The sequence below is a fragment of the Bailinhaonella thermotolerans genome (genome assembly GCF_003594875.1).
In the GTDB taxonomy this organism is placed as follows: Bacteria; Actinomycetota; Actinomycetes; order Streptosporangiales; family Streptosporangiaceae; genus Bailinhaonella; species Bailinhaonella thermotolerans.
Genome location: NZ_QZEY01000008.1, coordinates 1 through 56,478, shown reverse-complemented (window position 1 = coordinate 56,478; position 56,478 = coordinate 1). Strand labels below are relative to the sequence as shown.

The window sequence follows — 56,478 nt, the reverse complement described above, 5'->3', positions numbered from 1 at the left end:
GAGCAGCATCCCCCAGGCCCGGGGCGTCAGGCGCGGCGACGGCGCCGGGCGTTCGACGACGGTGGTCACAAGAATCTCTCCCACGGTTCTCTTTGGTAACGCAGGAATCTTGCGTCACCATTGGGAGTCATGGAAGACGGCACTTCAAAGGCACCGGGTTACTGCACGGGAACCGAGGACGACCAGGCCAGACAGTGGGACGTCCGGGCGGACTGCGACGTCAGGCACATCCTCGACCGCGTGGCCGACAAGTGGTCGCTGCTCGTCATCGCCCTCCTCGACCGGCGGACGATGCGCTTCACCGAGCTGCGCCGCGCCGTGGACGGCGTGAGCCAGCGCATGCTCACGGTCACGCTGCGCCAACTGGAGCGGGACGGCCTGGTGAAGCGGACGGTCTACCCCGTGGTGCCGCCCCGGGTGGACTACGAGCTGACCCCGCTGGGCATCTCGCTCCACGAAGTGATCAAGACCCTGGTCATCTGGACCGAGGAGCACCAGCAGCAGATCTCCGCCGCCCGCTCCGAATACGACCGCCGAGCCGCCGAAGAGGAGCGCCTGCTCCAATCCACGACCCCCTGACCCCGCCCGGCCGGACGCTTCAACCACCGGGGTCCGGCCCGGCCGGTCCTCGTCGCGGTCTCGTCTGGCCTCTGGCTCGCGAGGGGCGTGGCTAGAGTGGGAATGACCAGCCGACGTTCGGAGGCGGCCGATGCCCGGTACGGAGACGATCGGTGAACGGCTGCGGGCCGTTCGCAAGCAGGTGGGGTTCACACAGCGAGAGCTGGCGCGGGCGTCAGGTGTCTCGCTTTCTCTGATTCGGCTGCTGGAGCAGGGGAGGCAGGAGGACACGCGGCTCGTGACGGTGCGGAAGCTGGCCGTGGCGCTCAAGGTCCCCACCACGACCCTGATCCTCGCGGACGCGCCCGAGCCGACACCGGAGACCATCGACCTCTGGGCTCCCGTACGGCGGGCGCTGCGGGAGCCGAAGCGGCAGCCGGACGAGGCGGTCACGGTGCAGAGCGTGGCGGCGGCGGTCGAGGCGGTCATGCCGTTGTTCCGGAGTGCTCGATACAGGGAACTGGCGGCGATCCTGCCGGGGTTGTTGCGGGACGCGGAGGCCTTGCCGGAGGGGGCGGAGGAGCGGCACGTGCGGTTGCGACTGCTGCAGCTCACCGGATGGCTGCTCACCCAGACGCAGCAGTTCGACGCCGCGGAGCACACGCTTCGCCGCGCTCTGGACATCGCCGGCGACCGTTTCGACGCCGCCGCTACCGTCAACACGCTTTCTTGGCTGATGCTGCGGAGCGGGCGGCTGACGGAGACCCGGCGGCTCGCCGTACGCTGGGCCGACGACATCGAGCCACGTCTCTCCCGTGCCACCCTGACGGAACTGGCCGTTTGGGGCTCTCTGCTGCTGCGCGTCAGCAACAACGCGTCCCGGGACAACCAGATGGGCGAGGCCAGGGACGCGATGCGGCTGGCCCAGGCGGCGGCCGTACGGGTGGGCAGGGAGTACGCCGCGCGGGAGGACGCCGTCCGAACCTTCGGGCCGACGACGGTGGCCCTGAAGCGCACCGAGAACGCGATGATCGAAGACTTGCCCGACAAGGTTCTCGCACTGGCGAGGGCCGTCCCGACCCAGGGGCTCCGGCCGACCACCGCCAACCTCAACCGGCACCGGCTGGACCTGGCCTTCGCCCATGCCAAGCTGCGGCATTACCCGCAGGCGCTGGAGGCGCTCCAGGCGATTCGGCGGGAGGCGCCGGAATGGCTCGTCCAGCAACGCTACGCGACCGACATCGTCCGGCACATCGTCGACAGACGGCGAACGCTGACAGATGAAATGCGGGATATCGCGGCATTTGTCGGCGTCCAGAATTAGTCGAAATACTGGGCCGCAGTCGCCCGGTGCTGATACTTCAGCCGCCCGGAGTTCGGAAGTACCAACGGCCTGATACTTCCGGCGGCACCGGCCTCAAGTGCCAATAACTGGGGCTGGCCTCCGCTTTTAGTGGGTGGTCGGATAGCGGCATGGCAGTGAATGAGGCGACGTCGAGCGCTTTCGAGGATTCAGACAGCGGCGAATTCCCTTGGGGGGAGTTCTCGGATGAGCGTGATCTCGGGTTCCTGCGCGATCTCATGGAGGAGGTCAACGCCGGGGGGCTGGTGGCGGTGATGGCGCGGGACAAGGAGCGGCGCCCGGTGTTGCGGGTGGTCGATCCGGAGGTGGCGGCGCTCGCGGAGAACGTCCGGTGCTCGGCGGGGCGGTTCTACTGGAGCTGGGGCGAGGAGATGGCGCCGGCCGGAGAGAAGGGCGAGGCCGCGCGGCTGCTGAGGAAGGTCCTGCGGGGATCGGCGGCCGGGTCGTGATCGGGATTCCCCCGCACCTTCGCCCGCTCGAAGAGCTGCGCGCGGAACTGTCCGCCCGGCACCTGATCCACGCCGAGCTGGACCCCGCTCAGCGGGCGCTCACCTATCGCCCGGCGGCGGCCTTCCCGGTGGACGTGTACCTCGACCGCACGCGATTCTGCTGGAATTTCAGCCGCCAGTCCTGCCCCGCCGACGATATTCCGCGGGCGGCCGTCCAGATCGCCGCCTACTTCAGATCCCGCGAACATATCTGACCCCCGGATTCCGCCGCCCACGGGAAAACACCCGCTCTGGAACGCCAGGTCCCCGGACCGGCTTTCCCCGGCGCCATGACGGGAAGGCATCCGGGTCGCGGTGACACACCGGCTGTCGCCGCGCCGGAAAAAGCGTTCCGGGGTACCCCTTCCCGGTCCGGGGCGCCCTTCCCCGGGCGGATACGCGAGAGCCGTACGGCCTCGGCCGGGGTGGCGGGGGCCGTACGGCTCGCGGGGACGATTAGAGGCGCTCCACGACGTAGTCGACGCAGGCCGTGAGGGCTTCCACGTCGGCGGGGTCGATGGAGGGGAACATGCCGATGCGGAGCTGGTTGCGGCCGAGCTTGCGGTAGGGCTCGGTGTCGACGATGCCGTTGGCGCGGAGCGTCTTGGCCACGGCGGAGGCGTCCACCTCGTCCTTGAAGTCGATGGTGCCGACGACGGACGAGCGCTGGGCGGGGTCGGCGACGAAGGGGGAGGTGTACTCCGTCTTCTCGGCCCAGGTGTACAGGCGGGAGGCGCTGTCGGCGGTGCGGGTCGTGGTGGCCGCGAGGCCGCCCAGGCCGTTCATCCAGTCGATCTGGTCGGCCAGGAGGAAGAGGGTGGCGACCGCCGGGGTGTTGTAGGTCTGGTTCTTGAGCGAGTTGTCCACGGCCGTGGGGAGGCTGAAGAACTCGGGGACGTAGCGGCCCGAGGCGGCGATCTCGTTGACCCGCTCCAGGGCCGCGGGGCTCATGAGGGCGATCCAGAGGCCGCCGTCGGCCGCGAAGCACTTCTGGGGGGCGAAGTAGTAGACGTCGAACTCCGACGCCTGGACCGGCAGGCCGCCGGCGCCGCTGGTGGCGTCCACCAGGACCAGGCCGTCCGCGGCCGGGCGGGCGATGGGCATGGCCACGCCGGTGGAGGTCTCGTTGTGGGTCAGGGCGTAGACGTCCACGCCCTCCTCCGGGCGCGCGGCCGGGTGGGTGCCGACCTCGGACTTGATGATCGTGGGCTCGGCCAGCCACGGGGCGCCCTTGGCCACGGCGGCGAACTTGGAGGAGAACTCGCCGAAGCTGAGGTGCTGCGACTTCTCGCGGATGAGGCCGAACGCGGCGATGTCCCAGAAGGCCGTGGTGCCGCCGTTGCCGAGCACCACCTCGTAACCCTCGGGCAGGTCGAACAGCCGCGACAGGCCCTCGCGCACGCGCCCCACGAGGGACTTGACGGGCGCCTGGCGGTGCGAGGTGCCCATGACCGCCGCGCCGGAGGAGGCGAGCGAGGCGAGCTGCTCGGGACGGACCTTGGAGGGCCCGCAGCCGAAACGGCCGTCCGCGGGCTTGATGTCTTCGGGGATAACGATGTCAGCCACCCTGCACAGCGTACTGACCTGCCGATACCGAGCGCGCCCGGGTCCGGATCCTGAGACCGAGAACTCCGGCGGCCATTCAGGCGTCTTTCAAATGACTGTTGACGATGAAGCCGCCAATCATCGCCAATAGTGCGATACATAGGGTTTCGCCCCGAGGCCCGAGGCTCGACACATCAGGACGTGACCGTGCCCCAGCCCAAGATGGACGATCTGTACGATCTGTTCGACGAGATCGTCCGCCGTCCCCCGGCCTTCACCGGCGGCCCGCTCTCCCGCCTCCTCGGCTTCCTCGGCCTGCGCGCCCGCCACCCCGGCGAGGGCGACCGCCCGCTGCCGCTGATCTGCTTCCACGTCGACGACGACGCCGCCGAGGCCCGCCGTACGGCCGGAGCCCGCCCGCCGGCCGCGCGCCCCGCGGCCGTGCGCGGGCCCATCTCCCTCGCGGGGGGAACCCGTACCGGGACGGGCGGGCCCCGCCGCCCGCGGTGGCGGGAGCGCCTGGCGGGACGCGGCGGGGAGGAGACCGCCGAGCAGGCCCGCTCCCGGGAGGCGGAGGACCCCGTCACGGTCCCCGAGGCCGGCACCGCGTCCGAGGTCGCCGTACGGCTCGCGCACTACTACAACGAGAAGGTTCCCTACACCGACATCAACGTCACCGCCCTCGGCGACCGCGACCAGCTCCGCGGCCTGCTGGTGAAGGCCTGCGGCGAGCTCGGCCGCACCGGGATCAGGCAGGTCGGCCCCGCGCCCCGGTTCCCGCTGGTGACGTTCCTGCTCTGGCTCTGCAACACCGAACCGCTCGGCGCCGGCTCCGGCGCGGCCAAGCTGGGCGAGCCGGGCGGCGACGAGGCCGCCAAGGCCCGCGAGATGCGCGAGCGGATCAGGAACCGCGGCCGCACCCAGCTCCTGCCCGGCATGAAACGGCGCGACAGCGTCATCGAGTACCTCGACCGCACGCTCGCCGCCTGGCTCGCCGGGGCGGCCGTCGTCGGGGCGACCCTGGGCAAGGTCGTCAGCGTCGTGGCGATGCTCGTCGTGCTGGTCGTGGGCGTCTCCGGCTGGCTGCTGCAGACCTGGATCCGCACCCGCGACTGGGCCGGCCGCCGCCGCTACGCCTGGTTCCTCGACCCGCGGCGCCAGCCGTACCTCGCGGGGAGCGGGTCCGGGCGGGGGCGGTTCGAGCGGTTCGCGGTGCGGGCGGTGGAGCGGCGGCACACCGAGGAGTTCGACAAGCTGCTCGTCCACGCCTTCCTGGAGGACCTGCGGCAGGCGTACCGCCGCCGGCGCCGCCGCCGCGCCCCCTGGGCCCGCACCGGTTACTGCGTGATGTGGCTGGACGCCGTGGAGCCCGGCGACGCCGGGGCGCGGTTCATGCGGCTGGTCAACACGGTCAGGGAGGAGACCGGCGAGATCGACCCGCTGGTCATCGTCAGCTCCGGCGAGCGCGACCCCGCCCCCAGGCCGGACCCGGTCCGGCCGTTCGCCGCCGGCATGCGGGACGCCAGGAAGGTCTACGAGCGCTGGCTGCGCCGGGCCACCCGGCCGTACGGCGGCGGCTACCTGTCGATCGGGCTGGCCCCGGGCAGCCACCGCCTCCTCGACGACAAGCGCGACCGCAAGCTGCCCCGCGTGCCGTTCCCGGCGCGCAGGCCGGTCCACTGGGCCGCCATCGGCACCCTCATGGCCGTGGCCATCGGATACGTCGGCCTCGACGCCTGGAACGACCTCAAGCACGCCGAGCGGGTCGAGGCGCAGCGGGCGAGGGACCGCGCGCAGTACTGCCTCAAGCCGGACATCGTGCGCGTCCGGGACCGGGGCGGGGAGGAGTGCGTCGGCGTCACGGACGGCGGGTTCGCGTTCGACCGGCTGATGGACCCGGTCCAGAAGGTCATCAAGCGGCAGAACGACGAGGTGGGGAACAAGCCGCACATCACGCTGGTGTACGCCGGGCCGATGAGCGTGCGGGACAAGGGCCGCGGCCTGCTCCCGGGGTCGCCGAGCGAGCTGGCCGGGATCGCCGCCCACCAGCGCGCCCGCAACAGCGCCCAGGAGCTCAAGCTCAAGGTGCTGGTCGCCAACGTCGGCGAGCGCTCGCGGTTCGCCGACACGGTCGCCAGGAGCATCGTGGACCGGGCCCGGCGGGACCCCTCGATCGTCGGCGTCGTGGGCCTGGGCCAGAGCGTGCTGGAGACGCAGCGCGCCATCCAGGCGCTGGCCGACGCGGGCCTGCCGATCGTGGGCACCGTGAACACCTACGACCGGACGGCCGAGACCGAGGTCGGCACCTCCCCGTTCTACTTCCGCGTCGCGCCCCCGAACTCCCGGCAGGCGGCCGCGGCGGCGTACTGGGCCAGGTCCGGGCTGCCGCGGGACGCGCGCGGCGGCGGGGCGTACAAGGCGAAGACCGCGGCCGTGCTCTACGACGCCTCGCCCAGCGACCTCTACAGCCCCAACCTGGCCCGGGACTTCCAGGCCAGCTTCGGCGAGCCGGCCGCCGAGCTGTTCCCCTATCGGGGCCAGGCCGAGCTCCAGCAGGCCGTGGACCAGGCCTGCAAGAAGCGGCCGGACCTGTACTACTACGCCGGGAGGGCGTCGGAGTTCCCCGCCTTCCTCAACGACCTGCGCTCCTCGACGTGCGGCGGCGAGGGCCGGCTCCACGTGCTCGCGGGCGACGACGTGAGCCGGTACGTCGCCAGCCACGGCAAGACGCTGGGCGGGGACGAGAGCCTGGTCCTGCACTACACGCCGCTGGCCGCCCGCCAGGCGTGGCAGGCGCCCTGGGTGGGACCCGACGTGCCCGCCCCCTCGTTCCTGCGCGAGCTGGACGCGATGCGCGACCAGATCGGGCCGGACATCGTCTCCTCCCAGAGCCACGCCATGCTCGGCCACGACGCGGCGCTGGCGTTCACCCAGGCGGCGCAGCGCGCGATGCGCCTGCAGCGCGGCAACACGCCCACGTACGGCACGGTGCTGTACGAGCTGCGCAACACCTACCTGGAGCAGGGCGCGACGTACGGCACGACCGGGCTGATCGACTTCGGCCGCGAGGCCCGCAGCCACGACCCGGTGAACAAGGCCGTCTTCCTGGTCCACGTCACCGGCGAGGAACAGCGCCTGGTGGCCGTCTGCGGCCGTCTCACGACCACCTCCGACCACCCCTGCGACATCCCCGCCGCCCCCCGCCCCGCCTCCTGAGCCGGCGGGAGCCGTACCGGGAGGGCCGTGAAAGCGCCGATCTCGCGCCCCGATCGGGAGGCGCGAGATCGGCGTGCTCGGATGGTACTGCTCAGAGCCGGTCGAGGACCTCGGACGCCCCGGGGACCTCGGTGACCGAGCGCTGCGGCGGGCCGACGTACTGGGCGCTGGGGCGGACGAGCCTGCCCGTGCGCTTCTGCTCCAGGATGTGGGCCGCCCACCCGGCCGTACGGGCGCAGGTGAACATGGACGTGAACATGTGCGCGGGGACCTCGGCGAAGTCGAGGATGACCGCGGCCCAGAACTCCACGTTGGTCGCGAGAACCCGGTCGGGCTTGCGCGCGTGCAGCTCCTCCAGCGCGGCCTTCTCCAGCGCCGCCGCGACCTCGTAGCGGGGCGCGCCCAGCTCCTTGGCCGTACGGCGGAGCACGCGGGCGCGCGGGTCCTCGGCGCGGTAGACGCGGTGGCCGAAGCCCATGAGCCGCTCGCCCTTGTCGAGCACCTGCTTGACGTAGGTCGTGGCGTCGCCGATCTTCTCGACGCCCTCGACCATGTGCAGCACGCGCGCCGGGGCGCCGCCGTGCAGCGGGCCGGACATCGCGCCGACCGCGCCGGACAGGGCGGCGGCCACGTCCGCGCCGGTCGAGGCGATGACGCGGGCGGTGAAGGTGGAGGCGTTCATGCCGTGCTCGGCGGCCGACGTCCAGTAGGCGTCGATCGCCTTGACGTGACGCGGGTCCGGCTCGCCCCGCCAGCGCACCATGAAGCGCTCGACGATGGTCTTGGCCTCGTTCACGCGGGACTCGGGCACCATCGGCACGCCGATGCCGCGGGCGGACTGCGCGACGAAGGACAGCGCCATGACCGAGGCGCGGGCCAGGTCGTCACGGGCCTGCTCGTCGCTGATGTCCAGAAGCGGCTTCAGACCCCACGCGGGAGCCAGCATCGCCAGGGCGCTCTGCACGTCGACGCGGATGTCGCCGCTGTGCACCGGGATGGGGTACGGCTCCGCCGGGGGCAGCCCGGGCTGGAACTTGTTGTCGACGAGCAGTCCCCACACGTTGCCGTAGGAGACGCGCCCGACGAGTTCCTCGATGTCGACGCCGCGGTACCGAAGGGCACCGCCTTCCTTGTCCGGTTCCGCGATCTCGGTCTCGAACGCGACGACGCCTTCGAGCCCGGGTTTGAAGTCGGACATTAGTGGGCCGCCTCCCTCTCCTTGTTCTGTCCCGGTGGTGTCAGGAACCTTGATGTCGAGATACCGGCGGGTCATATTCAACCCCCTGCCCGATGGTGGTCGTTCGGGGGGACCCCTCTAAGGAGGGGTGGGGTGCCCGCGTGTCCCCTCGTGGGGCGCGGGAGAATACCGACCCGTGGACGGCTCGAACAGCCCTGACGACCGGGGCGGACTGGACCTGGCGGCACTACGCCGAAACTACGACGCGGGAGGGCTGGACGAGTCCGGCCTGGCGGCCGACCCCGTGAAGCAATTCACGTCGTGGCTGTCCGACGTCCTGGCGGCCGGGCTGCCTGAGCCGAATGCGATGGTACTTGCCACGGCGACCCCCGAGGGACGCCCGAGCCAGCGAACGGTGCTGCTCAAGGACTACGGACCCGCCGGATTCGACTTCTTCACCAACTACGGGTCGCGCAAGGGGCGGCAGCTCGCGGCCAACCCGTGGGCGAGCCTCCTCTTCCCCTGGCACCCCCTGCACCGGCAGGTGATCGTCGAGGGCCGGGTCGAGCGGCTGTCGCGCGAGGAGAGCGAGGACTACTTCCGGTCCCGCCCGTACGGCTCCCGCCTGGGCGCGTGGGCGTCGCGCCAGTCCGAGGTGATCCCGGGCCGGGACGTCCTGGAGGAGCGGTACGCCGAACTCGCCGGGCGCTGGCCGGACGAGGTGCCGGCGCCGGACTTCTGGGGCGGCTTCCGGGTGGTGCCCGAGACCGTCGAGTTCTGGCAGGGGCGCCCCAACCGCCTGCACGACCGGCTGCGCTACCGGCGTGAGGGCGGCGCGTGGACCGTCGAGAGGCTGTCCCCGTGAGCGGTGAGCCCACGGCCCGCCGCGGCTGGCTGGCCGACGTGCGCCCGCTGCGGCACGCCGACTTCCGGCGGCTCTGGATCGGCCAGGGCGTGTCCTTCATCGGCCTGCAGCTCACCGGCGTGGCCCTGGCCCTGCAGGTCTTCGAGGTCACGCGCTCGTCCCTGTGGGTGGGCCTGCTCGGCCTGGCCAGCCTCGTCCCGCTGCTCGTCTTCGGCCTGTACGGCGGCGCCGTGGCCGACGCGGTGGACCGCCGCAGGCTGCTGCTCACCGGCTCCCTGGTGAGCTGGGGCGCGACGCTGGGCCTGCTCCTCAACACGGTGACCGGCCTCGACAACCCCGTGCTCATGCTCGTCCTGGCGGCCGTGCAGGCCACCGGGTTCGCGTTCACCTCGCCGACCCGCGGCGCGATCATCCCGCGGCTGCTCCCGGTCGAGCTGGTCCCCGCGGCGAACACGCTGAACTTCCTCGTCAGCAGCCTCGGCGCCGCCGTCGGGCCGCTGATCGGCGGCGTCGTGCTGGCCGGCGCGGGCTTCGAGGGCGCCTACGCCATCGACGCGGTCCTGTTCGCCGTGGGCCTCTACGCCGCCGTACGGCTCCCGCCGATCCCCCCGGCCGAGGGCGTCGGCAGGCCGGGCCTGCGCTCGGTGATCGAGGGCCTGCGGTACCTCGGCGGGCACCCCGTCGTGCTGATGTCGTTCGTCGTGGACATCTGCGCGATGGCGTTCGCGCTGCCCAAGGCGCTGTTCCCCGAGGTCGTCGCGGAGCGGTTCGGCGGCTCGCCCCTGGCGTACGGCTGGCTGTCGGCGGCGATCCCGATCGGGTCGGTGATCATGGGCCTGTTCTCCGGCTGGATCGGCCGGGTGAGCAGGCAGGGCCTCGCGCTGACGTTCGTGATCTGCCTGTGGGGGCTCGTCGTGGCCTGGGCGGGCGCGGTGTCCCAGCTCTGGCTGATGGTGCTGCTGCTGGCCGTGGGCGGGGCCGCCGACCTGGTGTCCTCCGTGTGGCGGCAGACGATCCTGCAGACCCACGCGCCCGACGAGATGCGCGGGCGCATGCAGGGGGTGTTCATCGTGGTCGTCGCGGGCGGGCCGCGCCTGGGCGACCTGCGGGCGGGGGCGGTGGCCACGGCGGCGGGCGTCACCGCGTCCTGGGTCGGCGGCGGGCTGCTGTGCGCGGCCGCCGTGCTCGCGGCGGGGTTCGCGGTGCCGGCCTTCCGGCGCTACCGGTCCGAGGCCGCGCACCCCGCCCGGTGACCGCCCGGCGCCCGGGCCCGCTCACTCGGGGCCCGGGCGCGCTCACTTGAGGGCCTGGGGCCGCTCGCTTGAGGGCCTGGGGCCCGCTCACTTGAGGGCCTGGGCCGCGACCCGCAGGTCGGAGAGGAACCCCTGGTACATCGCCTCCCGGTCGTCCCCGCGCAGGACGGCCGAGGGGTGGATGGTGGCCAGGATGAGACGGCCGTCCTCCCAGGGCAGGATCTGCCCGCGCCGCTCCGACACGCGGAACGACGAGCCGAGGAGCGCCTTCCCCGCCGTCGCGCCGAGTGTGATCGTCATCTCAGGCTCCACGCGTTCCAACTCCGCGTCCAGCCACGGGCGGCACGCTTTCATTTCTCCCACCGTCGGGGATTTGTGAATTCGCCGTTTGCCTTTTGTCGTGAACTTGAAGTGTTTGACGGCGTTGGTGACGTACACCTCGTCCCGATCTATCCCGGCCTCTTCGAGTGCGCGGTCCAGCATCCGGCCCGCCGGTCCGACGAACGGCGCCCCCTGGCGATCCTCCTGGTCACCGGGCTGCTCGCCGACCAGCATCACGCGCGCCGGGGCCCTGCCCTCGCCGAACACGGTCTGCGTCGCGTCGCGGAACAGGTCGCATCCCTGGCATGCTCGTGCCGCGTGCCGTAGACCTTCGAGATCCGCGCCGGCGGGCACGAACTCCGCCGCCGACCGGGCTTCGCCGCTTCTCGCCATCGCCGTCCGCCTCCCTGTAGCTGCCGGGACCCGCCGGTCACAGTGGTGCCGAGGATGGTTTCGCCTGCCGGAAGCGTTCCCAGTCCATGGCACATGAGACGTAGCATCGGGGCAGGACGGGAGGAGCTTTGACCGCACACGGCCTGATCGACACGACGGAGATGTATCTCCGTACGATCTACGAGCTTGAGGAAGAGGGGATCGTCCCCCTGCGCGCCCGCATCGCCGAGCGCCTGAAGCAGAGCGGACCCACGGTGAGCCAGACGGTCGCCCGCATGGAGCGGGACGGGCTGGTGAAGGTCGAGGGCGACCGCCATCTGACGATGACCGACCTGGGGCGCACGCTCGCGACGCGGGTCATGCGCAAGCACCGCCTGGCGGAGTGTCTGCTGACCGACGTGATCGGGCTGCCCTGGGAAGAGGTGCACATCGAGGCGTGCCGGTGGGAGCACGTCATGTCCGAGGCCGTCGAGGCCCGGCTGGTGTCCCTGCTGGAGAACCCCACCACGTGTCCCCACGGCAACCCCATCCCCGGCCTGTCGGAGCTGGGATTGGGGGATCGGGGTCAAGAGGAGGCAAGCGAAGAGTCCGTTTCCGCCATGACTGATGTGATTGGCGCGCGGGCCGTACCCGTTGTCGTTCGCCGAATTAGCGAACAAGTGCAAAGCGATCCCGCCGTGATGCTTAAACTCAAGCAAGTTGGGATACAACCCGGACGCGAGGTGACGCTCGCGGCGAGCGACGACGGTGTGCGGGTGACAGGTGGCGACGACGTCGATGAGAACCGCGCGGAGCTTCCGCGTGACGTCGCCGCACACGTGTTCGTCGCCAGACGCTGAGCGCTCCGCGCGCATCCCTTCCTCGTCAGACACCGGCGGGGCAGCCCGCGTCACCGTCTCAGCAGGAGCGACAGTGGCCCACCCGACAGCGGCCTTCCTCCGACCTCCGTGCGACCACATGGAGACGTGCCGATGAAACGCTGGGGTGACGTCTCGCGCGACACGGCCGACCCGCTTTCGGAGGTCGCGGTGCTGGACCAGATGGAGATGGCCGTCGTCGTCACCGACCGGTTCAGCAACATCCGCTACTGGAACCCGTTCGCGGAGAAGCTGTTCGGGCGGGGGAGGGGCGCGCCGGGGCGGACCGGCCCCGCGCGCTCGGTGCTCCAGCTCGGCATCGCCGAGAAGGACCACCCCCAGGCCGTGGAGCTGGCCCGCCACGTGCTCAAGGGCGGGATCTGGGAGGGCACCTTCGACGTCGTGCGCGGCGACGGCACGACGGTCTACGTCCGCGCCCAGGCCGTGCCCCTGCGGCACGCCTCCGGCGCGGTCACCGGCATCGTGATCACCGCCCGCGAGGCGCTGAAGAGCAACGAGCGCGAGAAGGACCGGTTCGGGCTGCTGGAGCGCATCGGCGAGCGCCTGGCCGGGTCGCTGTACGTCGAGGAGACGCTGCGCCGGGTCGCCGAGATGCTGGTGCCGCAGTTCGCCGACCACTGCTTCATCGACCTGGTCAAGGACCAGCGCCTGGTCCGCCGCGTCTCCCACCACGTGCCGGGGTTCCGGCCGCCGCCCGGCACGTGGAAGCCCGTCGGCGCGACCGTGTCGTACCCCCCGGGCCACTACTGCGACCTGGCGATGAAGCGCCAGGAGACGATCCTCGTCGAAGACCTCACGCTGGGCGGTTTCCCCCCGACCAGCCCCGGCAGCGCCGAGCTGTGCGGGGAGGTCGGCATGACCTCCGCGATCGCCGCCCCGCTGTGCGCGCGCGGGGAACTGCTCGGCCTGATGTACCTCGGGCTGTCGAGCGGCCTCACCGAGCGCGACACGCTCCACTACGACGCCTTCGACCGCGACTTCGTCGGCGCGATCGCGACCCGCGTGGCGGTGGCCGTGGACAACGCGCTGCTCTTCGAGGAGGAGCGGCACACCGCCGAGTCGTTCCAGACCCACCTGCTCCCGCGCGACCTGCCCACGCTCGACGGCCTCGACATCGCCGTGCGCTACTGCCCGGCCGCGCCGCTGGCCTCGCGCGGGCACGGCATCCAGACCCAGGTCGGCGGCGACTGGTACGACGTCATCCCGCTCTCCGCCGGCCGCGTCGGCATCGTCATCGGCGACGTCGAGGGCCGGGGCGCGAAGGCCGCCGCGATCATGGGCCAGCTCCGCGCCGCGCTGCGCGCCTTCGCCCAGGACGACAAGTCCCCGGCCGACATCCTGGCCCGGCTCGACGAGTGGGTGCGCGTCATCGCCGACCCCGAGCACGACGCCTACGGGGCGGACGTCAGCAGCCCGCCCATCGTCACCTGCCAGTACTTCGTCTACGACGCCTGGTCCCGGCAGCTCTCCTTCGCCAACGCCGGGCACGCCCCGCCGCTGGTCGTGATCGGCGACCAGGTGAGCGAGCTGGACATCGCCCACGTCGGCCAGCCGCTCGGCGTGCGCGCCTCGGGCATGCACCCCGAGCTGGTCTACAAGGAGCAGTCCGTGCGCCTGCCCGCAGGCGGCGCGCTGGTGCTCTACACCGACGGGCTCGTGGACCGCCGCCCCGCCCGCGACGCCGACACCAAGATCTACAGTGACGAGGAGTCGCTGCGGCTGCTGTGCGAGGCGATCGGCGAGGCGGCCGCGGACGGCGGGGTCGAGCAGGTCGCGGAGGCCGCCACCCGCGCGGTCCCCGGCGAGATCGACGACGACATGGCCATCCTCGTCGTCCGCTCCGACCCGGGCGACCTCATGATGCACGAGCGCACGTTCCCCGCCGAGCCGATCATGGTGGGGGAGGCCCGGCGCATGGCCGCCGAGACGTTCACGAGCTGGGGCATGAGCTCCGACCGCGGCGAACTCGCCTGCCTGCTGGTCTCCGAGGTCGTCACCAACGTCGTCCTGCACGCCAGCGCCGCCCCCGCCCCCCGCCGGGAACTCGTCCTGGACGGGCCGCCCCTGGGCTTCGACGAGGCGTGGGACCTGCCCGGCGGCGACGAGACCGCGCTGCCGCAGGCCAAGGAGTTCACCCTGCGGCTGCGGCGCGGCGGCCGGTCGATCTGGGTCGAGGTGTTCGACCAGGACCTGCGCCTGCCCCGCATCCGCAGCGCCGGGGAGAACGACGAGGGCGGCCGCGGCCTGTACCTCGTGGACCAGCTCGCCCGCCGCTGGGGCTCCCGCCCCACCGAGGAGGGCAAGGCCGTCTGGTTCGAGATCCCCATCTCCGGCCGCTGACCCCGCCCCCTTCGCCCCCTCGCCCCTCCTTTTCGTCCCTGCTTCTCGTCCGCCGTACGGCGTGAGCCCCGCGCGTTCGCCGTACGCCGTGGGCCCTCGCGCGTTCGCCGTACGGCGTGGGCCGTTCGCGCGTTCGCCAGGCCGGCGGCGGCCGTGGAACGTGGGGGCGGGCGGGTCCGCCGTACGGCTAGGCAGGGGCGGGGGCGGGTGCTTAGGTTGCGGGTATGGACCTGGCGTTCGAGCGGCGCGGCTCCGGGGCCCCGCTGGTGCTGCTGCACGGGATCGGGCACCACTGGCAGGGGTTCCTGCCGGTCATGGACCGGCTGGCGGCCGCGCGCGACGTGATCGCGGTGGACCTCCCCGGGTTCGGGGCGTCGCCGCCGCTGACCGAGGGCACGCCGTACACCGCCGAGACGCTCGCCGACGCGGTCGAGGCCTTCTGCGCGCGGCTCGGGGTGGAGCGGCCCCACGTGGCGGGGAACTCCCTGGGCGGGTACGTCGCGCTGGAACTGGCCGCGCGGGGGAGCGCCGCCTCGGCCACGGCCCTGTCGCCCACCGCGTTCTGGTCGCCGCCCGAGCGCGTCTACCTGACGACGGCGCTGCGCGCGATACGGCGCAGCGCGCGGTCGATGTCACCGCGCACGCTGTCCCGCCTGGCCGCTACCCCTGCCGGGCGCGCGGCGGCCTTCGGCCTCGTGGTCGCGCGGCCGGAACGGCTGTCGCCCGAGGCGGCGGCAGCGGCCACGGCGGCGCTGGCGGAGGCGATCGGGTTCGCCCCGACGCTGGCGTCGTTCGCCTCGATGCCGCCTCCGGCGCACCCCAAGGCGCCCGTGCTGATCGCCTGGGGCGACCGGGACCGGCTGATGCCGCGGCGGCAGGCGGTGCGCGCGGCCCGCTGGCTGGGCCAGCGGGTGATCCGGCTGCGCGGCTGCGGCCACGTGCCGATGAGCGACGATCCGGAGCTGGTGGCGCGGGTGCTGCTCGACGGCAGCTCGCACCGTTAGCGGCTGCCGACGGTCTGGCCGTACAGCGCGATCATCGTGAGCACGAAGACGATGATGATCCCCGCATAGCCGATCTTCTTCAGCCGCATGCGGCGCGCGGCCCAGTTGATCGCCCACGCGGTCAGGACCGCCAGGAAGATCAGCAGAACGATGCCGGAGTCCATGAGAGTGCCCTCCTCGCCCCCACCCTAATGCCGACATTCCAACACCAGACGGCAAAGCGACCGAACATCCCACCGAACCGGGACGGTGAGGCGGGCGTTCGCCGGCCCTGGAACCCGGCACCGTTCACCGGCGCGCGGAACCCAGATCGCCCCCGGCCACCGGGGGCACCCGCTCGTCGCGCGGGTCGGCCGCCCAGACGCGGGCCGTACGCCCGGCCGAGTCGTATCGGGGCCAGCCGGGGTCGCCGCAGGCCGCGAAGGACGTCCAGGCCCGGCGCACGCGCCCGGCGAACGCGGGGTACTCCGGCGGCGGCGGGGAGCCGAGCAGCCGGGCGGCGTACCGGGTGGCCTCGGTGCCGAAGACGACCGGGACGTCCACGCCGTGCGCCGCCCCGGCCGGCCCCCGCCAGGCGAAGTCGTACACCCAGGTGCGCCCCCCGGCCGAGGCGTGCGCGTCCGCCGCGCGCAGCGCCGGGATCCGCACGAGCGCGTCGGAGGCCATCGCGACGAACCAGCCGGGCCCAGACGCGAGATAGGGGGCCGGGTCCAGGCCGAACGCGGCGGCGGCGGCGCCGGGATCGGGGTCGGGCGGGACGGGCGCGATCCCGAGGTACTCCTCCCGGGTGAAGCCGCACACCAGGTCCACCTCGGGGCGCGGCGCGGAGTCCCAGTACGGGCCGGTGACGAGTTCGCCGTCGGTGACGGGGGCGAAGGGGCTCCCCTGGACGCCAGACGCCTCCCCGACCGCCAGGATCGCCTCCGCCGGCAGCGAGGCGAAACCCTCCCGCGTCGGCTCGACCCCGGCCGCCCCGGCCAGGACCCGCGTGACCCGGTACGCCTCGGCGGGCTCCAGCTGCCCCGCAGGCGGGCTCTGCGCGATCACCCGCCGGAACAGCCCCTCCGCGCGGGCCGCGCCCATGAGCAGGATCGCCGACACCGCCCCTGACGACTGCCCGAAGACGGTGACCGCGCCGGGGTCGCCGCCGAAGCCCGCGATGTTCTCCGCCACCCAGTCGAGCGCGGCGATCTGGTCGAGCAGCCCCCGGTTGTCCGGCGCGCCCGGGAGGTGGCCGAACCCCTCGAACCCCACCCGGTAGCCGACCGTCACGACGACCACCCCGGCCCCCGCCAGGACCGACCCGTCGAACTGCGGCATCGACGGGGACCCGTGCGTCCACCGCCCGCCGTGCAGCCACACCATCACCGGGAGGCCCGGGCCGCCGGGGTCCGGGGTCCACACGTTCACCGACAGGCAGTCCAGCCCGTCCCCGGGCGACCACACGGCCGGCGCGCCGGGCGCGGGCGGGAGCTGCGGCGCGGCCGTCCCGAACGCGGTCGCGTCCCGCACCCCGTCCCACGGCTCGGCGGGCCTCGGCGCGGCGAACCGCAACGCGCCCTCCGGCGGCGCGCCGTACGGGATGCCCCGGAACGCCGCCACCCCGCCCGCGACGGTCCCGCGCACGGCCCCGCGCCCCGTCCTCACCACCACGTCGCCGGTCAACCCGACCCCCCTTCCGCGCCACCGGCGGGCTCGCCGGTCCCGCCAGTCTCCCCCTCCCGCTTGCCGTCCACTTGTGACGCGCCGCCCCCGCCGTACGGCTCGCGCCCCCTCCCCCGGGCCCTGCTCGCCGTACGCGCGCCGGGGCCCGCCCGCCTCGCTCGCGTACGGGCGTCGGGTTCGCCCCGGCACGCCGTACGCGCGTCGAGCCCGCCTGCCCGTCGTGCGGCATGCGCCGGGTTCTCGGCGTACGGCGGCCGCGCGCCCGGTCCGCCGTATGCGTGGGAAAGGCCCCGTGGGGCGGGGCCTTTGGGGCGGGCGGGGCTACGGGACGAGGGTGCGGCCGATGATCTCCTTCATGATCTCGGTGGTGCCGCCGTAGATGGTCTGGACGCGGCTGTCCATCCACGCCTTGGCCACGGGGTACTCCGTCATGTAGCCGTAGCCGCCGTGGAGCTGGAGGCAGCGGTCGATGACCTTGTTCTGGAGCTCGGTGGTCCACCACTTGGCCTTGGCGGCGTCCACCACGGTCAGCTCGCCCCTGTTGAGCGCCTTGACGCACTTGTCCACGTAGTGGCGGGCGATCTCGACCTCGGTGTCCAGCTCCGCGAGCAGGAAGCGGTTGTGCTGGAACTTGCCGATGGGGCGGCCGAAGGCCGTGCGCGTCTTGCAGTACTCGATCGTCTGCTCCAGTACGGCCTCCGCGGCGGCGACGGCGGCGACCGCGATGGACAGGCGCTCCTGGGGGAGGTTCTGCATCAGGTAGATGAAGCCCATGCCCTCCTCGCCGAGGCGGTTCTCGACGGGGATGCGGACGTTGTCGAAGAAGAGCTCGGCGGTGTCCTGGGCGTGCATGCCGATCTTCTCCAGGTTGCGGCCGCGCTCGAAGCCCGCCATGCCGCGCTCGGCCACCAGGAGCGTCGTGCCCTTCGCCCCGGCGTCGGGGTCGGTCTTGGCCACGACGACCACGAGGTCGGCGTTGATGCCGTTGGTGATGAACGTCTTCTGACCGTTCACCACGTAGTGGTCGCCGTCGCGGACCGCCGTCGTGCGGACGCCCTGCAGGTCGCTGCCCGCGCCGGGCTCGGTCATCGCGATCGCGGTGATCAGCTCGCCGCTGACGAAGCCGGGGAGCCAGCGCTTCTTCTGCTTGTCGTTCGTCAGGTCCACGATGTAGGGGGCCATCACGTCGTTGTGCAGCGAGAACCCGAGGCCGCTGGCCGCCGCGCGGATGATCTCCTCCACGATGACCGCGTTGAAGCGGTAGTCCTTCACCCCCGCGCCGCCGTACTCCTCGGGCACCGAGAACCCGAAGAAGCCCTGTTCGCCGGCCTTGAGCCAGACTTCGCGGGGCACGATACCGTCCTGCTCCCACTTGGCGTGGTTGGGCACGACCTCGCGGTTCATGAACTCGCGCACGGTCTCGCGGAACAGGAGGTGTTCCTCGTCGAAGAGGTCTCGCTGCATGGGCTCCTCCGGAGCGGAAGCGGATCTGAGACGGTGGATCGGCAGAAACAGAATAGGGTTCGGTTACCTGTCGGTGTACCCCCGAGGGGCCCAAACCTCGCCTCCTCCGTAAAGGATCTTCGCCACTTTCTCCCCCTTAACATCCCAAATCACTAAGATCTCCGAAGCGACATGTGTGGCCTTGCCTGCCGGGCGGGGCGGATTACGCTTCGGGAAACGGGAGTCGATCGCAGTGGGCGAGCCGAGAGCGATGCGACGAATCGGCGGAATCATGTCGGCCCTCTTCATAGCGGGCGGAGCCACCTGCCTGTGGGCCGGCGCCGTCGCCATGGCCAACCCCGACCTCCCCACAGACGCCTTCGACCCGGCGTTCGCGGCGCCGGCCGTGGCTGAGCCCGCCGTCGACTACACCTGCGCCGGTTCTCTGAGCGATGAACAGACACGGACGATCCGGGTGGTGATGTCCGTTCCGAGGGAGGTCCCGCCCGGAGCGAAAGTGGATGTCGTCTGGAGTTACGCGGACAACGCCGCTGACCCTCTCCTGACAGCTCCGCAGCCATACCCGGAGGGCGCTGACCTCGAACTACGCGGCAACATCGGCTGGCACCGGACGCAAAATGGTCAAGAGCCGGAGCGGCAGGAGCGCATCAGGGGAGTTGGGGTGGCAGTCCAGCCGCAGCTGAGGCAAGGGGAGCCACTCCTGCTGCCGGAACTGAGCGGACAGTTCACAGCGCCCATGGAGGAGGGAGAGATCGAGCTCCTTCCCCGGAGGTTCGAAGCGCGACTGACGCCTGCGGAAAGGCTCAAGGTGACCGACGATGACGACTCGGCGGTCGAATACACGAACTCCGCCCTCTGGGATGTCAACGACGAGGGCCCGTGGCATGAGGGGAAGGCTCAGGTCCTCAGGAGAGGAGCCGGGGTCGATGCCGAAGCCGACGTGAAGTTCACCTTCAAGGGCACGGGGATCGACTACATCGGTGGCAAGTTCCCCAGGGACATGGCCAAGGTGGACGTCTATCTCGATGGTCGCTACCAGAAGACCATTCATCCGACCCTGGCCGATGGCGAGGATCCGGAGATGCGGTTCGGGCAAGTGGTCTGGAGCCAGCACGGTCTCGAGAACAAGAACCATGTACTCGAGCTGAGGAAGGCATCCAGCGGACGCATGTTCGTCGATGGGTTCAGAGTGCTCGGTGCGACGGATCCGCTGGACAAGACGACCTGCACCGCAAGGAATTCCGAGCCCACCACCATCGAGGTCACGCGGGACGCGACGCTCACGCCAACCCCCACAGAAACGGACGACACTGGAAGTCCGACGGATCCGCCGCGGACGACGCACACCGTGACGGTGACGGCCAATCCGAATCCGAGCACGTCGGGGACCGTCACCAGCACGCCCGGGGGCACGCCGCCGGGGACGCACACGGCCACCGCGACCGCCACCGTGACCGGGCCCGCGGCCCAGGTGACGATCACGCCCAAGGGCGGGGCGAAGACGGGGGAGGCGCCGGTCAGCTCCAACGGCCCTACCCTGCTGATGGCCGGCGGGACCTCGCTCATGCTGGGATCGGCCCTGGCCGGGCTGGAGTTCCGGCGGCGGCGCGGTGAGCGGGATCGCGGGTTCGGCACGGCGGACTGAGGCGGGGGAATGAGCGACGAGCGGCCGGGGACGCCCGGGCAGCCCGAGGGCGAGGCCGTACCGGAGACGCCGGAGGCGCCCAAGCCTGGGAAGGCGCTGCCGGTGATCCTGCTGGGGTCGGGGCTGGCCGGGATGGCGGCCGTGCTCGTGGGCCTCGGCATGACGCTGGTCGAGACGCTGGGGCTGCCCAGCGGCGCGGGCGGGGAGGGCACGCCCACGGCCGAGCCGGCCCCGGCCGCCGTGCAGGTGGGGGCTCCGGGGCAGGTCGGCCCCGGCGGGGCCGGGGTGCCGCTGGTCGCGGCCAGGCCGGACGCGCCGCCGCCCGTGCCGCACCAGGCCCCGGCGGCGCCGCTGGCGAAGGCCGTCCCGACGCGGCTGGTGATCCCCAAGATCAAGGTCAACGCGCCGTTGCGTTCGCTCGGCGTGGACAAGAACCAGGAGATCCAGGTCCCGCCGCTGAAGTACAAGAACCTGGCGGGGTGGTACAAACACGGCCCGACGCCGGGGCAGGCGGGACCGGCGGTCATCCTCGGCCACGTGAGCAACCGCAACGGGCCCGCCGTCTTCGGGCGGCTGCGCGACGTGGGACGCGGCGACAAGATCGAGGTCGTGCGGTCGGACAAGACGGTCGCGGTGTTCGTCGTGGACGGCGTGGAGCAGGTGAACAAGAGGACGTTCCCCAGCCTCCGCGTCTACGGCAACCAGCGCAACGCGACGTTGCGTCTGGTCACCTGCGGCGGCACCTACAACCGCCGCGTCCACTCCTACCGCGACAACATCATCGTCTACGCCACCCTCACCGCCACCCGCCCCGCCGCCTGACGCCGCCTGACGCCGCTTGACGCCGCCTGGCGCGAGGCGGGCGGGCGCGGCTCACCCGGAGGCGGCCGCCGCCGAACGCAGCAGCGCGAGCAGGTCGCCCGGCGAGAGCGCGCCGTTCCTCGCGCGGGCGTGGCCGCCGACGCGGTAGGAGGGCACGGCCGTCACGCCCGCTTCGTTCCCGAGCGCCTGGTCCGCCGCGATCTCCCCGGCGTACGCGTCGCCGTCCCACAGCCGCTCCACCTCGGCCCGGGCGAGCCCGGCCGCCACGCCCAGCTCGGTGAGCAGGCCGCGGTCCGCGACGTTCGCCAGGTCCGTGTGGTACGCCCGGAACAGCCGCTCGATCACCTCGCCGGCCAGGCCGGACCCGGCTCCGAGCTTGGCCAGGCGATGGGCGTCGAAGGTGCTCACCGGCCGCACCTCCCCGATCCGGCACTCGACCCCCGCCGCGTGCCCCGCCCGCGTGACCCGTTCGACGACCGCCCGGATCTCCTCCTCCGTCATGCCCCATTCCGTGAACATGATCTCCCGCAGTGCCGGGCCCGGCTCGGTGAAGTACCCGGGGCGCAGCTCGAAGGCCCGCCACCGCGTCTCGACCTCGCCGGGGAAGCGGGAGAGCGCCTCCTCCCAGTTCCGCTTGCCGATGTAGCACCAGGGGCAGGCGACGTCGAACCAGATGTCGGCGATCATCGGGCGTCTCCCACCGTCAGGACGATCTTGCCGTGGTTGCCGCCGGCCCTGTACGCGCGGTGGGCGTCGGCGGCGCGCTCCAGGGGGAACGTCCGGGTCTCCAGCGTGAGCACGCCCTGGGCGTACAGGTCGGCCAGCTCGGCCAGGCGCGCGGCGGAGCGGCCCGGCGGCGTGACCTTGACGCCCAGACCGGCGGCCTTGGCGTGCTCGACCAGCGTGAGGACGCGGCCGGGGTCCTTCACCAGTTCCAGGGACAGGTCCAGCGCGTGCCCGCCGACCCCGTCCAGCGCGGCCGTCACCCCCTCGGGGGCCAGCTCCCGCACCCGGTCCGCGAAGCCCTCGCCGTACGCCACGGGGACCGCGCCGAGCGAGCGCAGGTACTCGTGCCCGGGCTCACGCGCGACGCCGATCACCCGCGCCCCCCAGTGCCGCGCCAGCCGTACCGCGATGGTCCCGACCGCCCCGGCCGCGCCGTGGACGAGCAGCGTGTCTCCCTCGCCGACGCCGATCTCCCGCAGCGCGATGTGCGCGGTCTGCGCCGCCGCGGAGAACCCCCCGGCCACCGCCCACGGCATCGCCGCAGGCTTCGCGGTCACCTGGTCGGCGGCGATCACGAGCTGTTCGCGGTACGCCTCGACCTGCCCGAACCCCAGCACCTCGTCGCCCGGCGCGAACCCGGTGACGCCCTCGCCCACCTGGTCGATCACACCCGCGAACTCGTTGCCGGGAACGCGGGGGAACGCCGGGTCCACCCCGGCCGGCAGCCACCCCTCCACCACGGCCACGTCGTACGGCTGCACGCCCGCCGCCCGCACCGCGATCCGCACCTGCCCCGGCCCGGCCTCGGCCTCCGGCAGCTCGATCACCTGAAGCACCTCGGGGCCGCCCGGCTCGTAGAACCCGATCGCCTTGCTCATCGCTCGCTCCCTCACCAGCAGGATCTTGATGACCAGGACACTAGGAGGCCGGGCCGGCTCCCCGAATCCGTGACGCCACGGTAGTCACCACGGTGGACCCCGGTGGCCCGTCCTCGCGGGCCCGGGAGCGGTGTGCGAGGGCGAGGGCGAGGGCGGGGAGCGGGGAGCGGGGCCGGGACCGGGAGCGGTGCGCGAGGGCGAGGGCGGGGAGCGCGGCGCGGGTCCGGGCGCGGGCGGCGGCTCAGGCCGGGTCCGCCGCCCGCGCGAGGGCGGGGAGGCGGGACAGCTCCGTGCGGGAGGTCACGCCCAGCTTGGGATAGGCCTTGTAGAGGTGGTATTCCACCGTGCGGTGGCTGAGGAAGAGGCGGGCCGCGATGTCGCGGTTGCTCGCGCCCCCGGCGGCCAGCCGTACGACCTGGAGCTCCTGCGGGGTCAGGCGGTCCAGGACGTCCTCGCCCGGCCGGTGCGCGGGCGCGGTCTCCCCGGTGGCGCGCAGCTCGGTCCGCGCGCGTTCGGCCCAGGGGGCCGCGTTCAGGCGCCCGAAGATCTCCAGGGCCGACCGCAGGGGCCCTCGCGCGTCCGACCGGCGCCGGGCCCGCCGCAGCCACTCGCCGTAGGCCAGTTCCGTGCGCGCCCGCTCGAAGGGCCGCCCGCCCTCCGCGTGCAGCCGTACGGCGTCCGCGAACAGCTCCCCGGCGCCGGCGTCCTCCCCGGCGAGCAGTGCCTCGCACCGCAGCGCCACCGCCTTCACCCACGGGTGAACGCTCGCCCGGGCCCACGCGGCGTACCGGGCGAACGCCTCCCGCCCCGCCTCGGGCGACCCGGCCCGCGCCGCCGCCTCCACCAGGTCCGGGACGGCGTTGAGCGCGGCGGCGGTGTACCGCACCGGGCCGCGCGCCACCGCGGACAGCCGCCGCACCGCCTCGGCGTACCGCCCCAGGCCCAGGTCGAGCAGGCCCACCGCGCACTCGCCCGCCGCCACGGTCTCGGCGATCCCGCCGCCCGCGTTCCCCGGGCACGCGCCGGTCCGCCGGGCCGACTCCAGGCACCGGGCCTGGTCGCCCTCGATCGCGGCGAGCCGGGCGGTGACCGCGCCGAGGCGGGCGAAGCGGTGGTTCTGCCCGGTGTCGCGCACGAAGAGCAGCGCCTCGTCCACCGACGCCTCCGCGTCCGGGTGCAGCCCGGCCCCGAGCTGCGCCCAGGCCTGCGCCAGGAGCATGGTCGGCAGCGCCCCGGTCGTCCCGCGCCGCCTGCTGCGCCCGATGTCGTGCGCCGCCAGCTCCAGCGCCGCCTCGTCGTCGCCCAGCGCGAGGGCGATCCCGCAGACGTGGATGCGCGCGATGAGCCCGGGGGCGGGCGCCGTACGGGACGCGGTGACCAGCTCCTGCAGCACGGGCAGGGCCCCGGCGAAGTCCCCGGCGGCGAGGCCGGCGAGCGCGACGACGGACGCCGCGATCCGGTCCGGCCCGGTCGCGGGGGACCCGTGCCCGGACACCGAGGCGGTGACCCGCGGATCGCCGGCCACGAGACCGCCGGGCACCGCCCCGGTCGCCGCCGTGCCGCCGGGCCGCAGCGCGGCGGCCAGGGACGCGACCGCCCGCAGGGTCGCCTCCTCCCCGGACGCCCACGCGTCGCCCGCGGCCAGCACGAGCAGGACGAGCGCCAGCCCGGGATCCTCCCCGGCGATGGGCTCGGCGTTCTCCAGCAGGTGCCGCGCCGCCCCGCGCGGGCTCCCGCGCTCGAACTCGACCGTCGCGCGCACCATCGCGAGCCCGGCCCGCAGCGCGGGGTCGGCGGTGAGCCGGGCCGCGCGCTCGGCCAGGGCGCCCGCCTGCTCGGTGAGCCCGGAGGTGATCGCCGACTGGGCGGCCACGGTGAGCCGCCGCGCCCGCTCGCCCGGGTCCGGGCTGAGCCCGGCGGCCCGCTCGTAGATCGGCACGGCCGACGCCAGCGCGCCGCGCGCCCCGGCGCTCGCGGCGGCGCGCTCCAGCTCGGCCGCGATCGCCTCGTCCGGCCCGGTCGCGGCGGCGGCCAGGTGCAGCGCCCGCCGGTCCCCGTCCAGCACGCCCGCCAGCGCCTCGTGCGCCGCGATCCGGGCGGTCAGCGGCGCGTCCTGGTACGCGGCGGACCGCACCAGCGGGTGCCGGAACGCCACCGACACCCCCGTGGTCCGCACCAGGTCCGCGCGTTCGGCGGCCTCCAGGTCGGCCGCCGACGCCCCGAGCGCCCGCGCCGCCCGCAGGACGGTCCCCAGGTCCCCGGTGCCCTCCGCCGCAGCGACCAGCAGCGCCGTGCGCGCCCCGGCCGGCAGCCGCCCGATCTGCGCCCCGAACGCCGCCAGCACCCGCCCGGTCACCGGCAGCGCGGCGGGCGTGGCCGCGATCCCGGCCCGCTGCGCGGCGTCGAGCCCGGCCGGCAGCTCCAGCAGCGCCAGGGGGTTCCCCGCGGCCTCCGCGATGACCCGATCCCGCACGGCGGGCGACAGGTCCGGCGCGTGCTCGGCCAGCAGCGCCGCCGCGGCCTCCGGGTCCAGCCCGGTCAGCTCCAGCTCCGGCAGCCCGGGGGCCTCGAACCCGTCCCGCGTCGCGAACACGACCGCCACCGCCTCGGCCGTCAGCCGCCGCGCCGCGAACAGCAGCGCCTCGGCCGAGGCCGGGTCCAGCCAGTGCGCGTCGTCCACGAGGCACAGCACCGGCCGTTCGGCCGCCAGCTCCGACAGCAGGCCCACCACGGCCACCCCGACCAGGAACCGGTCCGCCCCGGCGCCCGCCGCCAGCCCGAGCGCCCCGCGCAGCGCCGCCGCCTGCGTGTCCGGCAGCGCGTCCAGCCGCCCCAGGGCGGGCCGCAGCAGCATCTGCAGCGCCGCGAACGGCAGCCCGGCCTCGGCCTCCACCCCGGCCGCCCGCAGCACCCGCACGTCCCCGCCGGGCCCCGCGTCACGCCGTACGGCGGCGGCCCGCCGTACGGCGTCGTCGAGCAGGGTGGTCTTGCCGATACCCGGCTCGCCGCGCACGACGAGCGCGCCGCCCCGCCCGGCCCGCAGGTCCTCGATCAGCTTCCCGACCCGCTCCGCCCCGGCGGCCCGCTCGTTCCGCCGCCCCCGCGGCCCGCTGCGCATCCTCCAATGATCCCGCCCCCCACCAGGTACTGTGCGAGCACTATGGGGCTTTTGCTGGTTTTGCTCATGCTCTCGATACCTTTGTGGGGCATCGCACTGATCGTCATGGCCGTGCGGACCGGGATCGCCCTCGCGCGCGGGCGGCGCCCCACCCCAGCCGCCGCCTGGGCGGGGACCGCGTTCGCGGCCCTCTACGCGGCGATCATGTCCTACGGGTACGGCCTGGCCGCCGGCGGTCTCCTCTACAGCCAGGAGCCCGAGGAGCTGTGCATGTACCTCACGCGCGAGGAGATGGAGCTGCACACCTACTCCCACGCGCCCGCGAGCCTGTGGCCCCTCGGCAAGCCCGTCTGCGTGAACGACGGCGTGCGCGTGGACCTGGTCCCCGGCTGGGTCAACCCGGCGGTCTGGGTGTTCCTCGCGCTGCTCCTGGTCGCGATCGCGCAGGCCGTACGGCACCGCCTGCGGGCGCGGCGGGAGAGGGAGGAAGAGAGGAGTGTCACAACCCCGGCGAAACCGGGTTGTGTAACCTGACACTGACAACCGAACAATGCTCGGTTAGGGTCGGCACACCGAATGTTGTTCGGTTAGAGTCAGGGGCGGAACCTGCGAGAGCTGGAGGCGTTGTGGCAGAGGCGTACATCGTCGGGGCGGTCCGTACCCCGGTCGGGAACAAGAAGGGTGGCCTGTCCACGGTGCACCCCGCCGATCTGGCCGCTCACACACTCAAGGCGCTCATCGAGCGCACCGGCGTCGACCCCGCCGCGGTGGAAGACGTGATCATGGGCTGCGTCATGCAGGTCGGCCCGCAGTCGCTCGACATCGCGCGCACCGCCTGGCTGTCGGCCGGGCTCCCCGAGAACGTGCCCGGCGTCACCATCGACCGCCAGTGCGGCTCGTCCCAGCAGGCGATCCACTTCGCCGCGCAGGGCGTCATGTCCGGCACCCAGGACCTCGTCGTCGCCGCCGGCGTCGAGTCGATGAGCGTCGTGCCCATGGGCTCCTCGGTCATGATGGCCCTGGAGAAGGGCATGCCCTTCCCGTACGGCGAGGGCTGGGGCGAGCGCTACGGCAAGCAGGAGATCTCGCAGTTCCGCGGCGCGGAGCTGATGGCCGAGAAGTGGGGCTTCAGCCGCGAGGAGCTGGACGCCTACTCCGCCGAGAGCCACGCCCGCGCCGAGCGCGCGATCGAGGAGGGCCGCTTCGAGCGCGAGATCGCCCCCCTCAACGGCGTCGCCAAGGACGAGGGCGTGCGGCCGGGCACCAGCGTCGAGACGCTCGCCGGGCTCAAGACCCTGCGCGAGGGCGGCGTGATCCACGCCGGCAACTCCTCGCAGATCTCCAACGGCTCCGCCGCGGTGCTCATCGCGTCCGAGGCGGCCGTCAAGGCGCACGGCCTCACCCCGCGCGCCCGCGTCCACACCCTGTCGGTCGTCGGCTCCGACCCGGTCTACATGCTGACCGGCCCGATCCCGGCCACCGAGAAGGCCCTCTCCCGGGGCAACCTCAAGATCGACGACATCGACGTCTTCGAGTGCAACGAGGCGTTCGCCCCGGTCCCGATGGCGTGGGCGCGCGAGACCGGCGCCTCCCTGGAGAAGACCAACCCGAACGGCGGCGCGATCGCCCTCGGCCACCCCCTGGGCGCGACCGGCGCGATCCTCATGACCAAGCTCCTGCACGAGCTGGAGCGCAGCGGCGGCCGCTACGGCCTGCAGACCATGTGCGAGGGCGGCGGCCAGTCCAACGCCACCATCATCGAGCGCCTCTGACCCGGGCCCGTCCCCTCGCGCCGATCACGCGGTTCCGGGCACGGCCCGTGCCCATCGCCGCGTGATCGGCGCGAGCCGTCTTCGTCGGTCGTCGGTCGCTCGTCGTCGTCCGTCGTCCGTCGTCCGTCGTCCGTCGTCCGTCGTCCGTCGTCCGTCGGTCGTCGGTCGTCGGGTCGGTCGTCGTCCGTCGCTCGTCGTTCCGCCGTACGCGGAGTCTCGTTCTGGAGGGCTGGTGTATCGGGAGATCCGGTATGAGGTGGCCGATCGCGTGGCGACGGTGACGCTGGACCGGCCGGAGCGGCGGAACGCGCTGTCCGCGGAGATGACCGCCGAGCTGCTCGACGCGTTCGAGCGGATCCGGGCGGACCGCGGCGTGCGGGTCGTCGTGCTGACCGGGGCGGGGGACCGGGTGTTCTGCTCCGGCGGCGACCTGGGCGGGATGGACCGCGTCGCCGAGGGGGCGTCGGGGGACGTGACGGCGAGCGCGCCGTACCGGCTCTTCACGGGCTTCACGACGCTCGGCAAGCCGGTGATCGGGCGGCTCGCCGGGCACGCGCTCGCGGGCGGGCTGGGGCTGGCGGCGTCCTGCGACCTGGTGATCGCGGCCGACGACGTGAAGCTGGGCACGCCCGAGGTGAACGTGGGGCTCTGGCCCATGATGATCATGGCGATCATCAACCGGACCGTGCCGGCCAAGCAGGCGTTCAAGCTCTACTACACCGGCGAGCCGATCACCGCCGCGCGCGCCGAGGAGATCGGCCTGATCACCGAGGCCGTGCCGCGCGCGGACCTGGACGCGCGGGTGGCGGAGCTCGCCGCGGCGGTCGCCGCCAAGAGCCCGATCGGGCTGCGGCTGGGCCGCGACGCGTACTTCGCCACGCGCGACCTGCCCTTCGAGGAGCAGATCGCGCGGCTGCTGGAGGGCCTGGCCCAGGTCACCGCCACGGCCGACGCGCGCGAGGGCATCACCGCCTTCCTGGAGAAGAGGAAGCCGGACTTCACCGGGGAGTAAGAGAAAACCTCCAACTTCAACTTGAAGTTCTCTGTGCGCGGAGTTATATAGATAACGACGGCACAACCTCGGACACCATCGGAGGTGAACCCCATGTTGCTGACCTCGATCGACCCGCTGGCGCAGGAGCTCGACCGGCAGATGGACCGCCTCTCGCAGCGGATGTTCGGATGGGGCGAGGCGGCCCGCGGCAGCGTCATGCCGATGGACGCCTTCCGGCGCGAGGACGACGTCCTCCTCCGCTTCGACATCCCCGGCGCCGACGCCGACAGCGTGGACGTGACCGTGGACCGCGGCGTCCTCACCGTGACCGCGCAGCGCACCGAGAACCTCGACAAGAACGTCAGTGTCATCATGCGGGAGCGCCCGCTCGGAACGTTCACGCGGCGCGTCTACCTGGCGGAGAACCTCGACACCGAGAAGATCGAAGCCGGGTACGCCTCAGGCGTGCTGGTGGTTCGCATCCCGCTGCAGGACGCCGCCAAGCCGCGCAAGGTCGAGATCAAGAACGTCGATGTGAAGGCGCTCCACTGACTCACCTGGGGCTCGGCCTGCTCCCCGAGCACACGGTGATCCCCCTGGGGGGACGATTCACGGGGGTGAACCGATGGCCGGACTGCCGTTCGACGACGCGAGCGCCCCGCTCTACTCCGTGGGACAGGTCGCGGAGATGCTCCAGGTCCAGCAGTCCTTCCTGCGGCGCCTGGACGAGCACGAGGTCGTGCGGCCGCGGCGGTCCGCCGGAGGCCAGCGGCGCTACTCGCGGGAGGAGGTCCACCGCGTCCGCTACGTCGTGCGGCTCGTGGACGAGGGCATGACCCTGATCGCCATCCGCCACATCCTCGAACTCGAACGCCGCGTCGCCGAGCTCGAACGCGAGCGCGACGAGGCCCTCAGGCGGCTGGCCGATCTGGAGTCCCGGACGCGCGCCGACGGGCGGCGCGGACCCGCCGCGTGAGCAGGGCGCTGATCACGACGAGGGCGAGCAGGGCGCCGGCGATCCACCCCGCGCCGGCTCCCTGCACCGCCCGCGACACCGCCCCCTGCGCCGCCGTGACGGCCCCGACGACCGGGTCGTCCGCCGCCGCCCCCGCGAAGACCCGCAGTTCGTACCACCCGTAGTAGACGACGTACACCCCCGCCGCCAGCAGCAGCCCGCCGCTCACCCGCGAGACGTACGGCAGCGCCCGCCGCATCCGGGCCGCCAGCGAGGCCCGCGCCAGCGCCACCGCGACCGACAGGAGCGCGACCACCAGCCCCATGCCCACGGCGTACGCCACGAACACCGCCAGCCCGCCCAGCACCCCGCCGCTGGTGAGGGACGCCGACACCACCGCCAGGAACGGCCCGACCGTGCACGACAGCGACGCCACGGCGTACGACAGGCCGTAGCCGTACAGCGAGAGCGGCGACATCGTGACCCGCCCCGTGCTCATCTTCGGCGTCCGGAACAGCAGTTCCCGCCCGCTCACGAGCCAGCCGCCGACCGCCGTCAGCCCGACCCCGATCGCGATCGTCACCCAGGGCAGGTACTCCCCGACCGACACCGCCAGCGGCGTCACCACCAGCCCGAACGCCCCGAACACGGTCACGAACCCGGCCGTCATCGCCACCGAGAGCCGCACCGCGCGCCCCACGGCCCCGCCCGTCCCCGAAGCGGCCGTACGGCTCCCGCCCGCTTCCGCCGTACGGCTCCCGCCCGGGCCCTCCGCGGGGGCGGGGTCGGCGATCAGGGCCGTCAGGTACGCCGGGAGCAGGGCGAAGCCGCACGGGTTGAACGCGGCGACGAGCCCGGCGGCCAGCGCCAGGGCCAGCGGCAGGTCAGCCATCGCCGAGCAGCTTCTCGACGTGCCCGGTCAGCTCCTCGGGGTCCAGCGGGCCGGACTCCTTCGTGGCCGAGCCGTCGGGCCTCATGAACACGAACGTGGACTGCTCGCTCACGCCGAGCCGCGTCCAGACCGCGCCCTTCTCGTCGTTGAGCTGCGTGATCGCGTCCGTGCCCGTGTCCTTCGCGAACCGCTTCATCGCCGGGAGCTTGTCCAGGCTCGCGATCCCCACGAACTCCACGCCGCGCGCGGCGTACTTCTCCCTGGCCGCCTTGACCCCCGGCGCCTCCGACCGGCACTTGGGGCACCACGGCGCCCAGAACCAGAACACCACGGGCCTGCCCGCCAGCGACTCCCCGGAGAACGGCGCGCCGTCCAGGGTGGCGGCCGTGAACCGCAGCTTCTCGGGCACCGCCGCCGCGGTCCCCGGCGACGCCGTCCCCGGCGCCGCGGGGGAACCGGCGGCGGGCGCGCTCGACGCGGGGGGAGCGGGCGTGGCCGCGTCGTCCATCGACGAGCCGCCCCCGGCGGCGCCTCCGCATGCCGCCGCGAGCACACCGGCGGCGGCCAGCACGGCCGCGCCCCGAATTCTCACCATGACCACTCCCACGCCGATCCCGATGGTTACGCGATCAACGTAGGCCGCGGGCAGGCCGCCATTCCTTACGAGCCGATGAAGCCCGGGCGGGGTCAGGCGTTCGTGATCCTGCGGTGGACGTTCTCGCGGCGGGACTCGCCGGGGTCGGCGGCGGCGATCCACGGCCCCTCGACGGACGGGTCCACGATGCCGTCCTCCAGCCAGGTGTAGCGGCCGGACAGGACGCGGCGCGCGAGCCGTACGTCCAGGGCGTCGGTGTTCTCCCAGAGACGGTCGAAGAGGGTGGCGATCCGCAGCCGGGCCTGCCGGCAGAAGGCGTCGGCGAGCTCCTGGTGCTCCCGGCCGCCGTCCTCGCGGGCGCGCACGCACACGGCGGTCATGGCGTACAGCTCGGCCCCGATGTCCACGATCCGGCCGAGGAAGCCCTGCCGGTGCTCCAGCCCGGCCTGCCAGCGGGACATGCCGTAGAAGGTGGACCTGGCGAGCTTGCGCGAGGTGCGCTCGACGAACCGCACGTGGGCGGCCAGCGGGCCGAACTCGGCGTAGGAGCCGGGCCGCTGCCCGGAGCCGGTGACCAGGGAGGGGAGCCAGCGCGCGTAGAAGCCGCCGGCCTTGGCCGCCGCCCGCGCCTTCGTGCCCGGCGACGCCTTGGGATCGACCAGCTCGCCCGCCGCCGACAGGTGCGCGTCCACGGCCTCCCGCGCGATCAGCAGGTGCATGATCTCGGTCGAGCCCTCGAAGATCCGGTTGATGCGCAGGTCCCGCAGCAACTGCTCGGCCGGGACGCCGCGCTCGCCGCGCGCCGCCAGGGAGGCGGCGGTCTCGTAGCCGCGCCCGCCCCTGATCTGCACGAGTTCGTCGGCGACGCGCCAGGCCATCTCCGAGGAGTACAGCTTGGCCAGCGCCGCCTCGATGCGGATGTCGTTGCGCTCGTCGTCCGCGAGCCGGGTGGACAGGTCGAGCACGCTGTCCATGGCGTACGCCGTCGCCGCGATGAAGGCGATCTTGCGGGCGATGGCCTCGTGCTCGCCGATCGGCCGCCCCCACTGCTCCCGGACCGCCGACCACTCGCGCGCGATCTTCAGCGCCCACTTCCCGGCCCCGGCGCAGGTCGCGGGCAGGGACAGCCGGCCGGTGTTCAGCGTGGTCAGGGCGATCTTGAGGCCCTGGCCCTCCTTGCCGATCATCGCCTCGCGCGGCACCCGGACCTGGTGGAAGCGGGTGACGCCGTTCTCGATGCCGCGCAGGCCCATGAACGCGTTCCGGTTCTCCACGGTGATCCCCGGCGCGTCCCCCTCGACGACGAAGGCCGAGATGCCCCGGGCCGTACGCGCCATGACCACGAGCAGGTCGGCGACGACGCCGTTGGTGGTCCACAGCTTGACCCCGTCGAGCACGTAGTCGTCCCCGTCGCGGGTGGCGGTGGTGGCGAGCCGGGCGGGGTCGGAGCCGACGTCGGGCTCGGTCAGCAGGAACGCGCTCACCGCGCCGGCCGCGCAGCGCGGCAGGTACCGCCGCTTCTGCTCCTCGGTGCCGAACAGCTTGAGCGGCTGCGGCACGCCGATCGACTGGTGGGCCGACAGCAGCGCCCCGACCACCGGCGAGGCCGACGACGCCAGCACCAGCGCGCGGCCGTAGTAGTAGTGGTTGAGGCCGAGCCCGCCGTACCGCTCGTCGATCTTCATGCCGAACGCGCCGATCGCGGCCAGGCCCTTGACCACGTCGTCCGGGATGCGGGCGTCGCGCTCGATGGCCTGCGCGTCCACCTTGGTCTCGCAGAACTCCCGCAGGGCCGCGAGGAACCGCTCACCCTTGGCCACGTCCTCGGCGGGCAGCCCCGGGGCCGGGTGCACGAGGTCGAGGCGGAAGTCCCCGAGGAAGAGCTGCCGCCCGAAGCTGGGCTTGTGCCATTCGGCCTCCCGCGCCTGCTCGGCGACCTCACGGGCCTTCTCGTAGGACGTGGTCATCCTCGCGCTCCTTCCGCGCACCTGCGTGACGCTCTCTCCCGTTCCTGCTCCGTTCGCGCGCTTTCATTCGACGCTACGCCCCTTTGCTACCCGCGGGTAGGCCCGGAGCCGGGTGGCGGCAGGGCCGGGCGGCGATTCGTGCAAGGAGCACCAAGCAATTGCACAGCCCCCTTGACCCGTCCCCGCGCCCCGGGTTCCACTGACCGTGTTATGGAAGGCCCCAACCGGCCGACCCTGATCTCCTCGGTGCGACGCGCCCTGCGCCTGCTGGAGGCGGCCGCGAGCCACGACAACGGCGCGCCCGCCAAGCAGCTTGCCCGCGAGGCGGGGCTGTCCCTGTCCACCGCCTACCACCTGCTGCGCACGCTCCTGCACGACGGCTACCTGCGCCGCACCCCCGAGGGCCGCTACGTCCTCGGCGACCGCGTCGAGGCCCTGCGCGAGACCGGCCGCATGCACTCGCTCGTACGGCGGGTGCACCCGGTGCTGGTCGCGCTCAGGGACGAGCTCCAGGTGGCCGCGTACCTGGCCCTCTACCTCGACGGCGAGATCCGGGTCGTGGACATCGCCGACGGGCCCCGCACGCCCCGCGTGGACCTGTGGGTGGGCTGCGAGGACTCCGGGCACGCCACCGCGCTCGGCAAGTGCGTGCTGCGCCAGCTCGACCCGGACGGCCGGCGGGACTACCTCTCCCGGCACGAGCTCCACGCGCTCACGCCCAACACCGTGACCCGGGTGGACGAGCTGCTGCGGAGGCTGGACGAGCCGTGCGGGCTGACCGTGGAGCTGGAGGAGTACGCCGTGGGCACCGCGTGCGCCGCCGTACCCGTCGGGGACGGGGCGGGGCCGGGCGCGCTCGCGGTGTCGTTCCGCCCGTCCGAGCTGCCGCGCGTGCGCGAGTCCGCCGACCGGCTCCGCGCCGCCGCGGAGCGCGTCAGCCGTACCCTCCTCCTCAGCCGCTGACCGGGCCCTCCTCGCCCGCCACCTCGCCCGCCTCGTCGTCCGCCACCTCGTTCGCCTCGTCGTTCGCCTCGTCGCCCGCCTCGTCGCCCGCCGCCGGGCGGCCGGGGGAGCGGCGCGGCGCCCCGCGCGGGCCCGGCCGTACGACATAGAGTCGGAGTGGAAGTCGGGGTGGAAACGGCGGGGATGGGCACAAGCCGAACACGCCCCGGCCCGAGGCCGACTAAACTTCCGGACCATTGACTTGACCCCGCGGGCGCGGCGCCGCCGCGAACCGACCAGCGAACTCAAGGCGTGATGCATGTCTGGATACGACCGTGTGGTGCAGCCGGCCGCCGGTGACGAGGCCCTCGAGAACCACCTCGGCGGCGAGGAGGCCAAGAACTACCGGCGCTACGAGTTCGACACCGTCGCGCCGCACGTGGGCAGGTCCCTGCTGGAGATCGGCTCCGGCCTCGGCGACTTCGCCGAGCAGTTCCTGCCCCGGCTCGACCGGCTGGTCGTGAGCGACTTCGACCCCTACTGCGTCGAGCAGCTCCGCAAGCGCTTCGCCGACCGCTCCGACGTGGACGTGCTCCAGTTCGGCCTGCCCACCGAGATCCCGCTGGCCGAGCCCGTCGACACGGTCGTCATGATGAACGTGCTGGAGCACATCGAGGAGGACGTCGAGGCGCTGAAGTCCCTCGCCCGCGTCGTCCAGCCCGGCGGCCGCATCGTCATCTGGGTGCCCGGCTACATGCAGCTCTACGGCGACTTCGACCGCAAGGTCGGCCACGTCACCCGCTACACCCCGAAGACCCTGCGCGCCACCGTCGAGGCCGCCGGCCTGCGCCCCCAGGTGCTCAAGCCGATCAACTTCCTCGGCGGGCTGGCCTGGTGGGTCGCGGTGCGCAAGGGCGGCGTCGGCTACCCGGACCCGCGCCTGGTCAAGATCTACGACCGCACGGTGGTCCCGACGACCCGCTTCATCGAGAAGCTGATCACCCCGCCCTTCGGTCAGACCGTCTTCTGCGTCGCCCGCGTCCCCGCCTGACGTCCTCGCCCGACGCCCCCGCCGCGACCAGAAGGCCGCGCAAGGCCCGCGCGGCCGGTCCCGGCGGGTCCTGGAAAGTCACAGAAGGCCAGAAGTCTCAACGGCCCCCGGAAGCCCCCGGCCTCCGGGGGCTTCGCCGTTCCCGCCCCGGCGGGGCCGGCGGGCCGGGGATTCCAGTCCGAACGGGAATATCAACCGATGGTCATGGAAGTCTCTCTTACGGTGACCATTGCGGGGGTACGATCGTTATCGCGCGCCGGGAGGGTCGGCCTGACGGAGGCGGTGGCTGGTGACGGCGACAGTGTCCGAACGAGCGGATCGGGAGCGGGCGGGCAACCTGCCCGCGGAGATGACCAGCTTCATCGGGCGCGAGGAGGAGCTGGCCGGCCTGCGCCGCCTGCTCGACTCCGCCCGCCTCGTGACCGTGACGGGCGTGGGCGGGGTGGGGAAGACCCGGATCGCGGTCCGCGCCGCCGCGGGGATGCGCCGCTCCTTCCCCGACGGGGTGTGGTTCGTCGAGCTGTCGGGCCTGCGCGAGGCCGAGCTTCTCGCCCACGCCGTCGCCAACGCCCTGGGCGTGCCCGACCAGTCCACCCGGCCGCAGATCGACGTGCTCGCCGACTGGGTGGAGAAACGCCGGCTCCTGCTCATCCTCGACACCTGCGAGCACCTGCTCGACGCGTGCGCCATGCTCGCCGAGACGCTGCTGCGGGCCGCGCCCGGCCTGCGCGTGCTGGCCACCAGCCGCCAGCCCCTCGACGTCCCCGGCGAGCACACCCTGGCGCTGGCCCCCCTGCCCGTGCCCGACCCCGAGCACCAGACGCCCTCCCTGACCGGGTCCCCGTCGCTGGCGCTGTTCGCCGAGCGGGTCGCCGCGGTCGTGCCCGGCTTCACCCTGGACGAGCGCAACATCCGCTCCGTCGCCGCCCTGTGCCACCGGCTCGACGGCATCCCGCTGGCGATAGAGCTGGCCGCCGTGCGCCGCCGCGCCCTGTCCGTCGAGCAGATCCTCGCCCGCCTCGACGACCGGTTCCGCCTGCTCGCCCGCGGCAGCCGCACCTCCTTCCCCCGGCACCAGACGCTCCGCACGGCCATCGCCTGGAGCCACGAGCTGTGCGAGCCCGAGGAGCAGGTGCTGTGGGCGCGGCTCTCGGTCTTCGCCCGCTGCTTCGACCTGGACGCCGCGGAGGAGGTCTGCTCAGGGCCGGACCTGCCCGCCGAGAGCGTCTGCACCTACCTCGCCGGGCTCGTGGACAAGTCGATCGTGGTGTGCGAGGAGGACGCCGACGGGGTGCGCTACCGGCTGCTCGACGTCATCCGGGAGTACGGCGCCGAACGCCTGCGCGACCTCGGCGAGGAGCACCGCATCCGCCGCCGCCACCGCGACCACTTCCTGCGCCGCGCGCGCGAGATCGACCGGGCGTGGGCCGGGCCCGGCCAGCACGAGCTGCTGACCTGGCTCAACCACAACCACGCCAACCTCCGGGTCGCCCTGGAGCTCTGCGCGTCCGACCCGGAGGAGGCCGACGCGGGCCTCGGCATCGCCGGGTCGCTGTGGGCGCTGTGGATACCCGCCGGCCACCTGCGCGAGGGGCGCCGCTGGACCGAGCTCATGCTCGCCCTCACCGACGCCCCGACCCCCAACCGGGTCCGCGCCCTGTGGCTCTGCGGCCTGATCGCCGTGCTCCAGGGCGACATCGAGCGCGGCACGCGGGCCCTCGCCGAGCTGCGGCCCCTCGCCGCGTGCCACCCGGGCGGCGCGAGCTTCCAGCCGTTCCTGGACCACCTGGAGGGCATGGCCGCCGGGTTCGGGGGCGATCCCGTCCGCGGCGTCGAGGCGTTCTCCCGCGCCGTCGAGACGTACCCCTCGGTCGAGGGGGAGGCCGCCGCGCCCGGGCGGCTGACCGTGCAGGCCATGCTCTCGCTGATGCTGTGCGTCAACGGCGACGTCGACCGGGCGTTCGCCGTCCTGCGCGGCCTGCTGGAGGAGTGCGACCGGCTGGGCGAGGAGTGGAGCCGCGCCTACGGCGAGAGCGTGCACGGCTTCGTGCTGCTGTCGATGGGCCGGGCCGAAGAGGGCGAGGCCGTCGCCAGGTCCGCCCTGGCCACGTTCTGGTCCTTCCGCGACGCCGTCGGCATGGCCGCCGTCCTCGACGTGCTCGCCTGGATCGCGTTCGCCACCGGGGACCACGAGCGCTTCGCCGTACTGCTCGGCGCCGGGCGGCAGGCGTGGAGCTCCTTCGGCCACCAGCTCTTCTCCTGGGACGTGCTGCTGGCCATCCGCGCGGACTGCGAGGCCAGGGCCCGCGAGGAGATCGGCGACGACGCGTTCGAGGCCGCGTGCCGCAAGGGCGCGGAGATGCGCCGCGAGGAGGCCGTCGCCTACGCCCTGAGCCTGGATCCCGAGCCGCCGCCGGTGGACGACGAGGACCCGCTCGCCCCGCTCACCCCCCGCGAACGCGAGATCGCGCTGCTGGTGGCCGAGGGCCTGTCGAACCGGGAGATCGCCGAGCGGCTGGTGATCGCCAAGCGCACGGCCGACTCGCACGTGGAGCACATCCTGACCAAGCTCGGCTTCTCCACGCGCGCCCAGATCGCCGCGTGGGTGGCCGCCCGCCGCCGCTGACCCCGCCCCGCCGCTGACCCCGCCCCGCCGTACGGCCTGAGCCCGCCGCGCGCCGGGCGGCGCGCCGCGGCGGGACGCCCCACCCGGCCACACCGGGGCACCGGCCACATCGGGCCACACCCGGGCCACACCCGGGCCACTCCGGGGCCACGCCGGGGGCCGTACCGGGTCAAGGGGGCGGGGGAATCGGTGACGGGATCGGGCGGGAGGACAACGGATGGTCATGAAAGGGTCTCGTACGGTGACCTTCGGCTGGGTACGATACGAGCGCGGCGCGCGCGCATGGGGAGGGGTCGTCCTGACTGAGGCGGTGGCGGGTGACGGCGACAGCGGTTTCTGAGCAGGCGCGGGAGAAGGCGGGCAATCTCCCGGCCGAGGTGACGAGCTTCATCGGACGCGGCGACGAACTCGCCGCACTCAAGCGGCTCATCGAGACGGCACGGCTCGTGACCGTGACCGGGGTGGGCGGAGTCGGCAAGACCCGGATCGCGCTCCGGGCGGCGACCGAGCTGCGCGACGCCTTCCCCGACGGGGTGTGGTTCGTCGAGCTGTCCGGGCTGCGCGAGCCCGAACTCCTCGCCCATACCGTGGGCAACGTGCTCGGCATCCCCGACCAGTCCACCCGGCCCCACGCCGAGGTGCTGGCCGAGTGGCTGGAGGGACGGCGGCTGCTGCTCATCCTCGACACGTGCGAGCACGTCGTGGACGCCGGGGCGGCGCTCGCCGAGACGCTGCTGCGGGCCGCGCCCGGCCTGCGCGTGCTGGCCACCAGCCGCCAGCCCCTGGACGTGCCCGGCGAGCACACGCTCGTGCTGGCCCCGCTCCCGGTGCCCGGCCCCGACCACGAGGGCGCCGGCCTGAGCTCCTTCCCCTCGCTCGCGCTGTTCGCCGAGCGCGCCTCGGCCGTCGTGCCCGGGTTCGCCCTCGACGAGCGCAACGTCAAGGCCGTGGCGGCGCTGTGCCACCGGCTCGACGGCATCCCGCTGGCGATCGAGCTGGCCGCCGTGCGCCGGCGCGCGTTCTCCGTCGAGCAGATCCTCGAACGCCTCGACGACCGGTTCCGCATCCTGTCCAGGGGCAGCCGCAGCTCCTTCCCCCGGCACCAGACCCTGCGCACCGCCATCGGGTGGAGCCACGAGCTGTGCGACGAGGAGGAACGCCGGCTGTGGGCGCGCCTGTCGGTGTTCTCCGGCGGGTTCGACCTGGCCGCCGCCGAGGACGTCTGCTCCGGCCCCGGGCTCGACGAGGACATGATCTACGAGCACCTCGCCGGGCTGGTGGACAAGTCCATCGTCGTCTGCGAGGAGGACGCCGACGGGGTGCGCTACCGGCTCCTCGACGTCATCCGCGAGTACGGCGCCGACTGGCTGGCCGACCTCGGCGAGGAGCACGAGATCCGGCGCCGCCACCGCGACCACTACCTGCGCCGCGCGGAGGAGGTCGAGGAGGCGTGGGTCGGCTCCGAGCAGTTCCGGCTCATGCGCTGGCTCAACCGCAACCTCGGCAACCTCCGCTCCGCCCTGGAGTTCTGCCTGGAGGACCCCGGCGACCCCGCCGAGGTCGACGCCGGGCTCGGCCTGGTCAGCTACCTGTGGCCGTGCTGGATCCCCGGCGGCCAGCTCCGCGAGGGACGCCGCTGGCTGGAGCGCTTCCTGGCCATCCCCGGCGACACCACCTGGTTCCGCACGCGCGCCTGGTGGGTCCTCGGCTCCCTCGCCGCCGTCCAGGGCGACCTGCGCCGCGCCGCCCAAGCCCTGGAGGCGGTGCGCGTCTTCGCCGAGAGCCACCCGGAGATGCGCGTCGGGGCCTACGTCGACCAGCTCGACGGCACCGCCGCCGGGTTCGGCGGCGACCTGGCCCGCGGCGTCGAGAAGCTGACCGCCGCCGTCGAGACCTACCCCGAGGCCAAGGTCGCCCATTCCACCTGGCACTCGGCGCGGCTCATGTCCGCCGCCACCCTGGCCCTGCTGCTCACGGCCGCCGGCGAGACCGAGCGCGCCGACTCGGTGCTCGACGCGCTCGACGAGGAGTGCGAGGCGGCCGGCGAACGCTGGATCGACTCCTACGGCCACTCCGCCCGCGCCTTCCTGCTCGCCCTCCAGGGCCGCGGCGGCGAGGCCCGGCGGCAGGCCCGGCTCGCCCTGCGCCGGCTGCTTGAGTTCCGCGACGCGCTCGGCCTGGCCCTGTGCCTGGACGCGCTCACGCTGGCCGCGCTCGCCGGCGACGACGGGGAGAACCCCGAGCGGAGCGGCGAGCAGGCCGCGTTCCTGCTCGGGTTCGGCGACACGGTCTGGCGCGGCTTCGGCGACCCGCGCTTCTCCTGGGCCAGCCTCATCGCCATCCGCGAACACGCCGAGCAGCGCGCCCGCGCGGCCCTCGGCGACGCCGCCTTCGACGCCGCCTACCAGCGCGGGGCCCGGGCCGAGCGCTCCGAGGCGGCCGAATACGCCCTGGGCCGGCCGCGCCCGTCCCCGGCAGGGAACCCGCTGGCGCCGCTCACGCCGCGCGAGCAGGAGATCGCGCTGCTGGTGGCCGAGGGCCTGTCGAACCGGGAGATCGCCGAGCGGCTGGTGATCGCCAAGCGCACGGCCGACTCGCACGTGGAGCACATCCTGGCCAAGCTGGGCTTCTCCACCCGCGCGCAGATCGCCGCGTGGGTGGCCGCCCGCCGCCGCTGACGCGCCCGTCCCCTTCCGTCTTCTTCGGTACGGCCTGAGCCCCGGTACGGCCTGAGCCTCCGCACGGCTGAGCCCCGGTACGGCCTGCCTCCTGTACGGCCTGAGCCCGGCGGCCCCGGGCTCGTGCCGCGCCGGCGCCTCGCGCTCCGGGCCCTGCGACGCGGCGGCCCCGGAGCGTCGCGCCGCGGGGCCCGCGCAGGGCGTCCCGTCGTGGGCGCCACCGCCGTACGGCGGGCCGGGGGGCTGCGCCGTACGGCGGTGACACGGGGTGTGAGTGTTCCCGGAAGGGTCACCGGGCCCGGCGCGCGCGCCGTCGATGGGCGCCCGGACGTGCTCTCACACATCGACGGCACCGAACCCGATGACCGATTCCAGCCTGGCCCGGGACACCCCGGCCCAACATCGGGAGAACTACCGAAAGGGCATACCGAGATCGCCGGTACGGGTGTCGCGGACCGCCGGAAGGGCGTCGCCGGGGTTCCGCCGGACGGGGGAGAGGCGGTAGAAGAGGGGTGCGCGCCGAACCCGGAGGAGCCCAGAGACGGACGATCACGAGGCCGTGGCCAGGGCGCTGGCCGGCGACCTGGACGCCTACGAGGTGCTGGTCCAGCGCTACAGCGCGGTCGCACACCGGACGGCGGCCCTGCTCGGCGCGGGGGACGAGGCCGCGGACGTCGTGCAGGAGGCGTTCGTCAAGGCGTACCGCCATCTGGCGAAGTACCGTACCGACTCCCCCTTCCGGCCCTGGCTGCTGCGCATCGTCGCCAACGAGACCCACAACCTGACCCGCTCGCGGGGGAGGCGCGCGGAGCTGGCGCTGCGGCTGGCCCAGGTGCGCGAGACCGTCGTGGGGGACGACCCGGCGGGGACGGTGGTCGAGGACGAACGCCGCGCGCGGCTGCTCGCGGCGCTGCGGGAACTGCCCGACCGGGAACGCCGCGTCCTCGTCTGCCGGTATCTCCTGCAGTTCTCCGAGGCGGAGACCGCCCAGGTGCTCGGCTGGCCGGTCGGTACGGTCAAGTCGCGCGCGTCCCGCGGCCTGGCCCGGCTGCGGGAGCGCTTCGGCCCGGGGGAGGAGGTGGACGATGCCCACTGACCGGCCCGGCACGCCTGACACGCCAGAGATGCCGGACATGCCGGACCTGGAGCGCGAGCTGACCGCGCTCGGGGCCGAGCTCGACGTCCCTCCGCCCCCGCCCGCCCCCGAGGTCGCGCGAGCCGTACGGCGCCGCCTGCAGCGGCCCCGCGGCCGGCGGGGGTTCCGCCCCGGGTGGCGGCCGGTCACGATCGGGGTCGCCCTGGTCACCGCGATCCTGCTCGGCGCCACCCCGCAGGGCCGCGCCGCCGTCGCCACGGTCCTCCGCTTCGCCGGGGTCGAGATCCACGTGGACCCCGCGCCCCGCCCGGCCCCGTCGCCGGCCCCCTCGCCCGCGGCCTCGTCCCCCGCCCTCCCCGGCGAGCGGCGGGTCTCCCTGGCCGAGGCACGCGCCCGCGCGCCCTTCCGCGTCCTCGTCCCCGCCGCCCTGGGCGCCCCCGACGAGGTACGGCTGGCCGACGGCGACCGCGTGGTCACCCTCCACTGGCGTGCCCGCCCCGGCCGCCCCGCCGTACGCCTGGACGAGTTCGCCGGCCGGGTGGAACCCGTCTGGCGCAAGGACCTGGGCCCGCCGTACCCGGAGGAGGTCAGGGCCGGGACCCGCACGGCCCTGTGGATCCCCCGGGACCACGGCCTCACGTACTACCCCGAGGGCTCCCAGAGCCCCCTGACCTATGAACGCCGGGCGGGCCCCACCCTCATCTGGCAGCACGGCGGGACGGGTCTCCGCCTGGAAGGGCTTCCCACCTCCGGGGCAGCCACCCGGATAGCCGCCACCCTGCGATGACCCCACCGATGACCCCACCAACGACCCCACCGATGACCCCGGCCCGCCGGGGCGTCGTCCTCCCTCTTCCGTGATCTGGCGATCCCGCGCCTTCCCCGGCCGTGGCCGAGGGCCCGGGCGGTGCCGGCGGGGGCGCGGCATCGCGAGATCACGGGGGCCGAGGAGGGTCAGGCGGGGGTGGTGAGCCAGGCGTCCACCGCTTGCAGGAGCTCCTTCTTCGTCGCCTCGGGGGCGGTGGAGGCGCGGATGGACATGCGGGCCAGCTCGGCCAGTTCGGCGTCGGTGAAGCCGTAGGCGACGCGGGCCAGTTCGTACTGGGAGAGGAGGCGGGATCCGAAGAGGAGGGGGTCGTCGGCGCCGAGGGCGATGGGGACCCCCGCGTCGAAGAGGGCGCGGAGGGGGACGTCGCCGGGGGTGGGGGCGACGCCGAGGGCGACGTTGGAGGTGGGGCAGACCTCGCAGGTGATCTGACGGTCGGCCAGGCGCTCCATGAGGCGCGGGTCCTCGGCGGAGCGGACGCCGTGGCCGACGCGGTCGGCGTCCAGGTCGTCCACGCACTCGCGGACGCTGACCGGGCCGGACAGCTCGCCGCCGTGGGGCACGCTCAGCAGGCCGGCGCGGCGGGCGATGCGGAACGCCCCCTCGAAGTCGCGGGCCCGGCCCCGGCGCTCGTCGTTGGACAGGCCGAAGCCGACCACCCCGTCCCCGGCGTACTGCGCGGCCAGGCGGGCGAGCGTCTTGGCGTCAAGCGGGTGCTTCGTGCGGTTGGCGGCCACGATCACCCCGATGCCGATCCCGGCCGCGCCGGCGGCGTCCGAGGCCGCCCGCAGCACCATCTCCAGGGTCTCGGTCAGCCCGCCGAACCGGCCGGCGTATCCCGAAGGGTCCACCTGGATCTCCAGCCAGCGCGACCCCTCGGCCGCCTCGTCCTCGGCCGCCTCGCGCAGCAGCCGCCGTACGTCGTCGGGCGTGCGCAGCACCGAGCGCGCGATGTCGTAGAGGCGCTGGAACCGGAACCAGCCGCGCTCGTCGGTGGCCCGCAGCCTCGGCGGCCAGTGTTGTTCGAGGGCGTCGGGCAGGTGCACGCCGTGGACCTTGGCCAGCTCGACCAGGGTGGAGTGGCGCATGGAACCGGTGAAGTGCAGATGGAGGTGGGCCTTCGGTAAAGCGGCGAGCGGACGCGACATGACCATAGGGTGCCGCAAACGCTCAACCTTCCGGGCGTCCCGAGCGTGAGTGGGGGGTGAAGGGAGTCCGGAATGCGTGAAAGCTACGAAAGATCCTTTGACGAGTTCGTCGCCGCGCGGAGCACCTCGCTCATGCGCATCGCGTACCTCGTCTGCGGCGGATCGCACCACGACGCCGAGGATCTGCTCCAGGGTGCCCTGGAGAAGCTGTACCGGCACTGGGACCGCGTCAGCGCCGACGATCCAGAGCCGTACGCCCGGCGTGTGCTGGTCAACGCCGCGATCAGCCGCGCCCGGCGCCGCCGCCTGCTGCGCGAGGTGAACGTCGCGGCGCCGCCGGACACCCCGGTGCCCGAGGACCACTCGGTGCACCTGCGCAGCGTGCTGGTCGCCGAGTTGCTCAAGCTGCCGCCGCGGCAGCGGGCCGTGCTGGTGCTGCGGTACTGGCTCGACCTGTCGGAGGCGGAGACGGCGGCGGCCCTGCGCTGCTCGACCGGCAGCGTGAAGAGCCAGGCCTCACGGGGGCTGGCCCGGCTGCGCACGTACCTGGACCCGAGTGTGTTCGCGGAGGTGACCGGATGAACGTCGAGGAGACGCTGAGGAAGGCGATCGACGAGCGGGTGGCGGAGGTGCGGCCCCCGGCGGGGCTGGCGCAGGCCGTACGGCGGCGCCGGGCGCGCCGCAGGACCTGGTACGGCGTGGCGGCGGTGGCGGCGGCCACGGCGGTGATCGCCGGGGCGTTCCCGGCGTACCAGGCGCTCACGGCCCCGCCGCAGGCCCCCGTGCTGAGCGGCGGGGGGTCGCCCGATCCGGCCCTGCCCACCCCCGGGGGCGTGGAGCCGGCGCTCCCGAGCCCCGGGGTGTCCGCCCCGGACGGGAAGCGGGACGAGAGCACCGCGACGTTCTCGCCCGAGACCGGCCCCTTCGAGGTGACCGCCACCGCCGAGCCGGAGGCCACGCCGGCGCCCGCGGGGGACGGGCGGGAGTACGGCGGGATCGCGATCGGCCACATCCCCGGGGGCCTGAAGTGGAACGGCCAGACCCTGGAGAACACCTTCGGCAGCGCCCCCTCCACCTACTCCCGGATGTGGGGCGTGGACGGCGAGAAGTGGGTCCAGGTGATCGTCTACCGGGGCGCCGCGGTCGGCGATCTGGCCGCGCGCCTGGCCGGTTACCGGGAGCAGGGGGCCAAGCCCATCCGGATCAACGGGCACGAGGCCTTCCAGGTCCGCACCGGCGAGGCGATGGGCCTGCTGATGGAGAAGGGCCAGCCCGTCCTGGCCTGGACCCAGCCCGGCTACGGCATCGAGATCCTCTCCCACGACGTGGCCGAGTCCGAGGTCCGCGCGGTGGCCGAGTCCATCGAGACGAAGTAGACCCCACGAAGTAGAGATCCTGTACGGCGAAGCCGCCCGCTCCCCGAGGACGCGGGCGGCTTCGCCGTACGGGATCGTCTCTTTCGCGCGACCCGGCGAACCACCCGGCGAACGACGTGGCGGGCGATTCGGCGGGCGACTTGGCGGAAGACCCGGCGAACGGCTTGGCGAACGACTTGGCGGGCGACGCCAACCCTCGCCCGCCTTCAGGCGTATGAAAGGGCATGAAACGGGATGAGGACTCCTTCGCGGAGTTCGTCGCCTCACGGGGGACCGCCCTCCTGCGCACGGCGTACCTGACCTGCGGCTCCCGGGACGAGGCCGAGGACGTGCTCCAGACCGCCCTGGAGCGGGCCTACCGCTCCTGGGCCCGCATCGAATCCGGGGCCGACCCCGAGCCCTACGTCCGCCGCATCGTGGTCAACACCGCGATCAGCCGCGCCCGCCGCAGGGCCATCCTGCGGATCCTGCCCACGGCGACGCCACCTGACCGGCCGGCGTACGACGGAGCGCCCTCCCTGGAACTGCGCGACGAGCTCATGCGCGCCCTGCGGGCGCTCACCCCGAAACAGCGCGCGGTGCTCGTCCTCCGCTACTTCGAGGACCTCACCGAGGCCCAGACGGCCGAGGCGCTCGGCGTCACGGTCGGCACCGTCAAGAGCCAGGCGTCCCGCGCCCTGGCCCGCCTCCGCACCCTGATCGAGCCCCACGGAACGGACCTGAGGGAGGTGTCCCATGGCGCTGGAGCTTGAGGACGAACTGCGCCGGGCCATGCGCGCCGACACGCACGGCCTGCGCGTCGGCGCCGACCTGGTGGACCGCGTGCGCACGGCCCACACCCGGCGCACCCGCCGCCGCCGCCGTACGGCCGCCGCCCTGCTCGCCGCCGCCGTGGCGGTCGCCGCGTACCCCGCGTACCAGGCCGCCGCGCCGGAGCCGCCCGCGCACAACGTGGTCTCCCCTCCCGGAGACCCCGGCGCCAGGGCGGGGACCGGCAAGGGCGTCGTGCTGGGCGAGGGCGGCGCGATCGACGCCGCCTACCTCCCCGCAGGCGCGGTCTACGAGGGGAGCGTCACCAGCCTGAGCGATGCGTGGACGAGCGTCGAAGGCACCTGGACCATGCCCGGTGGTGGCCGCCTCACCCTGAGTATCCTCCGAGCGCCCCTGGCCGGTCCCGAGGACCTGAAGAGGCTGCCTCCGTTCGACGGCGTCTCCTCCTGGGAACGCGTGCCCCTGCCCGCGGGCCCCGCGCTCCGCAAGCCCGACGGGACGCAGATGCTGTGGCTCGTCCGGCCCGGCGTGGCGCTCCACGTGGCGATGACACCCGCGTCAGCCGGGGAACTGCTGAAGATCGCCCGGAGCCTCACCTACTACCCCACCACCTCGGACGACCCCTCGGAAAAGGGCGCGCGCTCCGGGATGGGGCCGGGGGACGCCCTGGTGGACGACTTCGAGGTCGCCCACATCCCGCCGGGTCTCCAGCGGGGCCCGCTCGACGGCTCCCCGGAGGCGGGAGGGCGCGTCGGCGTCAAGGCGGTGGAGGCCCGCTGGTACTCCCCGCAGGAAGACTGGTCCGAGCGCGGCCCGCGGCTGACCGTGTACGTGATGAAGGTGCCGCGCTCGTGGGACGAGGCGCGGCTGCACGCCGAGTCCGCGCCGGGGACCGGGCGACCGGTGCGCGCCCGGGTGGGCGGCGAGGACGGCGTCCTGTCCGGGGAACCGGGGCGGACGCGGATCCTGACCTGGATCCCGGAACCCGGCGTGGGAATCCAGGTCCGCGCGCGCGGATACCGCTCCGACGCCGAACTCCTGAAGGTCGCCGCGTCCGTCCGCCGGCCGTGACCCCGATCCGCCGCGCCGGCGGTGCCCGCCGGCGCGGCGGCGGCGTGAACCGGAACGGCCCCTCCGGAAGCCGGAGGGGCCGTTCGGCCGTTCGTGTGCGCTGTGCCGCGGGAGCCGTACGGCGTGAGCGGTCAGCGCGCCTCGGCGAGGAGCTTGGCCACGCGGCCGACGCCTTCCGCGAGGTCGGCGTCGCCGAGGGCGTAGCTGAGGCGGAAGTAGCCGGGGGTGCCGAACGCCTCGCCGGGGACGAGGGCGACCTCGGCCTCATCGAGGATCAGCTCGGCCAGCTCGGCGGAGGTCCGCGGCCGGCGGCCCCGGATCTCCTTGCCCAGGATGTCCTTGACCGTCGGGTACGCGTAGAACGCGCCGTGCGGCTCGGGGCAGAACACGCCGGGGATCTCGTTGAGCATGCGGACCATGGTCTGGCGGCGGCGGTCGAACGCCTCGCGCATCGTGGCCACGGCCGACAGGTCGCCGGAGACCGCCGCCAGCGCCGCCGCCTGGGCGACGTTGGAGACGTTGGAGGTGGCGTGCGACTGGAGGTTGGTGGCGGCCTTGACCACGTCGGACGGGCCGATCAGCCAGCCCACCCGCCAGCCGGTCATGGCGTAGGTCTTGGCCACGCCGTTGAGGATGACGACCTTGTCCGCGAGCTCAGGAACGGCGGTCGCGATCGAGGTGAACGTCGCGTCGCCGTACACCAGGTGCTCGTAGATCTCGTCGGTGACGACCCACAGGCCGTGCGAGGCGGCCCACGCGCCGATCTCGGCGACCTGCTCGGGGGAGTAGACCGCGCCGGTCGGGTTCGACGGCGAGACGAACAGCAGCACCTTGGTGCGCTCGGTGCGCGCGGCCTCGAGCTGGTCCACGGTCACGAGGTAGCCGGTGGTCTCGTCGGCGACGACGTCCACCTGCACGCCGCCCGCGAGCTTGATCGACTCGGGGTAGGTGGTCCAGTACGGCGCGGGCACCAGGACCTCGTCGCCCGGGTCGAGCAGCGTCGCGAACGCCTCGTAGACCGCCTGCTTGCCGCCGTTCGTGACCAGCACCTCCGAGGCCCCGACCGAGTAGCCGGAGTCGCGGAGGGTCTTGTCCGCGATCGCCTGCTTCAGCTCGGGCAGGCCGCCGGCCGGGGTGTACTTGTGGAACCGCGGGTTCCTGGCGGCCTCGATCGCGGCCTCGACGATGTAGTCGGGCGTCGGGAAGTCGGGCTCGCCGGCGCCGAAGCCGATGACCGGGCGGCCCTCGGCCTTCATGGCCTTGGCCTTGGCGTCCACGGCGAGGGTGGCCGACTCGGAGATCGCGGAGATGCGTGCGGAGATGCGGGGTTGCGGCATGGTCCTATCGTTCCAGAGGCTGTGCGGCGGACACGGGGAATATCCAGCATATGGACGGGCCCGCGCGCCCCGCGGGGCGGCTACGATGTTGATCTGAAGGTACGGCGGCGCCGCCCGGTTCGACGAACGGGCTCGCTGCACGTACACTTCACCGAGTGGTTCACGGCGCAAGCGTGCCTGAATCATGGCTTAGGGCAGTGGCTCAATTGGTAGAGCACCGGTCTCCAAAACCGGCGGTTGGGGGTTCGAGTCCCTCCTGCCCTGCGAAGTGCGGTCCGCGCACCCCCATTTGCGTGCCGTATACCGGGAGATCGAGGCCCGAACGGGTCTCGGGGCCCACGACAAGCGCGCGCCTCAGAGGCGACGGACACGACCCGGATCAGGTGAGGACATGGCGACCCAGACTCGCGGGGCGACCGCCGACAGGCCGGAGCAGCCGACCCCGAAGAAGAAGCGGACCTCCCCCGCCACCTTCTACCGGCAGGTCGTCGCCGAGCTGCGCAAGGTCATCTGGCCCACGCGCAAGGAGCTCGTCACCTACACCACGGTCGCCCTGATCTTCGTGCTCATCATGGTGGGCCTGGTGTCCGGCCTGGACTTCCTGTTCTCCCAGGGCATCCTGAAGGTGTTCGGCTCGGGCTGATCGCGGCACCGCACGCCTTCGAAAATCCCCCGAACAGCAAGCCAACCGCCGTCGACGAGAGAGAACGAATCATCGTGTCCGAGACCCCACTGCCCGCCGGCGAGGAATCCGCGCCGGAGGAGGCGGTCGCAGCGGGCGACGCCACCGAGGCCGAGCTCGACGAGCTCGACACCGATGCCGGCGACGCCGACGAGGTCGAAGGCGCCGCGGTCGAAGGCGTGGACGAAGAGGGCGACGAGGCCGAGGACGCCGGTGAGGACGCCGAGGGCGAGCCCGCCGACGCGGTCGCGGCCTTCGAGGTCGACCCGGTCGAGGAATTCAAGCGCCAGCTCCGCATGATGCCCGGCGAGTGGTACGTCATCCACTCCTACGCCGGCTACGAGAACCGCGTGAAGTCCAACATCGAGAGCCGGACCCAGTCCCTCAACATGGAGGACTACATCTTCCAGGTCGAGGTGCCGACCCACCAGGTGACCGAGGTCAAGGGCGGCAAGCGCCAGCAGGTCAAGGAGCGCGTGCTCCCCGGCTACGTGCTGGTCCGCATGGACCTGACCGACGAGTCCTGGGCCGCCGTCCGCAACACCCCGGGCGTCACCGGCTTCGTGGGCCTGTCCAACCGGCCCAGCCCGCTGAGCCTGGAAGAGGTCGCTAAGCTGCTCGCGCCCGAGCCCGAGGAGGCCAAGGCCGGCGCCGCGCCCCAGGTGCAGCGCGCCACCGTGGACTTCGAGGTCGGCGAGTCCGTCACGGTCATGGACGGCCCGTTCGCCACGCTGCCCGCCACGGTCAGCGAGATCAACGCCGAGTCCCAGAAGCTCAAGGTGCTCGTGTCGATCTTCGGCCGCGAGACCCCGGTCGAGCTCTCGTTCAACCAGGTCTCCAAGCTCTGACCGTACGGCCGCCGCGTGCGGCCCCGGCCGATGGCCGCCGCATCTTCGACGGCCGCGTATATTTCAAGACGTCCTCGCACCCGCGTACCGGAGCAGTCCGGGCGCGGGCGGCGAGGGTTGAAGGAAAACAGGACCCGGAGAAGGACAAATGCCTCCAAAGCGTAAAGTCGCTGCGCTCGTCAAGGTGCAGCTTCCGGCCGGTCAGGCCACTCCCGCCCCGCCCGTCGGCACCGCCCTCGGTCCCCACGGCGTCAACATCATGGACTTCTGCAAGCAGTACAACGCTGCCACGGAGGCCCAGCGGGGCAACATCATCCCCGTCGAGATCACGATCTACGAGGACCGGTCGTTCACCTTCGTCACGAAGACGCCCCCGGCGCCTGAGCTGATCAAGAAGGCCGCCGGTCTGGACAAGGGCTCCGGTGAGCCGCACCGCAACAAGGTCGGCAAGATCACCAAGGCTCAGCTCCGCGAGATCGCCGAGACCAAGCTCAAGGACCTCAACGCCAACGACGTCGAGGCGGCCGAGAAGATCATCGCCGGCACCGCCCGGTCGATGGGCGTCACGGTCGAGGGCTAGGAACTTTCCCACCGTGGGATGGGCCGGCGCTGGCCCGCACCACGACACTCAGCAACAGGAGTGCAAGTGAAGCGCAGCAAAGCTCACCGCGCAGCGGCTGAGAAGATCGACAAGAGCAAGCTCTACAGCCCGCTCGACGCGGTCCGTCTCGCCAAGGAGACGGCGACCACCAAGTTCGACTCGACCGTCGAGGCCGCCCTGCGGCTCGGCGTCGACCCGCGCAAGGCCGACCAGATCGTCCGCGGCACCGTCAACCTCCCGCACGGCACCGGCAAGACCGCCCGGGTCCTGGTCTTCGCGACCGGTGACCGTGCCGAGGCCGCCCGCGCCGCGGGCGCCGACATCGTCGGCGCCGACGAGCTGATCGACGAGGTCTCCAAGGGCCGTCTCGACTTCGACGCCGTGGTCGCCACCCCGGACCTCATGGGCAAGGTCGGCCGCCTGGGCCGCGTGCTCGGTCCCCGTGGCCTCATGCCGAACCCCAAGTCCGGCACCGTGACCCCCGACGTCGCCAAGGCCGTCGAGGAGATCAAGGGCGGCAAGATCGAGTTCCGTGTCGACCGGCACGCGAACCTGCACCTGATCCTGGGCAAGTCGTCCTTCACCGAGCGCCAGCTCGTGGAGAACTACGCCGCCGCCCTGGACGAGATCCTGCGTCTCAAGCCGTCCGCCGCCAAGGGCCGCTACCTCAAGAAGGTCTCGTTCACCACGACGATGGGCCCCGGCATCCCGGTGGACCCGAACATCACCCGCGCGCTGACCGCGGAGATCGACGAGGCCTGATCCGCGTACGGCCGGCGCCCGGCGCGGCCCGCCGTACCGGCGCCGCCGGATGTGAAAATCTCGTGAAGGTCCCCGCCCTGACCAGGGCGGGGACTTTTCTCGATTTTGGGACGTTCTTTCCTGGGAACGTGCCTTGGTGTTCGATCGTCGTAGTTGATGTCAACGCCGGCCATCCAGGAGGGAATCCTCACCATGCGCCGAATCACTCCAGTGCTCGTCGTGTCGGGCGCGGCTCTCGCGCTCGCGCTCACCGGTTGTGGCGGCACATCGACAGGCCCGGACCTGGGCAAGGCCCGCCTCGTGGCGGCGGAGGCGCTCGCGGCCAGCGCGAACAAGGCCGCCGAGGTCACGAGTTACCGCGCCAGCGTGGTCGTGGACGTGCGGAGCAAGGAGCACGGCCCGGGCAACGTCCGGGGCACCGTGCTCTACCAGCAGAAGCCGGCCGTCGCCGCCGACGTGAACCTCAACCAGGTCACGATGAACGGCACCAACCTGCCCGGCGGGGCGCGGCTGATCGTCCGTGACAACGTGGCCTACGTCAAGTCCGATCTGCTCAAGATGTTCAACGGCGGCGCGAAGCCCTGGCTGCGCGTCGATCTCGCCCAGGCCGCCCAGCGCGCCGGGTACGACCTGAACACCATCATCGCCCAGGTCCAGCGCTTCGACCTGGCCGCGAACACCAAGATGATCACCACCTCCAAGGACGCCCGCGAGGTCGGCAAGGAGACCGTCGGCGGCGTCGAGACCACCCACTACGCCGGCACCATCGACGTCCCCTCGGCCCTGCCGCAGGTGGACGAGCGGGTCCGCGCCAAGCTGGAGCGGGCGCTCAAGGAGGTCAAGGACGCCAAGTTCGACGTCTGGGTGGACGCCCAGGGCCTGCCCCGGAAGATCACCCTGACCGGCACGGCGCAGGAGGGCACGATGACCGCCACGGCGCTGCTCAACGACTTCAACAAGCCCGTGAACGTCGTCGCCCCTCCGGCGAACCAGGTCGGCGAACTGCCCCGCGTCCACCCCGTCCCGCCGCAGGGCGGCCAGCCCCGGGTGGACCGGATGCCCGAGCGTCCCATCGAGCCCCACGCGAGCTGACGCCGCGCTGAGCGCTTGAGAGGGCCGGGAGGGCTCTAAAAGGCTCTGAGAGGCCCTGAGGGGCCCCGGGACGGCCGCGCGCCGCCCCGGGGGCCCCTTTCCCGTCTCCGGGGGCCGGGCGCGAGCCGTACGGCCGAGGGGGCCCGGGTGGCGTCCCGGCCCGCACCGCCGTACGGCTCGCGCGGCCGGGACGCCGCGAACGGGAGGCGGCACGCGGGCGCCGCGGGGAGCGGCGGTCCGGAAAGGCGGCGGTCCGGAAAGGCGGCGGTCCGGAAAGGCGGCGGTCCCGGAAAGGCGGCGGTCCGGAAAGGCGGCGGGGCGGACGGCCGGTGAGCGCGGGCCGGGAGGGGGCACGGCGGGGACCGGAAGGGGGCCTGGCGGGGCGATTTGGCGGTTCGCGTGCGGAGCGCGTAACCTGTCTCGTGCCGAAGACCGCCGGTCGTCGCGGTGTGCCCAACGCACCGCGGCCGAAGGTTCCGCGTGACGCGGATGGCCAGCGCAGGTGTGATGTGAGCTTCCCATATGCGTGCGTCTCCCTCCCCGGGGGAGCGCTGCGTGTCTGATGAGCCCCGTGCGCCCGCGCCGGGGCTTTCCGTTTTTCCCGGGCCCTCGCCGGTGGCACATCTGGAAGGAGGCCCATGGCGAGGGCGGACAAGGTTGCGGCGGTCGCCGAGCTCAAGAGCGAGTTCGAGAGCTCTCACAGCGCCGTGCTGACCGAGTACCGCGGGCTCACCGTCGCTCAGCTCAAGGAGCTGCGCGTTTCTCTCGGTGAGAATGCGAAGTTCGCCGTGGTGAAGAACACGCTGACCAAGATCGCGGCCAACGAGGCCGGGGTCTCGGAGCTGGACTCCATGCTCCAGGGCCCGTCGGCGATCGCGTTCGTCAAGGGCGACGTGGTCGAGGCCGCCAAGGGTCTGCGTGACTTCGCCAAGGCCAACCCCCTCCTGGTGATCAAGGGTGGTGTCGTCGACGGCAAGACGATGACCCCGGCCGAGATCACCAAGCTTGCCGACCTTGAGTCGCGCGAGGTCCTCCTCGCGAAGCTGGCCGGCGCGATGACGGCGAAGATGGCTCACGCCGCCGCCGTGTTCAACGCGCTGCCCACCAACATGGCTCAGCTCGCCGACGCTCTGCGCGCCAAGCGCGCCGAGGGCGGCGAGACGGCCCCGGCCGCCGAGGCCGAGGCTCCCGCGGAGGCAGGCGCGGAGGAGAACGCATCTGAGGGCTGAGCCGTAAGGCCGGTCCCCGCGGTCCCCATTGCAGGCAGTAGCAAGACCCCTTAACGGAGGAACCATCATGGCGAAGCTCAGCACCGACGAGCTGCTCGACGCGTTCAAGGAGATGACCCTTCTTGAGCTCTCCGAGTTCGTGAAGCTCTTCGAGGAGACCTTCGACGTCAAGGCCGCCGCCCCGGTCGCCGTGGCCGCCGCTCCCGCCGCCGGTGGCGCGGGCGAGGCCGCTGGTGGCGAGGAGGAGAAGGACGAGTTCGACGTCATCCTCGAGGCCGCCGGCGACAAGAAGATCCAGGTCATCAAGGAGGTTCGCGCCCTGACGAGCCTCGGCCTCAAGGAGGCCAAGGACCTGGTCGACGGCGCGCCGAAGCCGCTGCTGGAGAAGGTCAACAAGGAGACGGCCGACAAGGCCAAGGCCGCCCTCGAGGGCGCCGGCGCCACCGTCACCGTCAAGTGACCTGACGCGTCTCTTCGGATCCGGCCGATCCGCCTGGGGGCGGTCACCCGTTTCGGGTGGCCGCCCCTTCGGCTTGCGTGCGGTGGGCCATCGCCGTGCGGCGGGGCGCCCCGCGTCGGCGGCGGGCGGGACGCCGTACCGGACGAGGGTGACGGGAGGCCCGCTCTTTGGACTTCGCGTCTTATAACCGAGCGGTAACAATGTCCTCCGGGAATCTCTACCGCGGCCCGATTTCGTGGCTACCGTGGTGGCACCCGGGAGCTAAGATCGCGCCTCGCCGTACGGCGGCGCGTGTGGCTCGACCCTCCGGTGGCTCTTCCTCCGGCGCAGCGGAAGGTGACGAGTTGGGCGTTGAGATCGCCGTCGAAGGGTTGACGAAGGCCTTCGGCAAGCAGGTCATCTGGGAGGACGTCACGCTGACGCTGCCCGAGGGCAAGATCTCCGTGCTCCTCGGCCCCTCCGGCACCGGCAAGTCCGTCTTCCTCAAGTCGCTCGTCGGGCTGCTGCGCCCCGAGCGCGGCCACATCTGGATCGACGGGCACGACCTCGCCAACTGCAGCGAGAACAAGCTCTACGAGCTGCGCCGGCTGTTCGGCGTGCTCTTCCAGGACGGGGCCCTGTTCGGGTCGCTGTCGCTGTACGACAACGTCGCGTTCCCGCTGCGGGAGCACACCAGGAAGAGCGAGCGCGAGATCCGCGACATCGTCATGGAGAAGATGGAGCTGGTCGGCCTGGGCGACGCCGGGGCCAAGCTGCCCGGCGAGATCTCCGGCGGCATGCGCAAGCGCGCCGGCCTCGCCCGCGCCCTCGTGCTGGACCCGGAGATCATCCTGTTCGACGAGCCGGACTCCGGCCTCGATCCGGTCCGCACCGCCAACCTGAACCAGCTCATCGTGGACCTCAACGCCGAGACCCAGGCGACGTTCCTCATCGTCACCCACGACATCAACACCGCGCGCACGGTGCCCGACGACATCGGCATGCTCTACCGCCGCGAGCTCGTCATGTTCGGCCCCCGCGAGATGCTGCTGTCCAGCGACGAGCCGGTGGTCCGGCAGTTCCTGAACGCCCGCAGGCACGGCCCGATCGGCATGTCCGAGGAGAAGGACGTCTCCGAGCTGGAGGCCGAGGCCTCGATGGGCCAGGACCCCGGCCGGCTGCCGCCGATCCCGCCGCAGCTCCTGCCCTCCGACGGCCGTCTCCGCCCGACCATGCGGCCCCCGGGGGAGTGGCTGGCGCGTCACGGCGTCACCGCGCCCCCCGGCTCGTTCGTGGACGACGAGGGCCGCGACTGGGTGGAGGAGTACCCCAAGCTGCTCATGGCCTCGGGCCGGTCCCGGGGGTGAGCGCGGCGGCCCGTGCCACGAGCCCTCCCGGCGGCGGGTGAGGCCCGGTGAGGCTGCGGGTCGCGATCCTGGCGACGGGCGCGGTGGTCATCGCCGGGCTCGCCGCGGCGATCGTGCTCCTCGGGCTGCGCGTCCTGGAACTCCGCGAGGCCCGCGCCGACGGTGAGGCCGCGATCGCGGCGGCCCGCGGGCACGTGGTGGAGCTGCTGTCGGTGGACCACCGCACGGTGGACCGGGACCTCGGGCGGATCCTGTCGGGATCCACGGGCGCGGCCCGGGAGGAGTACGCCCGCAACGCGGCGACGGTCAGGGAACGCGTCACGCGGGAGCGCAGCGTCCGCATCGGCGCGGTCCGCGCCTGCGGGCTCGTGTCCCTGGAGGGGGACCGCGCCCGGGTGCTCGCCGCCGCCGACGGCGTGACCACCACGTCGGCGGCGGGCCCCCGCGAGGAGTTCCACCGCTGGAAGATCGACCTCGCCCGGGTCTCGGGACGCTGGCTGGTCGCGAAGATCGAGCCGGTCCCGTGACCAGGCCGGCCGAGGTGCGCGTGCGCCGGCTGGTTGCGCTGCCCGCCGTCGCCGCCGCCGCCCTCGCCGTGGTGGCCGCCGTGTTGTGGGGGAGCCTCCGGGATCTGGAGGCCGGACGCAGGTCCGCCGACGAGGCGCTCGCCGCCGCCCGCGCCGTCGCGCCGGACCTGTTGTCCTTTGATCATCGTACGGTGGAACAGGACTTCGCCCGCGCGCAGTCCCACACCACCGGCCCGCTCACGGGACATTACCGCAAGCTCGCCGCCGCGACGGTCCCCGAGGCCCGGCGCGAGCGCGTGAGCGTGCAGACCGTGGTGGCCGGGGGAGCGGTGTCCCGGGCCGAGCCGGGGAGGGTCGAGATCCTGCTCTTCGTGAACCAGATGACGCTGACCGGCGACGACGGCCGGCGGCTCGTCCAGGCGCGGGCCCGGCTGGTGATGGTCGAGCGCGACGGCCGCTGGCGCGTCGCCGACATGAACCCCCTCCTCGGCTCCCCGCCGAGGTGACGCCCGCCGTACGGCAGCGCTCCGGCAGGGCCCTCGTGACCTGCGGGAACGTCCGATCCGGAGTGAGCCGGCCAGGTGGGACGGACGGGACGCACGGGGCCGACGGTGCGTCGCGTTATGAAATTGTTGGCAAAGTAAGAGGATTGAAAGCTCTGTGCGCGGGGAACTTCTGGCCATGTCAACGTCGATCGCCGGCAACGCGAGGATCCCCCGCGGCGCCGCGCGCGAGCCGTACGGGATCTTGGCAGCGCAACCACCCGGGCGGCCCGTGGGCGGCCCCGTGACTCATGTTCCCAGCGTGTTGGCTATCAGTTGGCCGAAATGTCGCTTCTCGGGCTTGACGTTTCCGCGCGGACGAGCGATGCTGCGGGCAACGTGGAGCGCATAGCGAGAGTGGACTGGACAGCAGTATGCCCTTCGGCTACACTGCCCCTTTGCGCTGCCCTTTGATGGCTCATGATCGCCCGTGTGTGCTTGCTGTGGATTGTCACCTCTGACCTGCTGCGATTCACCGCGGGTGGCGGGAGCCATCTGGCGTGCGTGTAGTCAGTCCGCCGCGAGCCCTCGGAAGGACATCTGTTGGCAGCCTCGCGCAACGCCTCCGCCGTA

The 56,478-nt window shown here is 73.0% G+C and carries 52 protein-coding genes and 1 tRNA gene (1 of these 53 only partly in view); 38 read left to right on the top strand and 15 right to left on the bottom strand.

The features are described from left to right. Positions 1-84, bottom strand: the beginning of a protein-coding gene (locus D5H75_RS21010; protein ID WP_242454402.1) for an MFS transporter. 1,338 nt of this gene lie to the left of the window's left edge; 84 of the gene's 1,422 nt are visible here — the first part of the coding sequence; it begins with the start codon at positions 82-84; its stop codon lies off the left edge, out of view. Between the two features lie 45 nt (positions 85-129). Here D5H75_RS21010 and D5H75_RS21005 point away from each other — a divergent pair, with 45 nt between their 5' ends. From D5H75_RS21005 to D5H75_RS20990, 4 genes are all read left to right on the top strand, one after another. Beyond that, a complete protein-coding gene (locus tag D5H75_RS21005) occupies positions 130-579 on the top strand; it encodes a winged helix-turn-helix transcriptional regulator (RefSeq protein ID WP_119928219.1) in 450 nt (149 codons plus the stop codon). A gap of 130 nt (positions 580-709) precedes the next feature. Further along, the gene (locus D5H75_RS21000; RefSeq protein WP_119928218.1) at positions 710-1,882 is read left to right on the top strand and encodes a helix-turn-helix domain-containing protein; all 1,173 of its coding nucleotides are present in this window, start codon (positions 710-712) and stop codon (positions 1,880-1,882) included. Between the two features lie 155 nt (positions 1,883-2,037). Further along, positions 2,038-2,370 carry a hypothetical protein gene (locus D5H75_RS20995; protein WP_147425233.1) on the top strand — a complete coding sequence of 111 codons (333 nt, stop codon included), beginning with the start codon at positions 2,038-2,040 and terminating at the stop codon, positions 2,368-2,370. Beyond that, entirely contained in the window at positions 2,367-2,624 is a 258-nt protein-coding gene (locus D5H75_RS20990) for a hypothetical protein (protein ID WP_119928216.1), read from the top strand. Before D5H75_RS20995 ends, D5H75_RS20990 begins: the two co-directional genes overlap by 4 nt. Positions 2,625-2,865: 241 nt before the next feature. Here D5H75_RS20990 and serC read toward each other — a convergent pair whose 3' ends face one another. Beyond that, positions 2,866-3,975 carry a phosphoserine transaminase gene (gene serC / locus D5H75_RS20985; protein ID WP_119928215.1) on the bottom strand — a complete coding sequence of 370 codons (1,110 nt, stop codon included), beginning with the start codon at positions 3,973-3,975 and terminating at the stop codon, positions 2,866-2,868. Between the two features lie 180 nt (positions 3,976-4,155). Here serC and D5H75_RS20980 point away from each other — a divergent pair, with 180 nt between their 5' ends. Continuing rightward, the gene (locus tag D5H75_RS20980) at positions 4,156-7,170 is read left to right on the top strand and encodes a type 1 periplasmic-binding domain-containing protein (protein WP_147425232.1); all 3,015 of its coding nucleotides are present in this window, start codon (positions 4,156-4,158) and stop codon (positions 7,168-7,170) included. A gap of 91 nt (positions 7,171-7,261) precedes the next feature. Here D5H75_RS20980 and D5H75_RS20975 read toward each other — a convergent pair whose 3' ends face one another. Next, positions 7,262-8,368: a citrate synthase 2 gene (locus D5H75_RS20975; protein ID WP_119928213.1), complete on the bottom strand. Its 1,107-nt coding sequence runs from the start codon at positions 8,366-8,368 to the stop codon at positions 7,262-7,264. Between the two features lie 175 nt (positions 8,369-8,543). Between D5H75_RS20975 and pdxH the strand changes: the two genes are divergently transcribed. Both pdxH and D5H75_RS20965 read left to right on the top strand, forming a co-directional pair. Continuing rightward, positions 8,544-9,212, top strand: a complete 669-nt coding sequence (gene pdxH / locus D5H75_RS20970) for a pyridoxamine 5'-phosphate oxidase (RefSeq protein WP_422674044.1) — start codon at positions 8,544-8,546, stop codon at positions 9,210-9,212. Beyond that, positions 9,209-10,465 (top strand): MFS transporter, encoded by a 1,257-nt coding sequence (locus tag D5H75_RS20965; protein ID WP_119928212.1) that lies wholly within the window; start codon positions 9,209-9,211, stop codon positions 10,463-10,465. The genes pdxH and D5H75_RS20965 overlap by 4 nt, the downstream gene beginning before the upstream one ends. A gap of 87 nt (positions 10,466-10,552) precedes the next feature. Here D5H75_RS20965 and D5H75_RS20960 read toward each other — a convergent pair whose 3' ends face one another. Next, entirely contained in the window at positions 10,553-11,179 is a 627-nt protein-coding gene (locus D5H75_RS20960; RefSeq protein WP_119928211.1) for a UdgX family uracil-DNA binding protein, read from the bottom strand. Positions 11,180-11,307: 128 nt separating this feature from the next. On the opposite strand from D5H75_RS20960, the gene D5H75_RS20955 reads away from it, so the two are divergent. From D5H75_RS20955 to D5H75_RS20945, 3 genes are all read left to right on the top strand, one after another. Further along, the gene (locus D5H75_RS20955; RefSeq protein WP_119928210.1) at positions 11,308-12,018 is read left to right on the top strand and encodes an iron-dependent transcriptional repressor DtxR; all 711 of its coding nucleotides are present in this window, start codon (positions 11,308-11,310) and stop codon (positions 12,016-12,018) included. Between the two features lie 132 nt (positions 12,019-12,150). Next, a complete protein-coding gene (locus D5H75_RS20950) occupies positions 12,151-14,397 on the top strand; it encodes an ATP-binding SpoIIE family protein phosphatase (RefSeq protein WP_119928209.1) in 2,247 nt (748 codons plus the stop codon). 224 nt (positions 14,398-14,621) lie between these two features. Beyond that, positions 14,622-15,401, top strand: coding sequence for an alpha/beta fold hydrolase (locus D5H75_RS20945; RefSeq protein WP_119928208.1), 780 nt, complete (start codon positions 14,622-14,624; stop codon positions 15,399-15,401). On the opposite strand, the gene D5H75_RS41770 is transcribed toward D5H75_RS20945, so the two are convergent. From D5H75_RS41770 to D5H75_RS20935, 3 genes are all read right to left on the bottom strand, one after another. Further along, complete coding sequence (locus D5H75_RS41770) at positions 15,398-15,565, bottom strand: hypothetical protein (RefSeq protein WP_202638357.1); 168 nt, start codon at positions 15,563-15,565, stop codon at positions 15,398-15,400. The genes D5H75_RS20945 and D5H75_RS41770 overlap by 4 nt on opposite strands. A 124-nt stretch (positions 15,566-15,689) precedes the next feature. Further along, on the bottom strand, positions 15,690-17,066 hold the full coding sequence (locus D5H75_RS20940) for a carboxylesterase/lipase family protein (protein ID WP_119928207.1): 1,377 nt from the start codon (positions 17,064-17,066) through the stop codon (positions 15,690-15,692). Between the two features lie 321 nt (positions 17,067-17,387). Beyond that, positions 17,388-18,530, bottom strand: coding sequence for an acyl-CoA dehydrogenase family protein (locus tag D5H75_RS20935; protein WP_119928206.1), 1,143 nt, complete (start codon positions 18,528-18,530; stop codon positions 17,388-17,390). Positions 18,531-18,780: 250 nt separating this feature from the next. Here D5H75_RS20935 and D5H75_RS20930 point away from each other — a divergent pair, with 250 nt between their 5' ends. Further along, positions 18,781-20,175: a hypothetical protein gene (locus tag D5H75_RS20930; protein ID WP_147425231.1), complete on the top strand. Its 1,395-nt coding sequence runs from the start codon at positions 18,781-18,783 to the stop codon at positions 20,173-20,175. Between the two features lie 9 nt (positions 20,176-20,184). Beyond that, a complete protein-coding gene (locus tag D5H75_RS20925; protein WP_119928204.1) occupies positions 20,185-20,997 on the top strand; it encodes a class F sortase in 813 nt (270 codons plus the stop codon). Between the two features lie 51 nt (positions 20,998-21,048). Here the strand turns inward: D5H75_RS20925 and D5H75_RS20920 are convergent, their stop codons facing one another. The 3 genes from D5H75_RS20920 to D5H75_RS44195 form a co-directional block, all read right to left on the bottom strand. Beyond that, entirely contained in the window at positions 21,049-21,684 is a 636-nt protein-coding gene (locus D5H75_RS20920) for a DsbA family oxidoreductase (RefSeq protein ID WP_119928203.1), read from the bottom strand. Continuing rightward, positions 21,681-22,601, bottom strand: a complete 921-nt coding sequence (locus tag D5H75_RS20915; protein ID WP_119928202.1) for an NADP-dependent oxidoreductase — start codon at positions 22,599-22,601, stop codon at positions 21,681-21,683. Before D5H75_RS20915 ends, D5H75_RS20920 begins: the two co-directional genes overlap by 4 nt. A 241-nt stretch (positions 22,602-22,842) precedes the next feature. Then, positions 22,843-25,719 (bottom strand): AAA family ATPase, encoded by a 2,877-nt coding sequence (locus D5H75_RS44195; protein WP_119928201.1) that lies wholly within the window; start codon positions 25,717-25,719, stop codon positions 22,843-22,845. A 51-nt stretch (positions 25,720-25,770) separates the two neighbouring features. Between D5H75_RS44195 and D5H75_RS20900 the strand changes: the two genes are divergently transcribed. The 5 genes from D5H75_RS20900 to D5H75_RS20880 all read left to right on the top strand — a co-directional run bounded on the left by D5H75_RS20900 (position 25,771) and on the right by D5H75_RS20880 (position 29,461). Then, positions 25,771-26,253 (top strand): hypothetical protein, encoded by a 483-nt coding sequence (locus tag D5H75_RS20900; RefSeq protein ID WP_147425230.1) that lies wholly within the window; start codon positions 25,771-25,773, stop codon positions 26,251-26,253. 92 nt (positions 26,254-26,345) lie between these two features. Further along, positions 26,346-27,491, top strand: coding sequence for an acetyl-CoA C-acetyltransferase (locus tag D5H75_RS20895; RefSeq protein WP_119928199.1), 1,146 nt, complete (start codon positions 26,346-26,348; stop codon positions 27,489-27,491). Positions 27,492-27,759: 268 nt separating this feature from the next. After that, positions 27,760-28,503, top strand: coding sequence for an enoyl-CoA hydratase/isomerase family protein (locus D5H75_RS20890; protein ID WP_202638356.1), 744 nt, complete (start codon positions 27,760-27,762; stop codon positions 28,501-28,503). Positions 28,504-28,596: 93 nt separating this feature from the next. After that, positions 28,597-29,037 (top strand): Hsp20/alpha crystallin family protein, encoded by a 441-nt coding sequence (locus D5H75_RS20885; protein ID WP_119928197.1) that lies wholly within the window; start codon positions 28,597-28,599, stop codon positions 29,035-29,037. A gap of 73 nt (positions 29,038-29,110) precedes the next feature. Continuing rightward, positions 29,111-29,461 (top strand): MerR family transcriptional regulator, encoded by a 351-nt coding sequence (locus tag D5H75_RS20880; RefSeq protein WP_119928196.1) that lies wholly within the window; start codon positions 29,111-29,113, stop codon positions 29,459-29,461. Here D5H75_RS20880 and D5H75_RS20875 read toward each other — a convergent pair. From D5H75_RS20875 to D5H75_RS20865, 3 genes are all read right to left on the bottom strand, one after another. Beyond that, positions 29,397-30,332, bottom strand: a complete 936-nt coding sequence (locus D5H75_RS20875; protein ID WP_119928195.1) for a cytochrome c biogenesis CcdA family protein — start codon at positions 30,330-30,332, stop codon at positions 29,397-29,399. The genes D5H75_RS20880 and D5H75_RS20875 overlap by 65 nt on opposite strands. Continuing rightward, positions 30,325-30,927 carry a TlpA family protein disulfide reductase gene (locus D5H75_RS20870; protein WP_147425229.1) on the bottom strand — a complete coding sequence of 201 codons (603 nt, stop codon included), beginning with the start codon at positions 30,925-30,927 and terminating at the stop codon, positions 30,325-30,327. The genes D5H75_RS20875 and D5H75_RS20870 overlap by 8 nt, the downstream gene beginning before the upstream one ends. Positions 30,928-31,019: 92 nt before the next feature. Continuing rightward, positions 31,020-32,894, bottom strand: a complete 1,875-nt coding sequence (locus D5H75_RS20865; RefSeq protein ID WP_119928193.1) for an acyl-CoA dehydrogenase family protein — start codon at positions 32,892-32,894, stop codon at positions 31,020-31,022. 210 nt (positions 32,895-33,104) lie between these two features. On the opposite strand from D5H75_RS20865, the gene D5H75_RS20860 reads away from it, so the two are divergent. From D5H75_RS20860 to D5H75_RS20835, 6 genes are all read left to right on the top strand, one after another. Further along, complete coding sequence (locus tag D5H75_RS20860; protein ID WP_119928192.1) at positions 33,105-33,857, top strand: IclR family transcriptional regulator; 753 nt, start codon at positions 33,105-33,107, stop codon at positions 33,855-33,857. Positions 33,858-34,155: 298 nt separating this feature from the next. Continuing rightward, positions 34,156-34,887, top strand: coding sequence for a class I SAM-dependent methyltransferase (locus tag D5H75_RS20855; RefSeq protein WP_119928191.1), 732 nt, complete (start codon positions 34,156-34,158; stop codon positions 34,885-34,887). A 301-nt stretch (positions 34,888-35,188) separates the two neighbouring features. Next, positions 35,189-37,513 (top strand): ATP-binding protein, encoded by a 2,325-nt coding sequence (locus D5H75_RS20850; RefSeq protein WP_202638355.1) that lies wholly within the window; start codon positions 35,189-35,191, stop codon positions 37,511-37,513. A gap of 317 nt (positions 37,514-37,830) precedes the next feature. Then, complete coding sequence (locus D5H75_RS20845; protein WP_119928190.1) at positions 37,831-40,191, top strand: ATP-binding protein; 2,361 nt, start codon at positions 37,831-37,833, stop codon at positions 40,189-40,191. Between the two features lie 559 nt (positions 40,192-40,750). Continuing rightward, on the top strand, positions 40,751-41,287 hold the full coding sequence (locus D5H75_RS20840) for an RNA polymerase sigma factor (RefSeq protein ID WP_119928189.1): 537 nt from the start codon (positions 40,751-40,753) through the stop codon (positions 41,285-41,287). Further along, positions 41,277-42,074 carry a hypothetical protein gene (locus tag D5H75_RS20835; RefSeq protein ID WP_147425228.1) on the top strand — a complete coding sequence of 266 codons (798 nt, stop codon included), beginning with the start codon at positions 41,277-41,279 and terminating at the stop codon, positions 42,072-42,074. Before D5H75_RS20840 ends, D5H75_RS20835 begins: the two co-directional genes overlap by 11 nt. A 167-nt stretch (positions 42,075-42,241) precedes the next feature. On the opposite strand, the gene D5H75_RS20830 is transcribed toward D5H75_RS20835, so the two are convergent. After that, positions 42,242-43,261: an adenosine deaminase gene (locus D5H75_RS20830; protein WP_119928431.1), complete on the bottom strand. Its 1,020-nt coding sequence runs from the start codon at positions 43,259-43,261 to the stop codon at positions 42,242-42,244. Positions 43,262-43,333: 72 nt separating this feature from the next. Here D5H75_RS20830 and D5H75_RS20825 point away from each other — a divergent pair, with 72 nt between their 5' ends. The 4 genes from D5H75_RS20825 (at position 43,334) to D5H75_RS20810 (ending at position 46,479) form a co-directional block, all read left to right on the top strand. Then, positions 43,334-43,843: a SigE family RNA polymerase sigma factor gene (locus D5H75_RS20825; protein ID WP_119928187.1), complete on the top strand. Its 510-nt coding sequence runs from the start codon at positions 43,334-43,336 to the stop codon at positions 43,841-43,843. Next, positions 43,840-44,637 carry a hypothetical protein gene (locus D5H75_RS20820; RefSeq protein ID WP_119928186.1) on the top strand — a complete coding sequence of 266 codons (798 nt, stop codon included), beginning with the start codon at positions 43,840-43,842 and terminating at the stop codon, positions 44,635-44,637. The genes D5H75_RS20825 and D5H75_RS20820 overlap by 4 nt, the downstream gene beginning before the upstream one ends. 224 nt (positions 44,638-44,861) lie before the next feature. Then, positions 44,862-45,389 (top strand): SigE family RNA polymerase sigma factor, encoded by a 528-nt coding sequence (locus tag D5H75_RS20815; RefSeq protein ID WP_119928185.1) that lies wholly within the window; start codon positions 44,862-44,864, stop codon positions 45,387-45,389. Beyond that, positions 45,373-46,479, top strand: coding sequence for a hypothetical protein (locus D5H75_RS20810; RefSeq protein ID WP_119928184.1), 1,107 nt, complete (start codon positions 45,373-45,375; stop codon positions 46,477-46,479). The genes D5H75_RS20815 and D5H75_RS20810 overlap by 17 nt, the downstream gene beginning before the upstream one ends. A gap of 131 nt (positions 46,480-46,610) precedes the next feature. Here D5H75_RS20810 and D5H75_RS20805 read toward each other — a convergent pair whose 3' ends face one another. Beyond that, on the bottom strand, positions 46,611-47,816 hold the full coding sequence (locus D5H75_RS20805) for a pyridoxal phosphate-dependent aminotransferase (protein WP_119928183.1): 1,206 nt from the start codon (positions 47,814-47,816) through the stop codon (positions 46,611-46,613). A gap of 191 nt (positions 47,817-48,007) precedes the next feature. Here D5H75_RS20805 and D5H75_RS20800 point away from each other — a divergent pair. The 11 genes from D5H75_RS20800 to D5H75_RS20750 all read left to right on the top strand — a co-directional run bounded on the left by D5H75_RS20800 (position 48,008) and on the right by D5H75_RS20750 (position 55,869). Beyond that, a tRNA-Trp gene (locus D5H75_RS20800) sits at positions 48,008-48,080 on the top strand. Positions 48,081-48,207: 127 nt separating this feature from the next. Then, positions 48,208-48,459, top strand: a complete 252-nt coding sequence (gene secE / locus D5H75_RS20795) for a preprotein translocase subunit SecE (RefSeq protein ID WP_119928182.1) — start codon at positions 48,208-48,210, stop codon at positions 48,457-48,459. A gap of 74 nt (positions 48,460-48,533) precedes the next feature. Beyond that, positions 48,534-49,346 carry a transcription termination/antitermination protein NusG gene (gene nusG, locus D5H75_RS20790; RefSeq protein ID WP_119928181.1) on the top strand — a complete coding sequence of 271 codons (813 nt, stop codon included), beginning with the start codon at positions 48,534-48,536 and terminating at the stop codon, positions 49,344-49,346. A 148-nt stretch (positions 49,347-49,494) separates the two neighbouring features. Then, positions 49,495-49,926: a 50S ribosomal protein L11 gene (rplK, locus tag D5H75_RS20785; protein ID WP_119928180.1), complete on the top strand. Its 432-nt coding sequence runs from the start codon at positions 49,495-49,497 to the stop codon at positions 49,924-49,926. A gap of 66 nt (positions 49,927-49,992) precedes the next feature. Then, positions 49,993-50,709, top strand: a complete 717-nt coding sequence (gene rplA / locus D5H75_RS20780; protein WP_202638354.1) for a 50S ribosomal protein L1 — start codon at positions 49,993-49,995, stop codon at positions 50,707-50,709. A 192-nt stretch (positions 50,710-50,901) separates the two neighbouring features. Continuing rightward, the gene (locus tag D5H75_RS20775; RefSeq protein ID WP_147425227.1) at positions 50,902-51,801 is read left to right on the top strand and encodes an SCO4651 family lipoprotein; all 900 of its coding nucleotides are present in this window, start codon (positions 50,902-50,904) and stop codon (positions 51,799-51,801) included. A gap of 638 nt (positions 51,802-52,439) precedes the next feature. Continuing rightward, complete coding sequence (gene rplJ, locus D5H75_RS20770; protein WP_119928177.1) at positions 52,440-53,030, top strand: 50S ribosomal protein L10; 591 nt, start codon at positions 52,440-52,442, stop codon at positions 53,028-53,030. A gap of 67 nt (positions 53,031-53,097) precedes the next feature. Next, positions 53,098-53,490: a 50S ribosomal protein L7/L12 gene (gene rplL, locus D5H75_RS20765; protein WP_119928176.1), complete on the top strand. Its 393-nt coding sequence runs from the start codon at positions 53,098-53,100 to the stop codon at positions 53,488-53,490. Positions 53,491-53,834: 344 nt separating this feature from the next. Further along, positions 53,835-54,836 carry an ABC transporter ATP-binding protein gene (locus D5H75_RS20760; protein WP_119928175.1) on the top strand — a complete coding sequence of 334 codons (1,002 nt, stop codon included), beginning with the start codon at positions 53,835-53,837 and terminating at the stop codon, positions 54,834-54,836. A gap of 47 nt (positions 54,837-54,883) precedes the next feature. Beyond that, the gene (locus D5H75_RS20755; RefSeq protein ID WP_119928174.1) at positions 54,884-55,363 is read left to right on the top strand and encodes a hypothetical protein; all 480 of its coding nucleotides are present in this window, start codon (positions 54,884-54,886) and stop codon (positions 55,361-55,363) included. Further along, positions 55,360-55,869, top strand: a complete 510-nt coding sequence (locus tag D5H75_RS20750) for a hypothetical protein (protein ID WP_242454401.1) — start codon at positions 55,360-55,362, stop codon at positions 55,867-55,869. The genes D5H75_RS20755 and D5H75_RS20750 overlap by 4 nt, the downstream gene beginning before the upstream one ends. The last annotated feature ends 609 nt before the right edge of the window (positions 55,870-56,478 follow it).

Bases quoted from the DNA above. Each gene is read 5' to 3' on its own strand.
- D5H75_RS44195 (WP_119928201.1), bottom strand. From the start codon at position 25,719: ATGCGCAGCGGGCCGCGGGGGCGGCGGAACGAGCGGGCCGCCGGGGCG.
- D5H75_RS20930 (WP_147425231.1), top strand. From the start codon at position 18,781: ATGCGACGAATCGGCGGAATCATGTCGGCCCTCTTCATAGCGGGCGGA.
- D5H75_RS20875 (WP_119928195.1), bottom strand. From the start codon at position 30,332: ATGGCTGACCTGCCGCTGGCCCTGGCGCTGGCCGCCGGGCTCGTCGCC.
- D5H75_RS20870 (WP_147425229.1), bottom strand. From the start codon at position 30,927: ATGGTGAGAATTCGGGGCGCGGCCGTGCTGGCCGCCGCCGGTGTGCTC.
- rplJ (WP_119928177.1), top strand. From the start codon at position 52,440: ATGGCGAGGGCGGACAAGGTTGCGGCGGTCGCCGAGCTCAAGAGCGAG.
- D5H75_RS20805 (WP_119928183.1), bottom strand. From the start codon at position 47,816: ATGCCGCAACCCCGCATCTCCGCACGCATCTCCGCGATCTCCGAGTCG.
- D5H75_RS20945 (WP_119928208.1), top strand. From the start codon at position 14,622: ATGGACCTGGCGTTCGAGCGGCGCGGCTCCGGGGCCCCGCTGGTGCTG.
- D5H75_RS20815 (WP_119928185.1), top strand. From the start codon at position 44,862: ATGAAACGGGATGAGGACTCCTTCGCGGAGTTCGTCGCCTCACGGGGG.
- D5H75_RS20830 (WP_119928431.1), bottom strand. From the start codon at position 43,261: ATGTCGCGTCCGCTCGCCGCTTTACCGAAGGCCCACCTCCATCTGCAC.
- D5H75_RS21005 (WP_119928219.1), top strand. From the start codon at position 130: ATGGAAGACGGCACTTCAAAGGCACCGGGTTACTGCACGGGAACCGAG.
- D5H75_RS20855 (WP_119928191.1), top strand. From the start codon at position 34,156: ATGTCTGGATACGACCGTGTGGTGCAGCCGGCCGCCGGTGACGAGGCC.
- D5H75_RS20960 (WP_119928211.1), bottom strand. From the start codon at position 11,179: ATGGCGAGAAGCGGCGAAGCCCGGTCGGCGGCGGAGTTCGTGCCCGCC.
- D5H75_RS41770 (WP_202638357.1), bottom strand. From the start codon at position 15,565: ATGGACTCCGGCATCGTTCTGCTGATCTTCCTGGCGGTCCTGACCGCG.
- D5H75_RS20920 (WP_119928203.1), bottom strand. From the start codon at position 21,684: ATGATCGCCGACATCTGGTTCGACGTCGCCTGCCCCTGGTGCTACATC.
- secE (WP_119928182.1), top strand. From the start codon at position 48,208: ATGGCGACCCAGACTCGCGGGGCGACCGCCGACAGGCCGGAGCAGCCG.
- D5H75_RS20825 (WP_119928187.1), top strand. From the start codon at position 43,334: ATGCGTGAAAGCTACGAAAGATCCTTTGACGAGTTCGTCGCCGCGCGG.
- D5H75_RS20880 (WP_119928196.1), top strand. From the start codon at position 29,111: ATGGCCGGACTGCCGTTCGACGACGCGAGCGCCCCGCTCTACTCCGTG.
- D5H75_RS21000 (WP_119928218.1), top strand. From the start codon at position 710: ATGCCCGGTACGGAGACGATCGGTGAACGGCTGCGGGCCGTTCGCAAG.
- D5H75_RS20775 (WP_147425227.1), top strand. From the start codon at position 50,902: ATGCGCCGAATCACTCCAGTGCTCGTCGTGTCGGGCGCGGCTCTCGCG.
- D5H75_RS20975 (WP_119928213.1), bottom strand. From the start codon at position 8,368: ATGTCCGACTTCAAACCCGGGCTCGAAGGCGTCGTCGCGTTCGAGACC.
- rplK (WP_119928180.1), top strand. From the start codon at position 49,495: ATGCCTCCAAAGCGTAAAGTCGCTGCGCTCGTCAAGGTGCAGCTTCCG.
- D5H75_RS20810 (WP_119928184.1), top strand. From the start codon at position 45,373: ATGGCGCTGGAGCTTGAGGACGAACTGCGCCGGGCCATGCGCGCCGAC.
- D5H75_RS20885 (WP_119928197.1), top strand. From the start codon at position 28,597: ATGTTGCTGACCTCGATCGACCCGCTGGCGCAGGAGCTCGACCGGCAG.
- rplL (WP_119928176.1), top strand. From the start codon at position 53,098: ATGGCGAAGCTCAGCACCGACGAGCTGCTCGACGCGTTCAAGGAGATG.
- D5H75_RS20835 (WP_147425228.1), top strand. From the start codon at position 41,277: ATGCCCACTGACCGGCCCGGCACGCCTGACACGCCAGAGATGCCGGAC.
- D5H75_RS20935 (WP_119928206.1), bottom strand. From the start codon at position 18,530: ATGCAGCGAGACCTCTTCGACGAGGAACACCTCCTGTTCCGCGAGACC.
- D5H75_RS20925 (WP_119928204.1), top strand. From the start codon at position 20,185: ATGAGCGACGAGCGGCCGGGGACGCCCGGGCAGCCCGAGGGCGAGGCC.
- D5H75_RS20915 (WP_119928202.1), bottom strand. From the start codon at position 22,601: ATGAGCAAGGCGATCGGGTTCTACGAGCCGGGCGGCCCCGAGGTGCTT.
- D5H75_RS20865 (WP_119928193.1), bottom strand. From the start codon at position 32,894: ATGACCACGTCCTACGAGAAGGCCCGTGAGGTCGCCGAGCAGGCGCGG.
- D5H75_RS20860 (WP_119928192.1), top strand. From the start codon at position 33,105: ATGGAAGGCCCCAACCGGCCGACCCTGATCTCCTCGGTGCGACGCGCC.
- D5H75_RS20820 (WP_119928186.1), top strand. From the start codon at position 43,840: ATGAACGTCGAGGAGACGCTGAGGAAGGCGATCGACGAGCGGGTGGCG.
- D5H75_RS20950 (WP_119928209.1), top strand. From the start codon at position 12,151: ATGAAACGCTGGGGTGACGTCTCGCGCGACACGGCCGACCCGCTTTCG.